This window comes from Hymenobacter sp. BT188 (assembly GCF_014333585.1).
Lineage (GTDB): Bacteria > Bacteroidota > Bacteroidia > Cytophagales > Hymenobacteraceae > Hymenobacter.
The window spans coordinates 172,653-230,323 of the sequence record NZ_JACSCW010000006.1; the positions used below are offsets into that span (position 1 = coordinate 172,653).

The following is a 57,671-nucleotide window of genomic DNA, read 5'->3' on the forward strand; positions in this document are numbered from 1 at the left end:
GCTGAGTAGAATGAGGGCCGGCACCTACACGCTGGTCGTTTCGGGCATCGGCTTGAAATCGGCGGAGAAAACCGTGACAGTCTCCAGCGGCCAGAGTGCCACCCTCGACTTTGTGCTCATCGAAAACGCCCAGCAGTTGCGCGAAGTAGTGGTAAGCGGGGCCCGCGTCAACAAATTCGCCCGCAAGCAGTCGGACTACGCGGCTAAGATGCCGCTGCAAAACCTGGAAAATCCGCAAGTGTACAACACCGTGGGCAAGGAGCTGCTCACGGAGCAGCTGGTATTTACCGTGGATGAGGCTCTGCGCAACGCGCCCGGCGTGCAGCGCATGTGGGAAGCCACCGGCCGGGCCGGCGACGGCGGCAGTTACTACAACACCCGCGGCTTTATCGTGCAGAGCCAGTTGCGCAACGGCCTGGCCGGCAACGTAACTAGCGACGTAGACGCGGCCAATCTGGAGAAGGTCGAGATTATCAAAGGGCCGTCGGCCACGCTCTACGGCAGTGCCCTCACCTCCTACGGCGGCCTTATCAACCGCGTAACCAAGAAGCCTTACGACAGCTTCGGCGGCGAAGTAGCGGCTTCGGGCGGCAGCTTCGGCTTCCACCGCCTCAGCGCCGACGTGAATACGCCCCTCAATAAGGCCAAAACGCTGGCTTTCCGCCTAAACACGGCTTATCAGAAGGAAGACAACTTCCAGAGCGAGGGCTTCAACCGCAACATCGCCATTGCGCCCAGCCTGTCGTTTCAGCCCACGGAGCGCCTCAGCATCAACCTCGACGCGGAGCTGTTTCGGGGCCGCAGCGTGGGCAAGCAGCTCATTTTCTTTTACTTCCCTTCCTCTCAGTTTGGTGTTTCGCGGGCCGAAGACGTGAATATTGACTACCGCAACGCCTACGTGGGCAAGGGGCTGGAGCTGGATTCGCGCAGCACCAACTTTTTTGGGCAGGTGAACTACCGGATTTCGTCGGCTTTTACGTCGTCCACTAACTTCTCGGCCAGCCGCAGTTTTTCCGAAGGCTTCGGACCCTACTTCTACCTGGTGCCCGATGCTGTGGCTACTAATAACCCCAATGCCGCGCCGGGAGCCAATTTTCTGGCCCGCGCCGACCAATCGACCCGCAACAGCACTGAGCAGGTGTACGAGGTGCAGCAGCTCTTCAACGGCGACTTTCAGGTGGGTGGTCGGCGCAACCGCGTGGTGCTGGGCCTGGACTTTTTGCGCATCGACTCCGACCAGAACTTCTTCGGCAGTGTGTACGACATCGTGCCGCTCAACCAACCAGATTTCGATTATTCGCAGTTTAATGGCGCGAGCCTGAGTGCCCGCTACGCGGCCGGCGCCCCTGATTTCACTTATCCCATCACCACTAAAATCAATACCTACAGCGCCTTCGCCTCCGACGTGCTGAACTTGACTGACCGGCTGAGTGTGCTGGCAGCCCTGCGCGTAGACCACTTCGATAACCGCGGCGGCCTGGTCGGCGGTGTGGTGCCGGCGTATCAGCAAACGGCCTTGTCGCCAAAGTTTGGCGTCGTATTTCAGCCGCTGAAGGATAGGATTTCGCTGTTTGCCAATTACCAGAACAGCTTCAACAACCGCGGCTCTTACCTGGCCTACGACGTGGCTTTCCCCGACAGCACCGGCCAGCGCATCGCCGATCTGGAGCAAGCCAACCAGTGGGAAACAGGCGTGAAAGTAGACGCGCTGGGGGGCAAATTGACGGCTACCCTCAGCTACTATGACATTCAGGTGAAGGACTTGCTGCGCACCGATCCGCGCCCGGAGGCTGCCGCCCGCTTTGCCCAAACCCAGGACGGCACCCAGCGCAGCCGCGGCGTCGAGTTTGATGTGGTGGCTAATCCGTTTGAGGGCTTCAACGCCGTGGCCGGCTTCTCCTACAATGATTCCCGCCTGGAGCGCGCCACTGCCCTTGACACCGGCCGCCGCCCCAGCACGGCTTCTTCGCCGTATCTGGCTAACCTGTGGCTGAGCTACCGCCTGTCCGCTTCGGCCTTGAAAGGCTTGGGTCTGGGCTTCGGCGGCAACTACGCCAGCGACAACAGGATTCAGAACACAACGGCCAGCGTGTTTACGCTGCCCTCCTACATGGTGTTGAACGCGTCCATTTTTTACGACCAGCCCAAGTTCCGGATTTCGGCCAAGGTCGATAACCTAACCAACGAGCGGTACTGGATTGGTTACACCACCATGAACGCACAGAAGCTACGCAGCTTTGTGGGTAGCGTGGCGTATAAGTTTTAAGTGGCCTAAATTCTTCTGCTGATGACGCCCCTCAAACAAGCCATTCGCAAACTTCACCTCTGGCTCGGCCTCGCGTCGGGGCTGGTGGTGTTTATCGTGAGCATTACGGGGGCCATTTTTGTTTTTCAAGAAGAGATTCGGGAAGCTACCGAGCCGTGGCTGAAAGTGCCAGTGGCGGCCACGCCCGCGCTGCCGCCTTCTCATTTGCAAGCTACCATGCTACGAAATCACCCCGGCCTGACCTCGCCCTGGCTGATGTACATGGGCCCCGACCGCTCTGCCATTGTGTACGGTACGGACAAAGCCGGCGGCTCTTACGCCGCCTTCGTCGACCCCTACACCGGCCAGGAGCTACACTACAAAAACCTGAAGCGCGATTTTTTTACCATCGTGCAGGAAATCCATATGTATTTGCTGTTGCCCGTCGCCGTGGGCGAATGGGTGGTGGGCATCGGGGTTCTGATTTTTGTGGTCATGCTCATCACAGGCATGGTGCTGTGGTGGCCTAAGCGTAAGAAGGATCGACACCGCAGCTTCACCATCAAATGGAACAGCCGTTGGCGGCGCGTCAACTACGATTTGCACAACGTGCTAGGCTTCTACACCGCCAGCATCGCGCTGGTAATCGCGTTGACGGGCCTGGTGATGAGCTTCGAGTGGGTGCGCGACTCGGTGTACCTGGCAGCCAACACGGGCAGCAACTTTCCCAAGGAAAAAACGCCCCCCAAGGTGACGGCCCAGCCAAGTACTGCGCCCGACCAGCCCCTCATCGACCAGTTTTACGCGCAGATACGGCGCGATTCGCCAACGGCTCAAATGCTCTACGTCGCCGCGCCAGTCGCCCCTGACCAGCCCGCCTACTCTATCGCCTACCGGACGTCCTTGCTCTACAGCCACCGCGACGAGTACTACTTTCACCCCACTACCGGTCAGCTGCTCAAAGCCATTCCAGACGCTGGCAAGAGTCGCGGCCAGAAACTCATTGATGCCAACTACGACATCCATACCGGTCAGATTCTGGGCCTGGGGGGCAAAATTATTGCCTTTTTGGTCAGCCTGATTGCGGCTAGCCTACCCGTTACTGGTACGCTGGTATGGTGGGGCAAGCGCAATAAGCCCAAGAAAGCAAAGCAACAGGTACAGCCCCGCCGAACTCCAGTCAACTCCTAGGATCGGTCGACGCATTCCTACTTCCCAATCCGCCCGATCTTCGGAATCACCTGAATTAGGAAGCGCTTATTATCGCCTTCCTTGGCACCGCGGTAACGGCCAGTACCATAGAAGCCGCTACCACCAATTATAAGTTCGATATTGCTGTCTTGGCTGAAGTTCAGACCATTTTGCTTCCAGAAATTCAGCAAATTCAGCGCCCGCCGGTAGCTAAGCTGGTAGGTAAGCTGCTCCTGCGTACGGTTGCGGGCATCATTACCGGCGTAGCGTGCCGCCATGCCTTCCACAATCACCAAGTAGCGCACCGGCTGCTCCGTCTTGATGGTTTTGAGCACAGAACGCAACGTGCGGCCGGCCTGCAAGAGCGCGGGCTTGTAAGCATCCTGAATTTCATCTTGGCCAGCCTTAAACTGCACCGGCACGAGCAATTCGTGGCGCTCCAGATTCGGGTCGTAGCGGAAGTATTTGCCCTCCAGCCGCTGCAAAGAGCGCCGAATCTTGGTAATCTGCTCCAGCTCTTCCGCTTTGGCTTTCAGGTCGCCGTTGGCTTTTTTTAGGTCGTTTTCGCGGTCTTTAAACAGCTTGAAGCTGTACACAAACAGCACCAGCATCACCACAAACAACGACGTCATCAGGTCCACGTAGCTGGGCCAAAAGAAATCGTTGGAAGAGCGGTTTTGAGAATCCTGCATGAGTAGAATGTGTAACGCGAAGAAGTGCTTTATCTCGCGTCGGATTCGTTAAAAAATCGTTGTAAAAGCCCCCAAAGACAAATAAGGGTGCGCTTAGCTTACTGTGGTTTCACGCCGCCAAACAAGCTATCCATTGCCCGCTGCATGCGGTTTTTGGCTGTAGCTTTTATCAATACCTCATTTAGTGCGGACAGCTCCATCAGAATTTTGGCTTGGATCTGCGAGTCCATCTCGATTTTGCGCATCAGTTCGCGCTGGGTAGCAGTCACATCGCGGGAGAGGTTTTTCTGCTCGGCGTCCAGGTTTTTGAAGGGCTCCAAATAATGCGTAATGCGGTCGAAAACGTTCTCCTCGTTGAGGCGCTGGAAGTACTGTCCCCACTTTTCGTAGGCTTGTTGGGCGTCGCGCTCGTGGAAGCTTAGGCGCTGCTGCATCAGGTCGGTGAGGCGGCCGGTAGCTAGGTCGAAGTACTGCTCCGTGCGGGCGGCCACGTTGGTCATTTCCTTCTCGTGGCGCTGGAAAAAATCGAGCTGGTGCTGGATCAAATTATCGTGCTGGCCGATGTACTGGCCGACGTTGTTGATGCCGCGCTCAAAGCCAGTCAAGCGGTCCAGAATGCTCCGCACAGCGTTAGCGGTGGCAGTACCTTCCTCCAGCATTTGATTGAGCCGCTGCTGATAACCGACGAACGAGCCGAACAGCTCCGCCGACTCCCGCACTTTGTCAAACACGGCTAAGTTGGCATTCGCCATCTTATCAAACCCAATTTCATTGAGCTTCACCAGAAAGTCGCGCTGCACTTTTACGTTCTCCGTCAGCGTCCCGATGATGGGCTCGAAAATCGTGACTTTGCTTATAAAATCTTGATTAAAAGCATCCAGCACCCCTTTTAAGGTAGACAAGCTGTTGGCCATGTCGTTATGCAGCACGGGCAACAAGCGCGCTTGCAGAAAAGTATAATACCTATTCTGGCCTTGGTCGAGCTGCTGATGCGCCTTCCGCACCAAACCATTTCCTAATAATGTCAACAGCAGCCCCACAAAGCTGCCGGTCATGGCGATGAGTACGCCGGTGAGGAACGGCGTGAGCGCATCTTCATCTGACACTCCATTTCGCGCAATACCTACCAAGCCCAGAATTACGCCCAAAAAGGTCCCTAGCAGACCCAGATACAAGGGCGTGGCCACATTCGCCTGCACCGCATTTTCCAGCACCTGCGACTGCCGCTCCGAAATATCTTTCAAAATACCGAAGTCAGCGGCGGCGCCTTTATTATGGCGCAGGTAATCGTTGGTATCAGTCAGGATTTCCTGAAAGTCAGCGGGTACCGCGTCCGCCCGAATCAGGTCGATTAGGTAAGCATCGGCGGGCGCATTGGCGGCGTAGGGGGGCAAATCTTCGCCGGCCGGCGTTACCAGCCGACGCTCCACGCGCAGCGTGTTTTTGGCTGGGTAAATCTGCGCTAATCGTTGAGCCTGCGCGCGGGTTTGCAGGAACGTGCGAATCTGCAAACCCACCACCACGAGCACAACAATTATTTCAAGAACGATTTCAAGCATCAAGCAAGAGTTTGTAGAAACACACACCGCCGCGTTTGGTATACGCGGCGGTGGAATGTAATCAGTAATACGACCACAAAGAAACAACGCCCAAAGCGTTGAGGTACGTTCCTACTCGAAATGAATAGCGGCTTTTTGCTCAATCTGCCAAGCCCCATTGCTTTTAAACAATGTTCCTTCTTCATCCGTCACGATGCGCGAAACGGGCGTGCTAGGCTGCTGGTAGCGGCAGGCTTCGCGCAGGGAATACTGCGCGCTTTGGATAGCATAGGCGTGTACCGCCGTGTTAGAAGTGATTCGGAACGTGGCGCGCTCGGGCCGTTGGACATCCAGTTTGATTTCGTAAATACTGTCATGCTGGGGTTGTTCCTGCAAGTCATATTCACTGAATCCCCCATTCACAGGCACCTTCACATAGTAGCGGCTTGTCTGGACTGGTTGGTTTTCCGGCTTATTTATCGGAGGCGCCACTGACCAATTATCCGGAGTGGGCAGTTGCACCGGCGGCACTAGGCTATCGAAGTCATCACGCGAGGCAGCAGCGGGCGGGCCAACTGGTATTACAGGCGTCGGGACAGCAACCGGCGCTTCGGCTATTGGCGCCGGTGCAGTATAGGTAGGCACCGGAGCCGGGGGCGTAGGAGCCGTTTGTTGCGGTGCAGGTTGCGGGCTGGGGGTAGCCGCTACGGGCGCCGCTGGCCGTACCGGAGCGGGAGGCACCGTTGGGGCACTTGGCGTTACGGCCACTGAGGGACGATTTGGCGCCGGCGGAGCAGGTACGGCTGGTCTGGGGGGCAAATTTTGAGCGGCGGGCTTCGCTTGAGCTAGTACCGCGCCTACGCGTTGCTCCACTATCTTCTCAATCTCGCGCTGTAGCTCGGGCGTCAGTTTCTTGAGCGAAGGACTATCACTTGGCATGGCCAACTTTACCGCTTCCAGCGCAGCCCGATGACGCTCGGCGCGCGCATTCAGGGCCTTAATATGACCGCGCTGCAAAGCAAAAAGCACCAAGCTTAGTATTGAAAATACCAACGCAATAGGAGCAAAAAGCTTGCTGATGGTGCTCTCAGCCGCATACGTGCGCGGGCTACTTACGCTCGTGCCAGTTGGTAGCGCTACGCCTACATCAGAGTCTACTGTGGTATCGGCCAGGGAAGCCGTATCGGCTGCTTCTTCAGCTACCAGATCAGCACTGGTGTCACCCAAGGGAGTACCGTTTTGCACAAAGCCTTTCAGGCCCGTTTCCAAGGCCGTCAGGCGCTGCATCCGAACCGGGTCATTGGTGCGCGCGGGGTTTTTGAGCCGGTTTATGATTTCGGTGGTGAGCTTATTAAGTCGCGCCTCATCTGTGGTCAACCCGTTATAAATTGCCCCCCGCTCCAGTGGTTTATACAAACGGCTGTATACACTCTGCTTATCGGCCTTAATGCTGTTCTCAAATGCCTGTAAGCTACCGTCGCAACGCAAGGTGCCCTTCAGCTCAGGCACACCTGTATCCTCGTACACGAACTTCGCCGTGGCGCACCAGATCTGAGTTTTTGACTCGTCGAGCGTAGGTTTGCCGAGTTCGGTTTGGGCATTGACACTTGAGGCAGACAGTATCACACCTATCAATAAGGCAGCGAAACGGGGAAATATTTTCATAGCAAAAATGACAACGGTATAACGCCGTGCAGAATCAACTTCTGCACGGCGTTATTGCATTATGAATTCGGGTTAATCAGTTCCCGGCTCAAGTTATACAGCGCCTGTTTCATCGGATAGAAAAACAGCGTTTCCGGCAGTGTTTCACCTTGACCGAGGTTGCGGCCAATCTGGTGCAGACCCAAGTTCAGGCTATCCTCAATTTCACGGAGCAAGAAGTCTTTCACCTTCTGCCGATCCACGTCAACGCCTACTTCGCGCATCAGCGGAGCCACATCGTCATTGTCGAGCACGATTTCGAGAAAGCGGCGCGTGTTATCAATTACCGACTGCTTCAATTCGGCATCAACTTGCGGAATTTTGAGACGAGCAGTGTCAATGTCCGCGCCTTCTAAAGCACCATTAAGTTTCACCGTCCGAATCTTGTCAAAGTCGGCGGCGCTGGTGGCGCTTTCCTCGAAAAGCACGCCGCCATTGGTAGTTGCTTCTTTAGGGTTATCAGCCAGAATTACACGGAAGTTCTGCGGTGGCTCTTGGCCGGTAGCTGCTAGGAATACCGCCTTGGTAATTTTCTCTATGGCCGCCAAGCTACTGCCGCCGCTGAGCAACCGCAGATACAAGCTGCCTTTGCCAGAGAAGCACAGATAACGCGGCGTTTTCAGGCCCAGATGCTGTACTAGCTGTGCTACATGGTAGATAATAGCCGTGTAGTGCAGGTAGAAAAGCACTCGCAACTGCCGTCCTTTGCCCAAGCCCAGGCTCTGCGTAAAGCGCAACGCCTCGTTGTAGGTAAAGAGCAAGCTCGTTACGTCAGCCGAACCAAAATCAGGGTTTTGCAGAGCAGCCCGCAGGTAGCCTTTGTACTCCTGGTTCTGCTCCGAATCAGGCAGGCTTTCCACGTACTGCACACCAAGGCGTAGCAGACCGTTTTGCTTGGGCGCGCCCTGGACGCGAGCATAACCGTCACCCCACAGGTCGTCGCCGGCAAAGCGGAAGGACGAGCTGAACGAAGGCTTCTGCTCCGCGAAAATCAACAAGTCAGTCGTGCCGCCGCCAATGTCAATGTTGATGACGTTCTCGTCGCGGTTGGGCACTACCTGGTTGGTGGCCGTGAGGTAGTAGTACGGGGCCACCGATTCCGAAATGCACTGAGTGGGTCGGCGGGCGCGGAATACCTCCTGGAAAGCTTCATCCCATACTTGCTGAAACTGATTGCGCAGGAACATATCGAAGCTCAGGGGGGCAAACCACACCACACGGGTATCTTCCAAAATGCCGCCGTACTGGGCCGCTTTGTGCTTCATCAGCAGCAGAATTTCCTTAAAGAAGGCCGCAATCCGATTCACACCCTGCGGGTCCAGCTCCGCCGACCACTTCAAGTTGGTCACGAAGCGGTTCTGGGGTGGCTGGTTGGTTTCGGTGTTGATACTGAAGCCGATGTTGATATTGCTCAACACTTTGCTGGGCTCGTTAGCATAGGAGTTCGTTTCGCAGACTGCCGTCCGAATCGGAAACTCATACACAGACTGCTGCTCACCCACGATGCTGGGCACAAACTCCCGATTCTGAATCAGGGGAATGTCAAACAGCTGACCGGGTCCGCGCATGTAGCGCTGGAAGGCTGAGTAGCCAGTATCGGGCAACGGCGCGTTTAGCAACTCTACTTGCAAGTCGCCCTCGCCAATAGTGAAAGGCCGCGGGTGAGCCGAAGGACCATCGGCATACGCTACGTGCGTATTGCTGGTACCAAAATCGACGGCGAAGGTAAAGCGGCGCGTACCACGGTCCAGCTCCTTCCAGCGTGGCACAATAAGACCACGGGCCGGCTCCGCACCAAGCGTAGCTGGCGGACAAGTAAGTTCGGCCAGGTCGAAGTGGGTGCCGGTGATTTCATAATACGTACTGCCAGCCGTTGCTACACTTTTTTGGGTACGCTCAAACTTGGTAGCCCGACGGGCCGCGCCTTGGTCGGTTAGCCGCTCGCCACCTACGAAGAACGTGAGGTCGTAGCGGCGTTGCAGCATAGTCGGGCTGTTGTCGGCATCCACGAGCATGACCTTGTAAAAGTCGTTGTACTCGGGCTGGGCGCGCATCTTGTAGAATGGGAATACACCCAAGCCAATGTTGGCCCGTACGATGCGACCCTTCTCCGTAATCTCGCGGCCCTGCGCGTCCTTGGGGTTCTGTGGATTTTGGTAGTAGCTGCGCTCAAACGTGATAAAACGCCCCCCCTGTACCGGCACCCGCACATTTACCCGCACATGGTTCAGGTCAATGGTAAACGTGACCAGTTCAGCCAAATCATGCTCGGTGAAGTACTCGAAGAAGGACTGCTTCAGCGGTAGCAGGTATGGAAACCGCGCCCGACCCTGGGTGTCAGCGCCGTACTGGAAGGTCACTTTACCCGTGTGGAAGCGCTGCGTGTTGAGCTCATAAGGCAGCTCAACCAACGCATCTTCTAGGAAGTCGCCTACCGTAAGGTAAGGGTACTTGAAGCCTTTGCCGGGCAGCACCCGATTCTCTAGCGTCAGCTCATCGGCGTAGGGCACGGGCGTGCGGTCGTCCCAAGGTTGGCCGTTGAGGTAATTTGCCCCCTGCATAGTCAGATTGGGTCGCAACACCAAGGGGCGCAGGCGGCCGGTATTGCTCTCGCGGGTGGGCTGAATAAATAAGTCACTGCTCATCACCGCCGATTGGTCGGCGCGGCCAGGAAGCGGCACGTACTTCACGCTCACTAGGTTACCCTGGAAGTCAGTGATAGCAGGATACTTAGCGGCAAAACGCTGGGCCGTATGCTCACCCTGCATCTGCATCTGATTGATGCGGCTGCGGTCGAGGCTAGCAAATACACTACCTGCAAACTCGCGGCGCTGTAACTGCGGATAAGCCAGAAACATCTCGTACACGAACTCTCTGAAAGCCGGCGAGCGATCTTCGAGCAGCACGATCTGGTTATCGAAATAATGCCCCCTAGCCTGTGCGCGCTCCAAGTCTAGCGGTGCTACCGTCGGGGCCGTGAAGAGCAGGGTAAGCGGCGAAGTACCCCCTAGTAAGCGCGGCCCACCTGGCAGGTCCGGCGACTCATAGAACACCAGATACATATCCGTGAAGTCACGGAATCGGTCATCCTGCAGGAACAAGCGCAAGGTTTCGCCTAGCAGGCGTGTGCCTTCATCCGACTGCATTTTGCGCAATTCCGTTTCCGCATTCCAGCGGCGTAGCGTGATTTTGCGGCCAGCCTGGGTGTAGAGATTGAAGTTATACAGCACCTCGAACAGGTCCCAGTAATGCGACACCAGTTCGTGGTATACCGAACCCGGATTGCGCTGCCCTTCACGAGCCAGGAAATCGAAGGCCGTTTCAAACAAGTGCATCCGCGCAAACGGCGTTGGGATGGACACGGCCACGTTCTTGGCTCGCCCGCCGGTGGGGTCGGTTACGGTATCAATTTCGGTGCTGGTAATGGGGGCGGTTTTCTGCCAGCCTTGCACCTGCTGGGAGCCGTTGTTATGTAAGCGAAGGACTTTGGGCATTCCTTTATGTCTTATTGAATAGTAATGCAATTCCTTTCTCTGGCTGAGAAGGGAAGCTTTATTCTTATACCACTTTTACCTTTTCTTCAAAAGCCTTGTCCGTTACGCGGTCAAACAGAGCCAGCAGCTTCTTGAAGTTGTCGGGCTCTTGGATGGATTTGGCGGCGTCGTTTAGGCTATTGAGGAAGTAGTTCTGACTGAGACCTTTATTGAAGAAGTCATTCCACTTTTTCTCCACGGGCTTGCCGGCAATCATGGCGTTGAAGTCGTCGGTGGTGAGGTCGAAGGGGCGGAAGGCGCGGCGATTTTGGGCCAGCTCTTTCAGCCACTCATCCACGCCGAACTCGGGGCTGTGGAGGAAGTTATTCAGTTCCTTGAAGATGGGCTCATTGCGCATGGCATAATCCAAGTTCAGGTTGTCGTGGTAAGGGGCTTTATCGGTGGGCAGGTGCTGCTTGTGGTAGCGCGTGAAGTACAGAAACTGCGTCAGCTGCTTAGCTATCATCTCCCGCGACTCGTCGGGTAGGTGACTAAAGTTGAGTTCCTGCGTGTCCACGCCCAGGCCGTACTCGTGGAAGTGCGGGCCACCATTGCGCAACTCCGCATCAGGGTACTGCATGAAGTCCACGATACTGAGCGCGGCCAATACCTCGATGAGGTGAGCTTTGTTGCGCTGGGCTGTGCCGCCGGGCTGATTCTCGTAGGGCGTATCGGGCGTGTCAGCTAAGTAATACAGAGCGTCGAGACCTTGCAGGTTGTGCTCGTAGTAACTGAGCGCGGCCTTCGTCTTGGTCAGAAAGCTGTTGGAGTCAATGATGGAGTTATCCTCCGACTGCAAGGCGAAGTAGGGCATTACTGTCACGGCACCGGTTAGAGCGTCGCGCAGGTAGCGAGCGTTACTCAGGCGCGTGTTTTGGTCCTTGAGGTTCTTAAGCAACAGTGGAAAGCCCGCCGCGCCTGTACCACCGAAGATGCTGGAGATAAAAAACACCCGGTCGCCTGCCTGGAAGTTGTCGGCGAAAAACCGGATTTCCGGTGAGTCTACCACCTTGTTCAGCACGACGCTGCCCACGTTTGGCGAGCCGCGGAAACCAATGGTCAGGGGGCTTTCTAGGTTGTCTTGGGTGAACAATAGCTCCACTAATCCCTTTGAATCAATGGAGAGTTGGTCGTAGCTCAGATACTGGCGGAAGCTTTGGTTGATGCCGCCGAAATCAAACACGAAGGTGTCTTTTACACCGCCGTTGGTGTCAGCCGAAATGCTGCTGAGCGTGCTGATGTTGGTGTGGAAAAAGCCATCCTCACGCTGACCCAGGCGGTTATAAATCTGTTGATAGCTTTTCAGCATATCCACCGTCCGGTTCATGTCGCCGTTGTGAGCGTCGGGATCGATGATGATTGGTACTACCCGGTCACAATTGGGTAGCTGTACGCCGGCGGCCAGCAGCATGGTGAGGGAGCGAATAACGCGGGAGCCCGTGCCGCCAATACCGAATAAAAAGAGTTTAGCCATTGAATCGCAGAGTTTGCAGATTGATCAGATTTCGCAGACGCGTTAAAAACGCATGTGTTAGCGTCTTACCGCTAAGACATCGGGCCAATGCCTGACTGTAGCTTAACGATAGAAACGATAAAGACGCGGGTTATCGCGTCTTTATACCATTAAAAAGGTGTGGTGCTGGCGTTGGTTGATCCTTTACGCAGGATAACGGAGAAGAGAAAGAACCAGAGTAATCCGTACAACGCGTTTATGGTAGCCAGCCAATAGATATAAGAATGCTCGGCCACCTGTTGACTATTGCACTGTACAATAGCGATGATGAAAGCGATAATGGCATTGGCCATGAGGAAAATGGTCCAGTGGCGCACCTTATTAAAGGTAGCCACACCCATTGCGCGGTTTATTAGGTAATAGAAAATCAGTACTAAGGCTAGCGAAACACCCAGGGTCAGCAAGCCGACGTTGGGAAAAATCACCTCGCGGTAAACTGGCGTTTCGGATGGCGGTTGGGGGGAACCGATGAGTTCGTAGAGAAAGCGAAAAAATGACTTCATAGCGGAAATGTACAAATAAATTTGAGTGGCGATTCGCTGAACGCTAAAGATTCAACAGAATTGTGTGAGCAATGCAAAACAAGCTTTGCTCTATTGCATCTTGGCGCTATTTGGCGGGCTCAAGTGTAAGTGGGATCTGGAAAACGGGTGCCGGCTGGCCAGCGACAATAGCGGTTGACACACCATCGAGAAGGCTAGCGAAGGCGAAAGTTTTCGGGCCAGCTTGGTTGATGTTGCTGTCGTTTTGGATAGTCCACTGGCTTACCCAAGCTGGGCGAACATCATTGAGCACAACTTGCAAAGGACGCGCAGCGCGGGCCATTTTAGTCAAGCGCACCTTCACAAAATGTGTGTACTGATTTTCAGGGCCGCTACTGGCGCGGGTCTGATCGGTAGCTGCGGCCACGTTGACAATCTTCGCGTCGGTGTCTTGACCAACGAGCTTCAAATTCTGCTTTAGATAAGATACGTCCTGATACAAGGCAGGCATGGTACTTATGTTTAGCCCCAGTACAAACTCCACAGGATTTTGCGCGGAAGCCTCCTGCACGGCTACCGTGTGATAGGTGGCACCAGCCTCACGTTTGCTGGCAGTTTTCTCGCCGTAGTACCAATCGCCTTTATTCTGATATCGGTTCAGCAACGAAGAAGCCGGGCGCGGGTACTTTATGCCATAATGAACCTGTTGAGCGGGTTGCTTAGCCAGCAACGCCGCATCGAAGCGCCGCACGGCATCTTGGGGGCCAATTACCCAGAAGTAATACGGGATATCCGTGTCGCAGCAGTTGGGTACTTTGCGGGCACCGGTCATGATGGCTGGGTAAAACGTGCCCTGAAAGTCGGAGGTGAAGCCGTACACCGACACAGCCAAATCAGGGCGCTGCGTGCGGCTGATGGCATCCGTAATATCGGTTTTGATGTAGGGAATAGCGCCGGTGTTTTTTGGCGAGTAAATGAAGTCTGAAATCAGGATGCTGACTGTGTTCGGATCGTAGTAATTACTGACCAGCGTATCAAGTACAGTCGGAATATCGGTGCTGCTGGCGGGCTCCTTAATGCCGCCGCGTACGGTGCCGGAAAGCTGCTGGTATGAGTCGCGGTAGGGCTTCTCTTTGATCCTATAATACACCTTACGGCTTACTGCTGGGCTATTATTCAACTCCGACAAAAACTGCGCAACGTGCTGCTGAAAGCGAGTATTGCTTGCATCGGCACCGGGTTTGGGCATGAAGCCTTCCATTGAGCCCGATACCTCCAAAAATACATTCACTTGGGCCAGCGGCACAGCGGAAGCGCTGGTTTCTTCTACAGCTGGGGCGGGTGCATTGGGGGCGACTTTGGCGTTGTCGCGAGACATTTTGGTTTGGTCGTTTTCGACCTGCTGCTCGGATACCGTGCCGCCATCAGTTTTTACATCATCGCGGGAGTAGCAACCCGCTAATACTAACAGCACAGCGGCCAGCGCAGGTTGAAAACGGAATCTGGGGGGCAAATTCATAGAAGCAAAATAGAGGCAAACGGCCCGTGCCGCAACCTGCGTACTGCTAGCCGGGCCGGTGGGTTGTGGAGGAACGCTGAGAAACGCGGAAAATTTTGTGCCACTTCACGGTGTATGGCCTTATCGATATTATCGAAAGTTTTTGAATTAGACTGTTAGGCAGCGCAGCAGATGGCTAGTATAAGGTGTCATATAGCACGTCATGCAGAGCAGCGCGAAGCATCTCGCGTGTTAGCTGGGTTACCATTGCAACGACTGCGAGCGAGATGCTCCGCTCTGCATGACCGCCTTTTAGAACAGCCTTATATCAAGCTGGGGGACAAAAAAGCCCCCCAGACTGCTAGCTATAATTAATCTCGGTGTTGTCGCCGATGTTGAGGCTGTGGTTCAGGCCACTGAAGGAAGCGTCGCTGCCCACAATGCAGTCCTGCATGACAGCAGAGCGCAGCTCACTGTAAGAACCAATGATAGAGTCGCTTATAATAGTGTTGCGTACGATGGTGCGGTCGCCGATGGCTACATTGGGTCCGATGATGGAGTGCCGAATCTGGCAGTCGCGGCCAATGCTGACGGGCGGGATAATAATGGTATCGGGAAACTCGGGGTACTCACGGGTCACCAGAAATTCGGGGCGGTTCAGCAGGCGGGCGTTAGCTTCGAGCAAGCTTTCTTTGCGGCCGCAATCAAACCAGTTATCGACCGGTGTGGTAGTCATTTCCTCACCTTCGTTGATGAGCAGCATGAGCGCATCCGTAAGCTGGTACTCATTGTGAGTGCGCTGCTCATCGGCAATAATGCGCTCCAGCGCTACAGCCAGCCGTTCGGGATTGGCAATTTTATAGAGCCCAACCAGCGCATGATTCGACTTCGGGATGCGCGGCTTCTCGACTACTTTGGTCACCTGCCCGGTGGCATCCGTTTCTACCAGCCCGAACATAGAAGGCGTTTTAACCTCCTTTACAGCTAGCACGGTACCGGGAGTGTCTAGCAACTGACTTAGATCCACGTCTACAATAGTGTCGCCGAGCAGAATCAGCATGCCGTCGGTTTCGTGGCGAAAATACTCGCGAGCCACCCACAAGGCGTGGCCAATACCCTCGCGGGGCTCTTGCACCACAAACTCAGAACGCAGATTTGGATACTGCCGACGAACGTAGCTCTCTATCTTCTCGCCCAGGTAGCCAATCACAAATACAAAATCTTCGATGCCGGCGCCCACCAGCCGGTCAATAATGTGGCCCAGAATGGTGTTGCCCGCCACCGGCACCAGCGATTTGGGCTGGGTGTGGGTGTGAGGCCGTAAGCGCGAACCAATACCAGCAACAGGAATAACAGCTTTCATAAACGACAGACGTGGCGTAAGACCGCAAAATAGTAATTCGTGCGGCAGTAACTGTAAAGACAACCGCTAAGTCGGGTTTCCGTACTTTGCACTGCGCATATTTAATATTTGATGCGTAACTACAACCATCTTTCCCTTCCTCTCCCTTACTCCTATGAAACGTCTTCTTCTCTACCTGTTTGGTTTAATGGTGCTGCTCACGCAATCATCGTGCGGTTACAACGGCATGGTGGAGCGTGATGAGGCCGTAAAAGCCCAGTGGGGCAACGTGCAGAACGCCTACCAGCGCCGCGCCGACCTGATTCCGAACTTGGTAAATACCGTGAAAGGTGCTGCCAACTTCGAGCAAAGCACGCTTACCGGCGTTATCGAAGCCCGCGCTAAAGCAACCAGCGTGCAACTGAACGCTGATCAGCTGACCCCCGAAAACATCCAGAAATTCCAGGAGGCACAAAGCCAGTTAAGCGCTGGTTTGGGTCGTTTGCTGGCAGTGTCGGAAAATTATCCGGAGCTGAAGGCCAACGCCAACTTCCAGGAGCTGCAGGCCCAGATTGAGGGTACCGAGAATCGTATCAACGTGGAGCGCAACAAGTTCAACAACATGACTAACGACTACAACGGCTTCATCCGACAGTTCCCCAACAATTTGTTTGCGGGGGTATTCGGCTTCTCGGCAAAAGGCTATTTTGAGGCCGATGCGGCTTCTCAGAAGGCGCCCACAGTACAGTTTTAAGTTTTAGCGGGTGGTTGCCAGCTTGGCGTAAAAGCTTAAAGCCGGCAACCAGCCACTACAAACCCATGATCAGAAACAAATGAAGAACCCTTTGACCCCGGAGCAGGAAGCCAAGCTGGTTGCCGCCATTCGACAGGCCGAAATCAAGACCTCAGGCGAAATTCGGGTACACTTGGAAGACACCTGCCCTACCCCCGAACCCCTGGACCGGGCCGCGCAGGTATTTGCTGAGTTGAACATGCACCGCACCGCGCAGCGCAACGGGGTTCTTTTTTATCTGGCTTGGGAAGCGCGCCGCTTCGCTGTCATTGGCGACGCGGGCATCAACGCCGCCGTGCCCGACGACTTCTGGGAAACCACCAAGGAAACTGTGCTGAAGCACTTTCGGGCCAACGACTATGTGACCGGCCTGGAAAAAGGTGTGCGCATGGTGGGCGAGCAGTTGCAGCACTTTTTCCCGTACGATGCGGGCACCGACAGCAACGAGCTCGACGATTCTATCTCATTTGGCAAACCGACGCCCCCGCGCGCATGAGGCACCCCTCCCCTTCTGCCTTCTGGCGAATCTTAGTACCCTGTTTGTTGCTGTGGCTGGCCGTAGCCGGAATTTGTCCCCCAGCCCTCGCCCAAGATTTGCCCCCCAGACCCAGCCCGCCCCGGCTGGTAAACGATCTGGCCGGCATGCTGCGCCCCGATGAGGTAGCAGCACTGGAAAATAAGCTTGTTGCTTACGACGACTCTACCTCTTCTCAGATTGCCGTCGTAACCATCCCAACGCTGGGCAATTATGAGCTGGCTGATTACGCTCAGCAGCTATACGAGGCCTGGGGCATCGGGCAAAAAGGCACCAATAACGGCATCCTGATTCTAGTAGCTGAGAAAGAACGCAAAGCCCGCATCCAGACCGGCTATGGCTTGGAAGGCGCCGTACCGGATGCGTTGGCGAAGCGCATTATTTCCAATACTGTGGTGCCGGCCTTTCAGCAGCAGCGCTACTACGACGGCCTCGATCGGGCTACGGATCAGCTTATTGCGCTGGCCAAAGGCGAATACAAAGCCGACCCAGCTACAAACCAACGGGAGCGCAGCAGCGACGACAGCGGCTCCAGCTGGACCTTCTGGCTGGTAATCGGAGTGCTCGTGCTGTTTCTATTTATGCGCAATCGTGGCGGCGGCTCCGGCGGCCGACGCAGCCGGGGCATTGGTGGCATGGGTATTCCGCCTATCATCTTCGGCGACTTCAGCGGCGGCCGCGGCGTATTTGGTGGCGGAGGCGGCTTTGGTGGTGGCTTCGGCGGCGGCGGCGGTGGTTTTGGCGGCTTCGGGGGCGGTAGCTCCGGCGGCGGCGGGGCCAGCGGCGACTGGTAATTAATGCGCTTCTTCGGCGCTGTATGGTACAACCTGCTGATACACTGGCAGCTCATAAAACGGCCGCAATAGCTGAATTACATCCAACGCATCGGCCACGGCTTCATGCGCAACGGTATTGTCGTCAAACTTTGCGCGAGCCTTGCAGATGCTCATCGTGGGCAGGCGCGAATCCTTTTTCCAGTTTAGATAGAAAGCGGCAGGGTCCAGCATAGCTGGTTCGGCCCGCACCAGAGTGCCATAGCCAGGCAACTCGCGCAAAAAGCCCAGGTCGAAAGAGGCAATGTTTTTCCCGGCCATAGTCACCGTTACGCAGTTGTGCTTGTCGGCTTTGAAGCCTTCTGCTAGCAGAAATTCTCGCAACTGCGGTAGTAGCTCTTCTGGGGGGCAAATTTCTTGATTAGGCTCTTTGCAGGCCAATTCTTCCAGCAAACGCGCATTCAACGCTAGTGCCCCGGCCGTGCCCACGTACTCGTGGTGCCGCACAGCTCGCCGAAAAACCGGCAAATCGGCCAATGGCCGAGGGCGCTTGGTGTCCTCCACTACGGCTGCTAGTTCCAGTATCTGATGGCGTTGTGGCTTGCCACCAGAGGTTTCTAGGTCGAGGGAGATATAGCGCATGGCAAACTGTACGGACGGCAGTAAGCAGACGTTGGGGCCGCTACTGCTACTTCTTAATGATCACTCATTACGCCCGCTTTGATAGCAACCGGCAAGCGGTTTTCGACCGGCGGTACGGGGCAGGAATATTGCCCTCCATACGCGCAAAATGGGTTGTAGGCCCGATTAAAATCCAGCACGACTTTCCCGTTTTGAATTTGGCCGAGGCGTAAGTCGAGGTAACGGCCGCCACCGTAGCTGGTGTGGCCGTTGGTGCGGTCGGTGAAAGGGACAAACAGATAATCTTGGTAGCCTTCTTTCTGAATTAAATCAAGGCTTTGGTAGATCGTGAGCTTCAATTCCTGCCCATCAAGCGTGAAATAAGCGTCGCCATATTTGCGATACATCGGCCGTCGGGCGGTACTGGTTTCCATCTCGAAGGGAGCAGCTAGTGAATCGCGTACAAAGCGGGCTTCTACGCGAGCATCGCGATTAAGCGGAAAGAACGGCAGCCCTTTGAATTTCTTTAGGTCTTTCGCGGGTAGCGGCGACTCGGCTGGGTTGCGGTATTCGGCGTTGAGTTCCTGCTGGAAAGCAGCTACCTCTTTGGCGTGCTCTGCTGCTGGGAGCGTGGCAATGGTCGCCGTGGTTTGGGCGGTTGAGCTAAGAGAATAGAAAACCAGCAGAAGCGTGAATAGGTAATTGTATTTCATGCTCCAAAGTACGCCGGCTTTAGCATACTAGTAGTATTATTGACCGAACACGGCAGGCCCTAGCGCGTTTACTCCATACGCTTGCCCACCTACCGCTTGTATCTTCGCCCCTATGACCGAATCTACCGCCCCCGAAACACCCAAAAAACTCTTTCTCCTCGACGCTTTCGCCCTTATCTACCGCGCCCACTTTGCCTTTAGCAAGAATCCGCGCATCAACTCCAAGGGAATGAATACGGGCGCCGTACTCGGCTTTACGAACACGCTCGTGGAGGTGCTACAGAAGGAAAAACCCACCCACCTCGGCGTAGCGTTCGACGCTCAGAAGAAAACCTTCCGCCACGATAGTTTCGCAGAGTACAAGGCTCAGCGCCAAGCTATGCCCGAAGATATCGGCACTGCTATTCCCTATATCAAGCGGGTAATTGATGCCTTCAACATCCCAATTTTGATGGTGGATGGTTTCGAGGCCGACGACGTGATTGGTACCCTAGCCCAGCGCGCCGAAGCGCAAGGCTTTGAGGTGTTTATGATGACTCCGGACAAGGACTATTGCCAGCTCGTTACCGAGAAAATCAAGATTTACCGGCCCGCCTTTATGGGTAATGCTGCCGAAGTGCTCGATCTACCCCATGTACTTCAGCGATTTGAGATTGAGCGCGTGGAGCAGGTAACGGACATTCTAGGCTTGCAGGGCGACGCATCCGACAACATTCCGGGCATTCCAGGTATTGGCGAGAAGACCGCCAAGACGCTGATCCAAAAGTACGGCTCCGTAGAGCAGTTGATTGCTCACGTAGATGAGCTGAAAGGCAAGCAGCAGGAAAACGTGCGCAACTTCGCCGAGCAGGGCCTGATGAGCAAGGAGCTGGCTACCATCCACGTGAATGTGCCCATTCCGTTTGAGCCAGATGCCCTGAAAATGGGTCCGCCCAATGAGGAGCAGTTACGTGCCTTATTCGATGATCTGGAATTCCGGCAGCTCGCGGCGCGGGTGCTGAGCGGTGGCGCACCGGCTACGTCTACGCCGTCGCCACGGACGCGGCGCGCGGCGGCTGGGGGGCAAATTGCGCTATTTGGTGCTCCAGCTGCTACGGCTACGGCGGAGGATGAGGAGGAAGACGAATTTTTGCCCCCCGCCACCAAACGCACCCTGACCGACGTACCGCATCAGTATCACCTGATTGATACGCCGGCCCTGCGTAAGTCCTTGCTGGACTTCCTGATGCAGCAGAAAGAGGTCAGCTTCGATACCGAAACGACTGGCCTAGATACGATGACTTCGCGGCTGGTGGGTTTATCGTTCTGCTACCTGCCCGGCGAGGCCTACTACGTGCCGGTTCCGCACGATGATATGGCTGGCGCTCAGGCTATTGTAGATGAGTTTCGGCCTTTTCTAGAAAGCGAAACCATTGGTAAAATTGGTCAGAACATCAAATACGACCTCACCATCCTGAAGCACTACAACGTGCGGGTGCGCGGGCCGTTGTTTGACACGATGCTGGCCCACTACCTGCTGGAGCCCGACATGCGCCACAACATGGACATTTTGGCCGAGACCTACCTACACTACACGCCGGTTTCTATCATAGAGCTCATCGGGCCGAAGGGCAAAAACCAGAAAACCATGGCCGATTTGCCCCCCAGCCAAGTTAGCGACTACGCCTGCGAAGATGCTGATGTGACGTTGCAGCTCAAGCACGTATTCGAGCCCAAACTGGCTAAAATCGGTTTGTTGAAGCTGCTAAATGAAGTAGAGAATCCGCTGGTACCGGTGCTGGCCGATATAGAGTACGAGGGTGTACGGATCGACAGCTCGGCTATGGGTGAATACTCCGCTGAGCTGCAAGGCTACATTACGGACCTGGAAAAGCAGATTTTCCAGGCTGCCGGACAGGAGTTCAATATTGGCTCGCCGAAGCAGCTCGGGGAGGTTTTGTTTGATAAGATGCAGCTCGGTGGCGGTAAAATCAAGAAAACCAAAACCGGTCAGTACGCTACTGGCGAGGAGATTCTGAGCGTGCTTGCCATCGACAACCCGGTAGCCGCGCTGATTCTGGAATACCGCCAGCTAACGAAGTTGCGCTCCACGTACGTGGAAGCATTGCCGCAGCTTGTGTGTGAGCTAGACGGTCGCGTGCACACGTCCTTCAACCAAGCTGTAACGGCTACCGGGCGTCTGAGCAGCACCAACCCTAACCTCCAGAATATTCCGATTCGCACGGAGAAAGGCCGCGAAATCCGCAAAGCCTTCGTTCCTCGCGACGCTGACCATTTACTGGTTGCAGCCGACTACTCGCAGATTGAGCTGCGCATCATGGCCGACTTTAGCAAGGACGCAACCATGATTGAGGCTTTCCGCCAAGGCATTGATATTCACAGCAGCACGGCCAGCAAAGTATTCGACGTACCGCTTTCAGCCGTGGATGCCGAAATGCGGCGCAAAGCCAAGACCGTGAATTTCGGCATCATCTACGGTATTTCGGCTTTTGGTTTAGCCCAGCGGCTGAGCATTTCGCGCAAGGAAGCGCAGGATATTATTGAGGCCTATTTTGAGGAATTCGGGGCCGTGAAGCGCTTCATGGACGAAAGCATCAACAAGGCCCGTGAATTGGAATACGCCGAAACGCTGCTCGGTCGCCGCCGTTATCTGCGCGACATCAACTCTCGCAACGCGACACTTCGTGGCTTCACGGAGCGCAATGCCATTAACGCACCCATCCAGGGCACTGCCGCCGATATCATCAAAATTGCCATGATCCGCATCCACGACTGGCTCGAAAAGGAAAAGCTAGGCACCAAGATGATTCTACAGGTCCATGACGAATTGGTGTTCGACGCACCCAAAGAGGAAATTGAGTACATCACGCCTCGCATTAAGGAACTGATGATAAACGCGTTGCCCCTGAGTGTGCCGATGGAAGTAGAAGTAGGCATCGGCAGCAACTGGTTGCAGGCGCATTAGGCTCAAGGCGATGTACGAGATGGAAAGTGGCAAGCGGCAGGGCTAAGCAAATGGCCTTACCTCCCTCATATACTTACAATTAGTCCAGAATAAAGGCTTTTTGCATCCCTGACCCTGATGAATATTTGGGCCAGGGCGCAGCACTTCGTCTTATGACCAGCTAGAGGGGAGCACAAACGGTAACTAAAAGGAAGCAGCACACCTCAGACTGCCACCAGCCGTATAGCGTGGCTACTCAACTACTGTTAGGCACCACGCTTATGCCACATCAAATCCGTACTACCACCCTGCAGAACGTCGCCCGTGGCGCGCTGGGCACCTTTATGATTGTAGCTGGTGCGGGGCACCTCACCTTTGCGCGGCAGGAGTTTCAGGCACAGGTACCTGATTTTGTGCCGCTGGATAAGGACACTACCGTGCTGGCATCGGGGGTGGTGGAAACTGGGTTGGGGCTGGCGTTGCTCCTGTTGAAAGGCCAGAACCGAGTGCGCATGGGTTTGGGGCTGGCAGCCTTTTACGCGCTGGTGTTTCCCGGCAACATTCACCAGTACACGCACCACATTTCTGCTTTTGGTCTCGATACCGATGCCAAACGGTTAGGTAGGTTGTTTTTGCAGCCCGTGCTAATGAGCTGGGCAATGTGGTCGACGGGGGCTTTTAGAGCGCTGAAACCCAAAAAGCATAACCAATCTTAGCCGCAAACTGAGTAGTTATGAACTCCTGATAGGGCGAGTTGGTATAACTGTATATGACGACAAATTCTCATTTTGATGTAGTAGTTATCGGCGCTGGGCCAGTAGGCCTGGCCTGCGCTATTGAGGCGCAACGCCGCGGCTTGTTGGTTTGTATTGTCGACAAAGGGGCGCTGGTCAATTCCATTGTGGGCTACCCTACCAACATGGAATTTTTCTCCACGCCCGAGCTGCTCGAAATTGGTGGCTACCCCTTTCCAACCAGTGGCTACAAGCCTCTGCGCGAAGATGCACTGGATTATTACCGGCGCGTAGCCTTCGCCGAAAAGCTCAACCTCCGCCTATATGAGCGCGTGCTAGGGATGGAAGGCGAAGCCGGTGCATACGAGCTACGTACGAACCTGGGGCATATTCAGGCTCAATCGGTGATTGTGGCGACGGGTTTCTTTGACGTGCCCAACAAGCTAAACGTACCGGGCGAAGAGCTGCCTCATGTAAGTCATTACTACAAAGAGCCGTATGCCCATGTCGGGCAGCCGGTAATTGTGGTGGGGGCCAAAAACTCCTCGGCCAAAGCGGCTTTGCAGCTGGCTCGTGCCGGGGCCGAGGTAACGCTGGTAGTGCGCGGACCTGCGCTGGCAGAATCGGTGAAGTACTGGATTCGGCCTGATCTGGTGAATCGTATTGCGGAGGGTCGCATTAAGGCCCTGTTCAACACTACCATTGCAGCTATCCGGCCCGGAGAGATAGATGTAGTAACAGAAAATACCCCCCAGACGCTACCCACTAGCTTCATCTACGCCCTTACCGGCTACCGCCCCGACTACAGCCTGCTCGCCGCGTTAGGCATCGACACCCAGCCCGACGCGGCCCGTACCCCGTGTCATGATCCTGAGACCTTCGAAACTAACCGCGCAGGTGTATATATAGCCGGTACCGTGTGTGGGGGGCTAAATACCAGTCGGTGGTTTATTGAGAATGGCCGCTACCACGCGGCCGTTATTGCGGCGCATCTAGCTGGTCAGGCGGCGCCTGTGTTGCCGCCCGTGCTCCAACCGGTGCAACTGTCATAGTATGGTTCGTTTTCATTATCCATAAAAAAGCCCCCCCAGTCATGACTGGGGGGCTTTTTTATGGATAATGAAAACGAACTATGGGAATTTAACGCCCGGATATTCGTTTGAATTCAGAGTAGGAACAGATGCGCCATACTGCTGATTAATAGCTCTTATCATTTCGTTGGCGACAATAGAGTAGCCGCGAGGAGTCAAGTGCACACCATCCAAGGAGAACAAGTTACCCGTGATAAACTGAGTTGTATTGTTCACGCCGTTTGTCACAATGCCATTGGTAGCTACGCGGGCAAAGAAACCATTCACATCGAATACAGCTAGATTTTTCGCTGTTGCTTTCGCTATCATAGCATTATTGAAGGCAGTAGTAGCCGTACGTACTAATGCCTGCTCAGCATCGTCAAGCACAAAAGCACTTGGGATAGGATTGCCCATGCTGGTACCAAACGTCTGGAGCGTATCAATGCCATAAGCTGTTAGGAAGAGCGGGAAACCGGCAGCTGGCTGGCCACTCTGACCATACACATAGCGCCAGGCACGTCCCGTACGCTGATTCAGCAGGCCAAGGAAAGGCGAAGATGTCAGCGTAAACAACTGGCGACCCACACCGCTGGCATTGCGAATGTCAGCAGTTGCAATTTGCTTGCGAGTGGTAGCACTTGCAGGACCTGCGGCTGACCCAGTCTGAATTACTAAGCCAGGAACACCATTTGGTAAACCAGGCTGAGGAGTTTCTAAAGTGGCCCGGAATGATGGACCTACTGTGGTGAAGAAAGGAATGTTGGTAACGTCTGGAATGGTCGCAACAAGGCCTTTGGCACCATTTGCTGTGAGCGCATCGATGAGCTGGTTGTTGTTGGCAGTGAAAATTGTGGTGCTTGTTAGCGAACTAGCTGGGGCGGTACTTGCGCCACCAGATGTCGCATAACCCAGCACGTCATTATTACCCATCCAAGCTGTAAAGAAAGTAGGGTTAGAAGCTGCTACACGCGCCAAGTAAGTCTGGTTAGACTGTGCGTCGGGAGTAATACGCTCGAATAGTGGATTACCCGTTACGCTACCATAAGTAGTCGAAAGAATATCCGCCATGCGAATGCCGGGTACACCCAGGTTATTTATTGGCTCCGTGAACTTAGTGTAGAGCGGGCGAGCCGCCGTTGCACCTGCCCGTAGCGCCAGCGCCGTATTTACAGGGGCCGTGATGGGGCTGCCAGTGGCAGTGAAGCCAGCCAGCCGCAAATATCCGGTGCCATTGCGCTGAGCCTCCGTAAATAGTGGCTGCACAAATTCGCCGCCACCTACGCTGCGGAACTGCTGCGCCAACAGGTTAGGATAAGAATTCAGCTGTCCTTCCAAGTATAAGCCGCCATCTGCTTGGCCAGCAGTCAGGGAGTTACCTACGGCGATGTAGCGCGAGAAGTCAGCGGTGCCACTGCTGGGCTTAATGTCTTCTTCCAAATCAGGCTGACAGCCAGTGAGGGCCAACCCAAGCAGCGCCAAGAACGGCGCGGATTTAGTAAACAGTTTAGAAATCATATCGATACAAGCGAGGCAAAGAGTTAGAAGGAGTAGTTCAGGCCGATACCTGGAATCACGATGTTGGTTTTGTAAGTACCGGCTACGCGGTCCTGAGTGCCATTAGCAACCAATTGGCTTTGCGTCTGGCTGCGCTTGGAAATGCTTACAAACTGGGTGGAGAAGTCCACTCCGAATTTGCCCATGGCGTAAGAAGCCCCAATGGTACCGCTTACACGGTTAGCGTCAGGCGTTTCGGGCGTTACATATCCATCGCGTACAGGCGACTCATCATAAGCACCACCGGCGCGTAGAGTCAGGCCTTCCGTCACTTTGTATTGCCCACCTAAGCGGAAGGTAAGCGCATCTTCATAGTTGCGCTTCGAAACGCTGGTGTTAGAGCCGTTGATTGGATCAGCGAAGGTGAACTCCAGGCTTTTGTACTCGCTCCACTCAGCGTAGTTCACGTCGATACCGATAGTGAGCTTATCAGTAGGCATGATGCCGATACCAATGCTGGTAGTAGCAATAAGGGGCAGCGTAGCGCTGAATTTGGTATTAGGAAAACGGGAAGCCAATACCGAGTTAGGATCGATGCCGGTGAAGGTCACGTCGCCGTCTTTTACCTCGGCATCAATCTTCGAACGGTAATTTATACCTAAGCTAAACTTCTCGGATGGCTTGAAGAAGATACCCGCATTAAAGCCGACTTTGCGCTCGGCTTCACCATCCAGCTCAATATGACCAAAGGAGTCAGGCAAAGGCACATCGCGCTGCAAGTTAACGGCACCGTAGGCCAATACCGTCAGGCCTGCGCCTACACTGATCTGGTCAGTGATGGCGTAGCTTACAGTGGGCTGCACATAAACAGACTGAAGCTCAATCTCGGTCAGGGATGTGCGGCCTTCCCAACCATCGGCATACTTCAGCGTGCTGCCGAAAGGCGTATATACTGCAATACCCGCCCGAAACTTGCCTTCCGCCGGGCCAAAGCTCGCGTACAGGTTGAAAGGTGTAACCACCGAATTCCGCAGCTCACGCTGGGTGCTTCCTCCTTCGGCTACAAAAGCCTGACGAGCAAACGTAGCATTAACTCCTACTTGTACGCCCCGCTCGCGCACCATTGCCAGTGCCCCCGGATTGTAAAACATAGCAGCCTGGTCGAGCGATAAGCCGACGCCGACGCCGCCCATACCGTTGTTTTTCTGCCCGGCCAGCGTTACCTGATAGCCACCCGCCGAGGCTGCAGTACCCGTGAGTAGCGCACCACTCACTAGGAGTAGAGATTTTAACTTCATAAAAAAGTGGAATGAGTGAGGATTTGCGGTTTATGGCACTAAATGTAAGTAGAAAAATTAATCAAATTAGTAGGCGTGCCGAGCAGTTTATACGACACTCTCAACTTTGAACAATTTGTCTTCATTTGGATGGTGGGGGGCAAATTAGCAATAATGCTCACTGATTAGCTACAACTTGCCGGCTGTGCAAATCCAGCCGCTGGCTGCTTACCAATACATGCACGCGCAAGTCTTGGCCGGCTACCGGCTCGCCCCGGCCAATGCGGCCTAAGTTGCTGCCGCGCAGGTGCTGCCCATCCACCACCATCACCACCCCATCGCCGAACACTTCAGCTTCCTGGCCGCCCCGCACAATAATGCCCGTTTCCTGCCCCAGTCCCAAGCCCAGCCGCGTAGGATGCTGTACCACAGCGTGAGCCAACCGTCCAAAGCGCCCTCGCTCGGCAAAATGCTGATCCAAATACACCTCCCCTAGCAAGCCCAGACCGGGGGCGGTGCGCAGCCCGCCTTTTGTGAGCGAGCGGGCACCGTGGCCTTCCACAATCATGCAATCGGGGAGCACGGCCGCGCCGGCGCTGGTGCCAGCCACAATAAAGGCCGCATCGTGGCGGTAACGGTCGGCCAGCACGGCCAGGGCACGGGTTTTTTGCCAAAACTCCGTGATACGCTCTTGGTCGCCGCCAGTAAAAAATACCATGGCGGCTCGTTCCAAACGCCTCAGATTTTCCTCGGTATCGGCGGCGTGGCGTTCATCTATGCGCAAATGATGCACTGAGCGGCAACCCAGATCGTGCAGACTATCCTGATAGCCACGGCTGCTACGACCAGGGTTGCTGGAAGCCGTGGTTACAATCTCGACCGTAGCAGTAGGCGCGGGCAGCATATCCGTGAGCATGGCCAGCATGGCGTCGTCGTCGCCGCCGCCCAGGGCTACGAGCGTTCCGAGAGGTGATTTTCTGGACATATTTGGCAGAGAATAGAACGAATAGCGAAGGTAGAATGCCCTGGGGGGCTTTTTCAGGTCCGCCGATCGACGGCTGTAGTATGAAGGTAAGCGACATAGGCCACGTACCCGCGCTTGCTCCCTACGTTCTGGCTGATGGTGTGGTAACCACTTTTATTTATTTTACTCAAAAAGTATACGCTGCCATAACCTTAGCGCCGTAAATCAGCGTCCCACGAATCGAGTTTGCCAGTCAATTCTCAGGTTCAGCTCTTACCGCTCGAAATTAGCGACTGGTTAACGGCAAGGCCGTTTTTTTAGGTTAATTTTGAGGGACAGTTCTCACTAACTCATTCTTGCCTAGCGAAGCACTCCTCTCAGTAGTTCATGAATCAGCACCCCACCACCGACCAGATTACGTCCCTGATTCAGGAGGGCGAATTTTTTAAATTAAAGGAACTGCTCAAGAAGTTTGAGCCCGCCGAAGTGGTGGAGCTGATTGAAGAGGAAGAGGAACGCGAACAGCTTATTATTTTCCGTCTGCTGCCCTTGCAGCTAGCTACGCAGGTATTTGAATACCTGGAAATAGACGTGCAGCGGCACTTTCTGGCCAATCTGAGTCAGGATAAAATCTCGGACATCCTCAACGAGATGTCGCCGGATGACCGGACGGCCCTGCTGGAGTTTCTGCCCGACGACTTTGTGAAGGAGCTGATTCAGACCCTCTCGGAGCCCGAGCGCAAGGTGACGCTGGAGCTGCTGGGCTACCCCGAATACAGCGTGGGCCGCCTGATGACGCCCGACTACATCGCCATTCGGGAGAGCTGGACGGTGCAACAGGTGCTCGACTACATCCGGCTACACGGGGGGCAATCTGAAACGATAAGCCTGCTGTACGTCACCGACAGACGCGGCGTGCTCATCGACGACATCAGTATTCGGGAGGTACTGCTGGCCGACCCCAGCAAGCAGGTAAGCGAGCTGATGGATCGGCGCTTTGTACACCTCCAAACCATGCAAGACCAGGAGGAAGCCATTGAGGTATTCCGCAAAAACGACCGGGTGGCTTTGCCCGTCGTCAATGATGAAGGCGTGCTTTTCGGCATCGTGACCATCGACGACATTCTCGACATCCGGGAAGAAGAGGATACTGAAGACATCCAGAAACTCGGTGGCTCGCAGGCCCTCGACGAGCCTTACCTCAGCATTCCGCTACTGGGCATGGTGCGCAAACGGGCCGGCTGGCTCGTGATTCTGCTTATCGGGGAGATGTTTACGGCTACGGCCATGGGGTATTTTGAGGAGGAAATAGCTAAAGCCGTGGTGCTGGCACTTTTTATTCCGCTCATCATCAGCGCGGGCGGCAACGCGGGCTCCCAGGCTACTTCGCTTATCATACGGGCTATGTCGCTGGGCGAGCTGAGTCTGGGTGAGTGGTGGCGCGTCATGCGCCGCGAGCTGGCTACGGGCTTGATGCTGGGGGGCATTTTGGGCGTGGTGGGCTTGCTGCGCATTCTGCTGTGGTCGCGCCTTTACCCCAACGAATACGGCGAATACTATTGGCAAATTGGATTTACGGTCGGTTTTTCGCTGGTCGGTATTGTGCTGTGGGGGTCGTTGTGCGGCTCTATGCTGCCCCTACTGCTCAAGCGTCTCGGCGCCGACCCGGCTACTTCATCGGCGCCTTTTGTGGCGACACTCGTAGACGTGACGGGACTCGTGATTTACTTTTCGTTTGCGCTACTTTTCTTGAGCGGCACATTGCTTTAAGCCGTATTTAGTCATTCGCAGCCATCATAGCAGCAGACGCTGGCTATGACTTCCTTATTGTAGCCTATGACTGAACAGCTTCTTACCCAGAAAAGCAGTCAATTTGACTGGCTCGACATTACCAATCCGGCTGTGAATGAGCTTCAGGCCGTGGCTGAGCAGTATGACTTGCCCGATTCACTCGTGCGCGACTGTCTGGAACCGACTCACTTACCCAAGTTCGAAGTCAACGATGGCCTGAATTTCATCATGTTACGGGTATTTGTCGCGCCCGAAAATAACGAGGCCGACACCATCCAGGAACTGAGCACCAAGATTGCCATTTTCTACGCTGCCGATTACTTAATTACGGTACATCGACGCTCGCACCCCGTTTTAAGTCAGTTGAAAAATGTAGCCTGCAGCCCCGGCGAAGAGTGCAGCTCACCGGCCGAAATAGCTATCCACATTGTGCGCTATGCTCTCAATAGCTACGTACAGCCCGCCATCACGCTGACCAGGGAGCTGGACAACTACGAAGCAGATATATTTCTGAAGCGTGAGGTGCCAAACACGTTACAGGGTCTTTACTTTCTGAAGCGCAAAGCCTCGGCGGCCAAACAGCTTCTCCTGCTTACCCGCGACATCCTCACTATGCTCCGCCGACAATCGGCCACCGACGACACCACCCTCATGCAGGACACGCAGGACTTGCAGACGAAGGTAGAAACGCTCTATCAGCAGCTCGACGGGGCAGCCACCAACCTTATGAACCTGTACCTGTCGTTGTCGTCGCAGCGCACGAATGAGGCTATGCGCGTGCTCACGGTATTTTCGGCCTTCTTCTTGCCCCTGACTTTTATTGCCGGCATCTACGGGATGAACTTCGAATACATGCCCGAGCTAACCTGGAAAATGGGCTATCCGGGCGCCATGGCGGCTATGGTGCTGATATCTATCGGTATCTATACCTGGTTTAAGCGCAAAGGCTGGATCTAGCAAAGCTGGCGCGCCGCGTACCGTAAAATGTCATGTAATGATATATGCTGCGTTTTAGCCTTCTGCGCCGAAAAATAGGTTATCGCCTTCTATTATTGGCCGGATTGGTGGGGAGTGGGGGGCTTTTTACAGGCTGTGTCGCAGTGGGGCAATTGCCTACGCTGGAATCTGGTGACTACCAACTTTTTCGCACAAATGATCCGGCTCTGGCCGCTGCCATTGGGAAGGAGCGCACTGTATATGTAGAGCTGGCGCAGGATTCATTAAAATTCCTCTCGCAGCCCAAGGATGACAACGATGCTAAAACACACGTTCCCCGCAGTTTCAGCTACCCTTTGCGCCGCGGGCAGCACGTTATCCTGTTGGACAGCAAATTTGACCTAGACGTCTTTACAATTCCTTTTAAGGCCCGCCCGCCCCAAGGGCCGCTGCCGCTGCAGCTTAATACCAACTTCAACGCGGCCGTTTATTATGGCCGCCGACTAGATTTTTATCATATTAATAGCCGGCAGCTACTTAGCGGCCGACAGCAGCCGCACGTACGAACCATGGGGCTGGGCTACGGCCTGTTCACGGGCCTGGGTTCCACCGTTGTCAACCCAGATGTCACGAATCAGCAAACACGGGTAGCTGAGTACGAAGGCTTTGTAATTCACTTTGGGGCCGCCGCTATTTACGATGCTCGCATCTTTAACCTAGGCCTAGCCGTCGGTGCTGACCAGTTGATGGGTCCCGATGGGCAGCATTGGATATATCAGCGTAAGCCGTGGTTTGGAGTGCTCTTTGGCTTGGACCTGAATTAGAGGCTTCGCAATACTCCGCCCACGCTTCTACAAGTCCAGCCGCCGGCTAGCTTTTTTCTCGCTTTGCTTTTTCTTGGTTTCCAGGCGTTTGCGCACGGCGCCTTTGCTAGGTTTAGTGGCTTTGCGGGCTTTGGGCTTGTGCAGGGTGCGCTTGAGCACGTCGTGAAATTTCTGGAGAGCAATTTCCTTATTGCGCAGCTGACTACGATCTTCCTGAGCAGTTATTAATAAGTAGCCTTCGGTAGTGAGCTGGGGTGCAAGCTTCTGGAGCAGCAATTCTTTCTGCTCGTCGGTGATGAGCTGGGAGGAGGCTACCTGCCACCGCAGTTCCACCCGCGACTCTACTTTGTTAACATTTTGCCCCCCAGGACCGCTGCTGCGGCTGGTTTGCACCTGTAACTCGGGCCAGAAGTATTCGGCGGGCGGAAGCATTGATTGTGGTAAAAGTCAGAAAGCAAGAACTACGAAACACGCCTACAGCAAGCGCCAAAGCATATAGCCGAGCAACGAACTGCGCGCCGTCCAGGCCAGCGTACGCAGCCAGTTGGTGCGCACCAGCCCGTCGATAGCGATATAATCGAAGCCCTGGGCGAGGCGGTTGTGAAAAGGCACGGAGACAAAGAACGTAACGGCCCAGATAAGGAGCACCAGCGCCAGGCTCCACCACACCGTGCCTCCCAAGGCCCGTCCTTGCCACGCCAGCCATGCCGCCAAGCCCAGCTCGGCCACCATCGGGGCCATTACCGCCCAGCCCATGCGCGTGGAGTGGGCCCGATGAAACGCCACAAACTTATCGGCCGCTACAAAGGCGAAGCTAGGATAGTGCACCAGCTGCACCGTCCAGATAAGGCCTGTGAGGTACGCCGCCAGGGCAAAATTGAGCAGAACAAGCAGCTTCAGTGACATTGTAGACTAAGGTACGCGCCGTAACGATAAACGTAGCACTTTTCATCGGAGCCAGTCACTTATCCAAAGCTCTGGGGGGCTTTTTCAACGTCATGCAGAGCGAGAGCGAAGCATCTCGCGTGTTTGGTAAGAGTAGTAATCTCTCATCAGCACGCGAGATGCTTCGCGCCGCTGCATGACGGTTAGTCACGCGCCGGAGGCTTGACGTTGGATACTTGCGTACAACGTGGTATTAACTGGAACCGTCGGTGTACCGATAGTTGCCCAGAACTGGTAGCTTAGACGCGCTCGGCTGGCAAAGCCATCAACGCGACGAAGTGCTGGCCCAGCGCATCCTCACCGATGTACACTCTCCGGCCATCTTACGCGTAAACGGCTCCTTCGCCGATGTACCAGCGTTTTACGAAGCATTCAATATAAAACCCGGCCAGAAGCTTTACCTCCCCGACTCTGCCCGCGTAAAGATTTGGTAACAACCCTATAATGACTGGTGAAACAAACTTGGATCAACTGCTGCGCTCTATGCAGCCGGTTCTGCTAGCTGAGGAGTACGTATTCTGCACGTTGCCCCTGAATCAGTCAGTATCAGAGCTGCTAACTCCGGTGGGTACTTTTCGCGAGGCGGAGGGCTTAACGCTCATTGTGCCGAAGGCGCAAGCTGAGCAAGCGGCGCTGGCCTACAGCTACCCCTGTCGTATGATCACGCTGAATGTACATTCCAGCCTGGAGGCAGTTGGCTTTTTGGCGCGCATTACCGCTTTGCTCGCGGCTCATGGCATCAGCGTCAATGCTGTGTCGGCTTTCTACCACGACCACCTCTTTATAACCACCGCCCGAGCTGAGGAGGCAATGCAGTTGCTACATGAGTTATCCAGCTAAAAAAGCCCCCCAGATGTTATCTGGGGGCTTTTTTTAAACTGAAGGAATAAGGGCTGTTCGCACTAGTTTAGGCTACCGGCTGGGCGCTGCTCACGTGCTGATAAATAGGCGCGAATACTTGCGCAGCAAACTCCTCAATAGTGGTGGGTGTTGTGTTTTCAGGTGTGCGCTGCTCGTGCACCATCACCTTTTCTTCGTTCATGTTGCGAATCATTTCCTCATACAGGCCAGCCATGCTTTCGGAGAGACCACCCTGGAGCATACCTTTTTTGGCATCTTCGTAAGAAAAAGGCACGTAGGGCAGCTCAGGCTTGCCAATGGCTTGACCGATGGCGCGGGTAGCTTCGGTCATGGTATAGTTGCGCGGACCGAGCAGTAGGTGCGCGGAATGGTTGGGCAGGTCGGCCTCGAAGGCGTCGGCGGCGCGGACGGCAATATCCTGGGTAGCAATCATGGGGAAGCTTAAATCGGGGCGCATGGCCGAGCCGATGATGCCCATATGCTGAATCAGAGGCAAATTGGCCAACAGGTTTTCCATGAAGTAAGCCGGGCGCAGGTGCACCACGTGCAGCCCCTCAATGGCATTGAGGCGAGCTTCCTGGTGATGAACACCTACTACTGGACCCGTACCAGCGGGCAAATCAGCTCCGATGCTGCTCAGATGTACGGCTTGCTTTAAGCCAGCGGTGCGCACCGCCTGGGCAATACTTTCCCCAACCCCGGCTTGATACGCCAGAAAGTCAGGAGCTTGCAGGCTAGGCGGAGTCATCAAAAAGGCCGCATCGGCTGGGCGCAGCACGTCAGTTATAAAGGCAGTATTGGCCAGGTCGCCAACCTGAATTTCGGCACCGGCAGCTTGTAAGGGCTGAAGCTTTTCGGCCGAGCGGGCCACAGCCGTCACTCGGTGTCCGCGCTCCAGCAAGTGATGCACCAAGCGGGAGCCAATGTTGCCGGTAGCGCCCGTCACGACAATGTGTTTGGAGGTAGCCATAATGAATTCGTTTTATGCGGTTAAAAGTCTGTTTATGGGTTTAGTAATAACCCATTCGCTTTACAGTATCAAAGCAACTTAGTAACTTCGCTTTTAGCAAGTACCTACCAAAAAGTAGGGTGCTGACCTAATAGTTAGTAATATTGATAATCAGATTGATAATTTCATGTCTAAGATAACAAAACAGCAGCAAGCCGAAGCAGAATGGCAAGGAACCGCGCCACCTAATACACTGAACCTGTGCCCCGTGCGCACGACCATGAATGTGCTGGGGGGAAAATGGAAATTGCTGATTCTCTCGTATTTGCTGCACGGCCCACAGCGCTACGGCGAGTTGCGCCGCGCCATTCCTGAAATTACCGAGAAGATGCTTATTCAGGAGCTACGTGAGTTGGAGCTGGACGGCATTTTAACCCGCACCGTGTATCAGCAGGTGCCCCCCAAAGTAGAATACAGCCTCACCGAGCAAGGTCAGCTCATTCAGCCCCTGCTCAACTCCCTGACGGAGTGGGGCCACGGCTACCTCCAACGGGAAGGCATGCAGTGCTAGGGGTATTTTTCCCTAAGCTTTGATTTTCTTTTAATTCGATGAAAGTCTCCCAGCAATGATCTGGGGGCTTTTTGCGCCTGAAGCAGTGCTATCAGAGAAGGGTTTCGGCAGCAAGTGCTACCGCAGCGCCAACTTACTTGGAGCGGGAGGCAACGGTTGGTATAAGTTCTTCATCTTATAATTACTATCTACCCTTTCCCCTCTTAAGCTGACTTTAAAGCCATGAAGAACCTACGCTTATCCTTTCTTTCCCTGTTGGCCGCTCTGTTTGTGCTGTCAGCTTTTCGTTTGAACCCTACAAATGAGACGGAGAAGCGCAATGTGCCCGCCTTCACGCAGCTCAATCTAGCGGGCTCGTTTAATGTTGTGTTACGCCAAGGCAGCCCCCAGAAGGTAGAAGTAGATTCCGATCCCAGAGACCTTTTACACATAGAAACGACGGTAACCAACGGCAAGCTGCGCGTAGGCACCAAACAGGAGAAGAAAGGCTCAGGTCTCAGCTGGTCGTCTTATAACTTCAAAAGGCCTGTTACGGTCTACATCACGATGCCCAACATTGAAGCCTTGGGCGTAAGCGGCTCCGGCAATATGAGTGCCGCCGAGGCTATTCAGGGCAATAACCTAGAGCTTTCCGTGAGCGGCTCGGGTCGCATGAAGCTAAGCCGCGTGCAAGCCAACAAGCTAAAGTCGTCGGTATCGGGTTCGGGCGAAATCGCCATGTCGGGTACCAGCCCGCGCCACGAGGTAAGCATTAGCGGCTCAGGCCAAGTAAATGCACCCAACATGCGCAGCGAAACCTGCCGCGTGAGCATCAGCGGCTCGGGCAACTGCCGCATCGAAGTCACCAAAACTCTCGATGCCAGCCTGGCCGGTTCCGGCAATGTGTACGTGACGGGCAAGCCCCAGATAAATGCCTCCACGGCGGGCAGCGGCCGGGTTCGCAGCAGCTAAGCCTGTTTAACCAGCACCCGAAAAAGCCCCCCAGACGATTGCTGGGGGGCTTTTTTCTTGCATAAAATTCAGTTGAGCTATATAGAGGGTTGAGTTAAAAGTTCGTACTTATGCCCACGTTTTCCGTGGCTTGCGGCCTACTCGTTTATTTGTCTGTTTATGGCTCATACTGCTACTAAACTCCCGGCTTGCGCCAACTGCCACTACACGTTCCCCCCCGACCGCCCCAACGAATTTTGCCCCCGCTGCGGTCAGCAGAATCATGAGCTCAGCCTCTCTGCGGGGCATGTGCTGGAAGAAACGCTGGAAGGCTTATTCCACTTCGACGGCAAAGTATTCCGTACGGCTAAGCTGCTGCTGTTCAAGCCCGGTGAGCTTACGAAGCGGTTCTTGGAAGGCAAGCGAATGCCGTATGTGCCGCCTATTCGGCTGTATGTTTTTCTGAGCTTCGTCTTTTTCTTTTTGCTATCCCTGAGCATGGGCCCCGTTAGTAAAGAGCCCACCAAAAAGCTGCTGGAGAAAAAAGGCGTGCAAGAAGTTGCTGATTCTGTGCGCGTTAACGCTCCTGAATCAACCAGATTCCAGGTGTATGAGGCTGATTCCACCGACTCTCCCCTTACCTCGGCTTTGAACTTGAATTTCAGCCAGGCGGAGCTGTTTTATATAAGCAAAGACCCTAGCCCGGCGCGGATCGACTCCGCCATCCGAAGCCGGGGAGCAGAGCCTACTACCATGCGTCGTCTGGCGCTGCGCCAAACCGTAAGATCGCTCAATGCCAGCCCCGACGAAATCACGAACAAGTGGATTAGAATGTTGCCCACGGTCATGTTTGTGCTCATGCCGCTATTTGCTCTGCTTCTGAAATGGCTGTACCGGCGGCAGCACCAGTATTACTTAGCTCACCTTATTTTCTCTATTCACTTTCACAGCTTCGTGTTTGTGCTGTTCATCGTGAACCTACTGCTTGGCTATCTGCACATTAGCGACTGGTTTGAGCCGGTGCTCTTCTTCCTGCCAGCCGTGTATTTTTACCTGGCGCTACGCAACAACTTCGGGCAGCCACCCCTTAAAACCCTGGCCAAAGTGCTTCTGATGATGGTAGCCTACGGCTTGGTATTAAGCATTTCTATGATAGCATCGGCGCTGATTAGCGTGTTTACGCTATAGCGGGGGGCTTTTTCAGAAGTCGAACAGGCCACGGCGGGGCGAGTCGCCCTTATTTCGGTCGCGCTTTTTCTGCTCGCGCTCCCGCTGCCGACGGCGGTCGTCACGGTCATCGTCATCGCCAAAGACGCCGTTCAGGAAGCCTTCTTTTTTGTCTTTAACCAGAATATAGCGCACTGATAAAGCCGCGGGAAACCGGAACCAGTCGTCGCTGCTGATTTCCACGCTCGGCTTTATATCCAGGGAAAGCACCACGGGCACGAAGGCAATTTTGTACTCCACGCCCGCAATAGCATCGAAGCCGCCAAAGCCGCCGTCGTCTTTCTGGGTGCCAATATGGGCGCCGCCGCCGAGGTAATAATTCAGGCTTTTGCCCAGCAAACCAAAGTGCTGCTCGGCCAGCAGCGTGGCGCTTACCTCGCGGGTGCCAATCAGGCCGATACCCTCCAGCGTGGTTCTTTCAAACACTTTTTGCTGCACCGTTACGCCAAAGTTGTCTCTGCCGACACGCAAGCCCGCAGCGGTGCGGTATTTCTGGGCGTTGGCAGCCAGTGTTACCAGCATCAGTAAGCCCGTGAAAATCAAGCGTGTAGGAAGACGAAATATCATAATCTTATTACTATCACTGTTGAACTCTGGCACGCTAAAGGTGTTTGAACGTTAAATGATGGCGCAAAGTACGGGGCAGGAGGCCATTTGATGGTGCATTCTCTAGCAGCACCGTAACTTGCAGCCTCATTCACTGCCCTCATCCAGCCCCATTCCACCCGTGTACATTCATCAGGTAGCGGCGTATGTGCCCACCCAGGTTATTACCAACGAGCATTTTACCCGCCTAAACGGCCTTTCCCACGACTGGATTATTGAGCGCACCGGCATCCGGGAGCGTCGTAAGGCTGCTCCTGGCGAAAACACTAACACCATGGCCACTGAGGTCACGCGCCGTGTGCTGGCCGCTGTGCCCGCCATCGCCGCTGATAGCATCGACCTCATTGTGGGCGCCACCTACACCCCCCACGATACCATTTATACCCTGGCGCACGCCGTACAGCGCGAGTTGGGCGTGGCTGATATTCCAGTGGTGAGTATTTCTTCGGCCTGCTCATCGTTGCTAAATGCCGTGGAAGTTGTGGAGGGTTACTTTGCTATGAATAAGGCTACCAGAGCTTTGGTAATCGTATCGGAGCACAACACAGCCTATAACAACGAAGAGGACACCGTGGTTGGTCATCTCTGGGGAGATGGTGCGGCGGCGCTGCTTATCAGCAAAGAGCGCCTCGCTGACAGCGACTTACGTGTAGTAGACGTAAGAACTGGCGGCGCCGCCCACGTAGGCAAAGCCGATACCGCCGTCACGCTCAAGCCGGTGGAGAAAGGCATCGTCATGCCGCACGGCCGCGACGTATTCACCCACGCCTGCCAGTATATGGCCCGCGTTACCAGCGAAGTATTGGATCGTAATAAACTGGAAGTTAACGATGTGACGTACCTGATTCCGCATCAGGCCAACCTGCGCATCACCAAAAATGTGGTGCAGGCCCTTGGTTTACCACCCGAGCGCGCCATTTCCAACATCCAGGACTTAGGCAACACGGGCTGCGCGGGTGCCGCCATTGCCCTTGCCGATTACCATCCTCGCTTGCAGCCCGGCGAGCGAATTATTATCACTGTTTTTGGTGGCGGCTATTCGTACGGAGCTATGCTGCTGGAGCGCTAACAGGCAGCTTCGGACGGCTGGGGGGCTTTTCCGTTCTATTTTAGCCGAGCCTTGTTGCGTTCCTGTTTTAAGTAATTAGCAGCATACATATTGAGGCCTCCATCATACCGTGTCTGAGCAAACTGACACGGTATGATGGAGGCCTCAATATGCGTTTCGTCCCTACGAAACTCAGCTAGTCGTTTGTGGAGCGCACAAAATTGAGTGAGCCCGTTTTACCAGTCTGGTCGCGCCAGCGCACGATGTACCAACCTGACCGTAGATCGGTGAGGGTAAGGAAAAACGGGCGGCCCGATTGATAGTTGACCTGCTCCGTACGGCGTCGACGTCCTATGGCATCATAAATATCCAGGGTAAGCTGACCGGTAGCAGCACCTATATAAAGTAAGCTCGCTGGTCCTTCGTCCAATGGATTGGGGAAAAGCTGTAAGCCCTCTGCTATGGGGCCACCAGCAAGCGCTGTAACAGCCTGTGGCTGCGTGTTGTCCAGGGTATTATCGGGGCGGCGAACGCGCAGGCGGTAGAACGAGCGCCCCGTCAGCGGGGTTGGGTCGATGTAGGTGTATTGGCCCCCAGCGCTACCGGGCTGCACAGTAGCCAATGGTTGCCAGGCAGTGGTATCGGCGGCGCGCTCAATGACGAATTCCCGCAGGAAACATTCATCCTGCGTAGTCCAGTTTATCTGATTACCGATCCCAGCCAAGGCGTTGGCATCTACGCTGGTGAGCGGGGCCGGCAGCAGCGGCGATACACTACCGCACGCGGGCGGCACGAAGCTGCGAGTACGCAACAATAAACGCCCCCCAGCTACATCACTCACCGGATTTATCTGCCGGCTTTGCTGGCCCCGCGCCACGGCGTAGTGCATAACGGCGGCGGGCAGAATTACGTGGGAAAGCTGCTGCGCGTGCCCAAGCTCGTGCACTACCACCGACTCAAAGTCAATCTGGTTAGTGGAGGGATTTCCTGGTCCATACTGCCAGGCGGTTTCAGTGTCTAGCTGCATATCAATCTCTGAAACCCAGAAATAAACGGGTCCGCTGCCTATGCGGCAGCCTTCGTAGTAACTGGTAGTGCGGCCCAGCACCCGCGCGGGCAATTGGCTGTCGCCAGTCCCAGAGTCGAAGCCGATGACATTTTCATTGTCCTCATCCGCGCCGCGCTTTGTGCTGTTGGCCCCAATTTCCCAGTTCATACCGGTTTGACAGCGCCACGTAGCTAAGGCACGCCTGAAAGCCGCCACCGCTGCCGCATTGCCAGCCAAGCCCGACTCTAAGCGGAGCGTGTAGCCACCCTTTCCATTCTGATTGATGTGACCGGGTCGGACGATTTCACCGGTTCCTTCTGTTTCCACGTTGCTCACCGCATACAATACGGTAATCGGTACGCCGCTCGTGCCTTCCAGCTGATCCGAGGCAGTTACGCGCACGGGACCAGTGCCGGCGGGCGCGCTACGCTCCGGGTCGCTGCTATTAGGCAATGATGGCACCGTACCATTGGAAGGTACGCGTACTTGAATTCGGGTATCGGTCCAACTGATGTAGTCGGAGGCTTTGGCGCGGGTCCGGGTTTCGCCACCGTCGTCAGCATTCAGAAAGGAGACAAAGCCAGTGCCGCGCGTGGCGCCAAACCCAGAACCTGTGATGGTCAGCACGGAATTGGTACCGGCCGTAATGGTAAGCGGTGACAAGCCAGAAATGATAGGTGCAGTGCCTTTAGCCGCTACGGCAGGCCGCGCCCGCTGAGCCTGAGCGGCAGCTAATACAGGGTTAGCGCTTACTTCCAGGGTGGGTTGACCAGTGGTCAGCTTCAACTCAGCGTAAAAATTCTGGCTTACCAACGGATACTGCCGAAAGGGCTCCGAGGCTGAAGCCTTCGTCAGATCGTAGCGAATAAAGCCTTGCTCGCTGCCGTAAGCCGCCCAAGCCTGACCGGCGGCTTCGATGCCAGCAAATGGGGCCGGATACAAGAACAACACGCCCTGCTCACCCGGAAACAGACTTAGCGTATTCGTCAGCTCCTGCCGGCTCAGGTCCACGGTGCCGCCTTCCGTAATAACCGTTAGTTCAGCGGCAGCGTTGCCCTTAAAAACTTTAAAAACACGTACCCTATGCGCGGTATAAATGCGGCGGTGGCGGGCATCCCAAAAGCTGCGAGCATCCAGCACCTCACCCTCCACTACCAGCGGCGAGGCTTGCGCCCGACTCGTTGGGTCGAGGGGCAGCATGAGGCAGTGGCTTTCGGGGTCCAGGCTCACAGTTTGCGCAACGGCCGGGGTTATGACAACAGAAAACACCAGCCCAAGGGCCAGTTGAAGAGAAGACGATAATTTCATACCGAAGCAACGAGAACGAAAAGCGCTGACAATAGTGTGTTCCAAGATACGGCTTTCGGTTCGCACCGTTCGCCGCTTTACAGCCCGTATCTGGTCTTTATTTCAATGGCAACCTTCTACTCTACCGTTGAGCGCGCTTTCTGTTTGCTACCAAGGCAGAAGAAGGATTGTGCTACTAAGAACTTTCCATGCAGTAACGGAGCGGCAAGCCAAAAATTTGCCCCCCAGATCCGCCAAAAATATAATTTGTTGCAAGAAGGCTCACCGACTTGTCTGTCTGCTCTAAAAGTTAAGAGCATCCAAAGGCGCTAAAACAAGCTTCCCTGTACGGGCTGCACAATAACCTTCGGGTAGGCAACTTCGAGGCCCGTCAGCGTGCGTAGCTTCTCCAAAAAATACTGCGTCCAGATGGGCGAGTGCATAATATCCTTCTGGTGAATGAAAATATAAGCCGTGTGCAGGCCAGCGCTCAACCAGCCGGCCAGGCGCTCAGCCCAAGCATCGGCGCGGCGGTAGTCGCTGTTGCCGAGGCCGTGACCGTTGAAGCGGATGAATGCCGTGGGCGTGGTCAGGCGCTGGTGGAGCACGTCGCGGCGACCCGCTACGTCAGTGATTACCAGCGTCTTGTTCAGTGCTTCCAGTAAGGCAAAAACCGTGTCGCGCACCCCTACGTCGGAAAACCAGCGTGGGTGGCGCAATTCCACGGCCAGCGGCACGTAGGCAGGAAAATCGAGTAGGTAGCGCTCCAAGCGGCGCATGTGCTCCGGCCCGAAAGTGGGGGGCAATTGTAGGAAGGCCAGCCCCAAATGCTCTTCCAGCCCGCTGATGGCCCGGCAAAAGGAGATCGTTAATTCGTCGGCGTTGTATAGCTCCCGCTCGTGGGTGATGCTTTGGGGCATCTTGGGGCAAAATTTGAAGCCCGTCGACACAGCATCGCGCCATTTGCGCACGGTGGGCGCGTCGGGGATGCGATAGTGCGTGGTGTTTAGCTCAATGCTGTTGAACTGCCGGGCATAGTGATGCAGGTAGTCGGTATCCTTAATGCCCGCCGGAAAATAAGAGCCGAGCCAAGCCTTATTGGTCCAGATGGGGCAGCCCACATAAATGGCAGGCTGAGGCGGTGCCGTGGCCTGGGCACGCGCCAGCAACGAAGCCGTTTCGGGGTGGTCGGGAGGAAGCGTGAAATCCACGCCGCGCAGGTCGGAAAGGCGGCCAAAATCCATAGGGCAAAGTACGGCAAATCTCCCCGCAGGAAGTAGGTTATTCCAGTAACAAAATTCGAGGACTTTTGCAACACGGCTTTGAACATGCTCAACAGGCCAATGACAAAATTTTGTACCAATCAAATAATATCATTCTTTTTGGCCCCTAGGGGCCTTCTTTTAATAATACTAAGAGCATCTTTCTGAAACACAAAAGGGCATTTTGCTACAGGAAGTACAAATTATTTTTGTACAAGTTTTATTCAAAAAATATAATTTATTATACTTGGTAACAGCTACCGCTAGTGGAGTTGACTCTTCTCCAAAAAGTGGCGCTCTAGTTTTGGCTGTTTACCAATTGTCTAAAAGTGTGATTCGATCCCTCCGATTACCTCTTGCCGGTTGGCTGTTTGCTCTGCTCCTGACCTTGCCTTTAGCCTTCCCTCAAACTGCGTTTGCCACCCGGCTCAGCGACGATGATAAGGCTCCTACAGCTACCGCCCGTAAGAAAGTTGTCGTGTTGCGCGGCCGGGCCTCGTGGTACGGCATCCAACATCAAGGCTTACCCACCAGCAGCGGCGAGCGATTTGACCGCAACAAGTACACCGCCGCTCACAAGACGCTTCCCTTCAACACACGCTTACGCGTAACCAACCCTCAAAACGGCAAATCGGTAGTAGTACGCGTTACCGACCGTGGCCCCTTCCGCCATCAGCGGATTCTCGATTTAGCCGAAATTGCCGCCCGTCCTCTGGGCCTTATCCAGCAAGGCGCCATTTCAGTAGTGGCCGAAATAGTGCCCGAAACGACGCCCCTTGGCCCCACAGATGCCCCTGAGGACTTAGCCGAGATCCTCAACGATACCATTGATCCGGAAATGCCGCAGTTGGCTACCACCGAAACGTCGGTACCCACTACCCTTCCTGCCTCAACGGCAGCTTATGTAGTACAAACCGGCACCTTCGGCAACGCCCTGAATGCCCAGAATCAGCTTACTAAGATTCAGTCGATCAACAGCAAGCTAGTAGTAACGGTGACGCCCGAAACCGTGAATGGCAAGGCCCTCAACCGCGTGGTAGTAGGCCAGTTTGCCAACCGCAAAGCCGCTGACGCCGTGCGCCGGCAGTTGCAGCAGCGAGGCATCACCGGTTTGGTTCGGCAGATTCAGGTGCCCATCGAGCCCGCCGCACATGCAGTAGCCGCCGGCCGATAACGGTTAGTTCTCTACTCTGGAAGCCCGAATCTCTGCTGTAGCAGAGATTCGGGCTTCTTCTTGTGGGCTGGGGGGCAAACTTCAAGGTATGAAGTAATCTGTGAAGGGCACACGTTGTTATGTGCGGGCATTCGGCATAACTTAACGGCAGTTGCCAACCCGCTGGGGGCTTTTTTCACCCAATTTCTACCATTCTTTATGGCTTGGACAAAGGCCTTGTTGACACTGCTGGTCAGTGTTACGCTTACCTGGGTACTCAACAGCAAGCAGGGCGACCTGCCGCCTTTTGGCAAGTTTCTGAGTCCGTTTGTAGGCTTTTGGCAAAATGCTGAGGCCGCCACTGAGGCAAATGATCAACAGGAATTGACCTTGTCTGGCCTGAAGGCGCCCGTGCAGGTCCGTTTCGACGACCGGCGCGTGCCCCACGTCTTTGCCCAGAACGACCATGACCTTTACTTCGCCCAGGGCTACCTTACGGCCCGTGACCGGCTCTGGCAGATGGAGTTTCAAACCCACGTAGCTGCTGGCCGCATTTCGGAAGTAGTAGGCGCCAGAGCGTTGGAGTACGACCGGTTTCAGCGGCGGATGGGCTTGCCTTTCGGGGCCCAGAAATCTTTGGAGGTCGTAATGGCCGACCCAACTACACGCACCGTGCTAGAAGCGTATTCGGCGGGTGTGAATACTTATATAAATACCTTATCCGATAAAACGCTGCCCTTCGAGTACAAGCTTTTGGACTATAAGCCGGAGCCTTGGCAGCCGTTGAAATGCGCCCTGCTGCTCAAGCTCATGGCCTGGGACCTGAGCGGCCGCTCCGACGATTTGCGCCTCTCCAATGCTCTGAATAAGTACGGGCCGGCCATCACCAACGACCTTTTCCCCAGTTATCCGACCCGCGAAGATCCTATCGTACCGGTAGGTACACCCCAGGATTTTGCCCCCGTCTCGATTCCAGCCACGCCGCCCACCTTTGCGGCCGCTATATCGGATAAGGTGCCAACGCGTGAGCCCGATGCAGATTTGGGGTCCAATAACTTCGCGGTAAGTGGCGCGAAGTCGGCTTCGGGCTTTCCTCTGCTGGCCAACGATCCGCACTTGCAGCTGAATCTGCCCAGCATCTGGTATCAGGTTCAGCTGGTGGCGCCGGGCGTGAACGTGTATGGTGTCACCATTCCGGGCTCACCTTTGGTTATCATCGGCTTTAATCAGCAGGTAGCCTGGGGCGTGACCAACGTGGGCGCCGATGTGCTGGACTGGTATCAGCTGAAATTCAAGGATAACACCAAGCGCGAATACTGGCACGATGGCCGCTGGAAACCCGTGCGCCGGGTGATAGAGCGCATTAAAGTGCGCGGCCTCCCCGACCGCCTCGACACGGTGCTCTACACCCACCACGGCCCGGTGGTGTACGACCAGAACGAGAAGGTTTTCAACAAACAGACCCCTATTCGCCACGCCCTGCGCTGGACGGCCCACGAAGGCGGCAACGAGGTAAAAGCATTTTATGGCCTGAACCGCGCCCGCAGCTACGCCGATTACACTGCTGCGCTTCAATACTACGCTGCACCGGCTCAGAACTTCATTTTTGCCAGTGCCCAAAACGACGTAGCCATCTGGCCCAACGGGAAGTTTCCGCTGAAATGGACCGACCAAGGCAAGTTTATCCTCGATGGCACCAACCCGGCCCACGACTGGCAAGGCTGGATTCCGGCCGCCCACAATCCGCACGTGCTTAACCCATCGCGGGGCTTCGTCAGCTCGGCCAACCAGTTTCCCGCTGGCCCCGATTACCCGTATTATCTGGGTTGGTCGTTTGCGACGTGGGAGCGCGGCCACCGCATCAACGAGCGCCTAGCCACTATGCAGGGCGCTACTCCCGACAGCCTGCGTCTGCTACAGCTCGATAACCTGAACCTGAACGCCCAGCTCATGCTGCCGCGAATGCTGGCCTTGGTAAAGCCGCAACAACTAACGGCCGCTCAGCGCCGCACCTACGACAACCTGCGCCAGTGGAATTACTTCTACGACGCCGATGCCATCGCGCCCAGCGTATTTGATCTATGGTACGGCAATCTGGTAAAGCGCTTGTGGGACGATGATTTTGGAACCGCCGCCACTGGCCAGGAAATGCGCTTCCCACCTCGCGACCGCACCAACAACCTCCTGTTAACCCAAGACACCAGCCGCTGGATCGACGACCGGCGCACGCCACAGCGCGAGACGCTGCCCCAATTAGTGCAGGCTTCTCTCCAGTTTGCCACCGACTCACTACAGCGCAAATTTGGCCCCCAGGGCCCGGCTTGGCGCTGGGCCAACCAGAAAAGCACCGACATTCTGCATCTGGCCCAGCTCACGGGCTTTGGCCGCATGGACCTGGAAGTAGGCGGCGGCGCGGCCATCGTGAACGCTATTTCGGAGCGCAACGGCCCCTCCTGGCGCATGGTAGTGGCACTGGGCCCCCAGGTGCGCGCTTACGGCGTATTCCCAGGGGGCCAAAGCGGCAACCCCGGCTCGGCCCACTACGATGACATGATTGAAACCTGGCGCAAGGGCGAATTGAACGAACTGATTTTTCTGCAAAAGCCCGACGAGAAAAACCCACGCGTGAAAGCTGGTTTGGCCTTACAGCCGTGAGTTAGGCCACATTCTAAAGCTACTACACCATAGCAACCAGAACGTCATACAGAGCGGAGCGAAGCATCTGGCGTGTTTAATTGGGATTAGTAACCTCTCGTCAGCATGCGAGATGCTTCGCTCCGCTCTGCATGACCGTCTAATAATTGAGGTTTCAGTATCAGTTGCTTAAACCTTAAAAGCCTACCGCTCCAGCGACTCGGCAAACTCCCGCAGCAGTGCTGCTACTTCCTGCGGTGCCTCCAACGGCAGCAAGTGCCCGGCTCCGCCAATTATTTCCAAGGGCGTGTCGGGGGGCAAATGCGGCAGCGTTTCAAGCCCGTGCAGCGACGGCGACATGACCGCATCGGCGTCGCCGGCTATTACCACGGCTGGCACCGCAATAAGCGGCATTTGAGCTAGAATATTTTCGCGGCTACCATGTAGTAGCCACGCGTCCCAGGCGGCGCGGGTAGCTCGCAGATTATCTTCCACGACCTGTTTCTGTAATGCTTCCGACAGGGGCCGGGCCGTAATGTGGGCCAGCGTACGGGCCGCGGCTTGAGGGTTGCCGTAGGCGTGCAAGGAGGCTGAGCGCTCCTCGTCCGTCATGGGCTCCGCCGAAGGCGGCGAGGGCGAGAGCAGCGCCAATCCGCGCAGGCCTGCCGGCTGCTGAGCGGCCAGCGCGAGGGCAATTTTGCCCCCCATGCTATGTCCAACCAGAATATAAGTACCCAGGTCCAGCTCTCTGATGTACGCTCCTACCGCTTCAGCATATGCCTGCACCGTATAGCCGCCCACCGGAGCGGGAGCACTACCAAAGCCGCCCAGGTCGGGAGCCAGACAAGCATAGTCAGGAGCCAATGCATCGGCTACGGCAGCCCACTCCCGGCCCGAGCCAGCCCAGTAGTGCAGACAAATAAAGGTAGGCGCAGTAGATGAAGGCATAAGGAGGCGTTTGAAACGTGTAGCCTACCTACGCAAACCCGTTACGGAATGGTCAAAAATGCCCCCCAGCGAGTAACCTCCGTCTGAGGTTTATCCGGCCGCAACCAGCGCGTCCGAAGCTACTTCTGCGCACGGCGCTTCGCCTAAGCCCAGCGCTTCGCGGTGCAGATTGCCCCACTCGCGCAGGGAATGCAGCACCGGACAAAGCGTTTGCCCGTGGGCAGTAAGGCGGTATTCTACCTTGGGCGGCACCTGCGCATACACGCGCCGATTAACCAGGCCAGCCTCTTCCAATTCCTTAAGCTGCTGGGCCAGCATCTTCTGTGTTACTCTCGGAATAAGGCGTTTTAGCTCGCCAAAGCGCAGAGTGCCGTGCTCAGCCAGATACGAAAGGATAAATACTTTCCATTTGCCCCCCAGCACATCAAGTGCAGCCGTAATCGGACATATCGGCGAGTTCTTTGGCATAGTTATCATTTTATGTCCTTGATTATCAGCAATAGTTTCTAAAAGGTACCTGCATTACTTTACGGTACCTACTTGACAAATGTATCCTATTGACGAGACCTTTGCAAGTGCCGCTGATACGCGGAACTGGGGTATCTGTGTGCCGGCAAATCAGGTGGCTGGTCAACATTTACAGCTCCCCAGTGGTTTAGCACGACGCGCTCGTGAACGAAGCTTCACATTCGCTTTCATTCTTTTTTAAGTCAATCATTACCAGTTCTTATGTCATCCTCCACCAAGCATCTTTTCACGCCCTTTCAAATGGGCGCTCTTTCTTTATCCAATCGCCTCGTAATGGCGCCTATGACGCGCAGCCGCGCCAAAAACGACGGCAACGTGCCCACCGATTCCACAGTGGAATACTACCGGCAGCGCGCTTCGGCGGGCCTTATTATCACTGAAGGCGCTCAGGTTTCGCCCCAGGGTGTAGGCTACGTTTTCACACCCGGCATTCACTCTGCGGCGCAAGTAGCGGGTTGGAAAAAAGTAACCGACGCGGTTCACGCCGAAGGCGGACGCATTTTTATTCAGCTGTGGCACGTAGGCCGTATTTCGCACCCGTTTTTCCACAATGGCGAATTGCCGGTTGCGCCTTCAAGCGTGAAGCCAACCGACGTGATGGCTTACACAGATAAGGGCATGGAGGAAATTCCGGCCCCGCGCGCCCTGGAGCTCAGCGAGATTGCCGGCGTAGTAAATGACTTCCGCCAGGCAGCCCAAAACGCGAAAGACGCGGGCTTCGACGGTGTGGAGATTCATGGCGCCAACGGCTACCTGCTCGACCAGTTTATTCAGGATGGCACCAACCAGCGCACCGACGAGTACGGCGGCAGCGTAGAAAACCGCGCCCGCTTTGTGCTGGAAGTGGTGGAGGCCACCGCCGACGTATTCGGAGCCGACCGTGTAGGCATCCGTTTGTCGCCTACTGGCAACGTGGGGGGCATTTCTGACTCCGACCGCCTGGGTACGTTCAGCTACGTGACGGAGCAGCTCAACAAGTTTGGCTTGGCGTATCTGCACGTCATTGAGGCCTTGCCGGGCCATTCCATGGCTGCGAAGGCTGGGCAGGAGCCGGTAGGCCCGCACCTGCGCACAATCTTCGATGGCCCGTTTATTCTGAATGGCGGCTACACCCAGGAAACGGCCGAAGCCGCTTTAGAAAACAACGAAGCCGACCTCATTGCCTTCGGCGTGCCCTACATCGCCAACCCCGACCTGGTGGAGCGCTACGAGCAGGGCGCAGCCCTCAACACGCCCGATCAGGCCACCTTCTATGGCGGCGACGACAAAGGCTACATCGACTACCCTTCGTTGGAGGAAGCAGAAACTACGGAAGCCTCGCCCAAGCAGGACATCGTGAATTATTAAGTAGCGGCACTGCCGATTTTTGAAAAACCCCGCTCTGGAACATTTCAGGGCGGGGTTTCTTGTATAGAGACGCGCGCTGGCTACCCAAGCCCCAATTCTGCGTAGACACTACTCCCAACTCTATCATACCGCTCTGTTATGGCCAAAAAAGCTTCTGCCCCTGCCCCAAACGCCACCACCAAAAAAGCGCCGACGCCTATTGATCATCCCACGGCCAAGGACATGAAGAAGCACGCGCAGAAGCTTCCTTACCCCGCCAAACAAGCCGATATGAAGCTCCAGCCCGGCATGAGCTTCTCCACTTACCGGGCCGCCAATAAGCTGGGGGGCAAAGTTGCCCTCATCACCGGCGCCGACTCCGGTATCGGGCGGGCCGTGGCGGTGGCTTTTGCTATGGAAGGCGCCGACGTAGCCGTGCTCTACAACGAAAACGACGTGGATGCCCAGGAAACCCAGCGCCTGGTAGAAGCCCAGCAGCGCCGGTGCTTGCTGCTTCGCCTCGATGTCCGCGACCCGGAGCAGTGCCGTCAGGCCGTGCGCCGCACCCGCGCCGAGCTAGGCGGTTTGCATATTCTGGTAAATAACGCGGCCTACCAAATGGCCCAGGAAAAGTTCGAGGACATCAGCGAGGAGCAGATTCGCCGCACCTTCGACACCAATATTCTCGGCTACATCTGGATGGCCCAGGCGGCCTTGCCCCACATGGAAAGCGGCGACTGCATCATTAACACGGGTAGCATTGTGGGCCTCACCGGCAACCCCTTGCTCATCGATTATACCGCCACCAAGTCGGCTATTCACGCGTTCACCAAGTCGTTGGCTACGCACCTGGGCGAGCGGAATATTCGGGTAAACTGCGTGGTGCCGGGCCCCGTCTGGACGCCCAACATTCCGGCCACAATGCCTTTGGAGGAAGTTGAGAAGTTTGGCTACGAAGTAGCGCTTCAGCGCCCCGGCCAGCCCGAAGAATTGGCCCCCGCTTATGTCTTGCTGGCTTCACAGGACGGCTCTTTTATGACCGGCAGCCTGGTGCACGTTACGGGGGGCAAATTATCCAGCGACCAGTAGCTTCAGGCTTTGCTTTAGAAGCTGTTTTGACCTAGCTAGCGCGGTAGAGGCGCAATAGTGGGAGTCTCGTCGTTGCTAAGTTTGTTTAGCTATAGTCTTCTATTTGTGGATGGCACAGTACCAATCGTTCAACGACGAGACTCCCACTATTGCGTTCCTACCTCACCTGAACAGTCCAGAATATAACTCAACCAGCTTCCTAGATCAGCATAGCTTTCTCCGGCCTGTGGCGTACCCCGGAGGATGGCAACCATAAAGCCAGCTCAACAGTAAGAAAGCAGTGGAAGCAAGCATTAAATAAGTGGCACAGCGGGAAGTTTTGGCTTCCAGGCAGTTTACTACCTGTAGCTTCCCTTATCAGCTGCTTCGCCATGACTTCTCCTCACTACCCCGACGGTACCGTACGTGCCCTGCTCGACACCGAACTTGTAACCGAGGCTACCCGCACGGCTCTCCAGGCTCGCCTCGATGCGCCGCCCTACGAGCCCCAGTTTCTGGAGCCGGCCACCTACGATCTGCTGCGAGCCGTTGCCGCCTGCCTTTTCCCCCAGCCCGACCGCCCCGATGCCCCCATTGAGCTGGCCCCCGGCGTAGACCAGCGCCTTGCCGAAGGCCGTAGCGACGGCTGGCGCTACGACATAATGCCCCCCGACCGCGAAGCGTATCGCATGGGTCTGGGGGGCATTAATCAAACTTCCCATGCACTGTTTCAGCAGGAATTCCGGGCGCTAACTCCCGATGAGCAAGCCAGTGTGCTCCAACTCCTACAGGAAGGCAAAGCACCCGGCGAAGCGTGGGAAACAGTGCCTTCCGACCGTTTTTTCGAAGAAATGCTGGCCGAGTTAACGGAGCTTTATTATGCTCACCCCCTGGCCCAGGAAGAAATCGGGTACGTAGGCATGGCCGACGCCACCGGCTGGAATCGGCTTGGCCTAAACGACTTAGAACCCCGCGAACCGGAAGCTATTTCGCCCCAGCCAGGTTTGTAAAAACGAGCTAACTCACTCTGGGAGCGTGGCACTCCGCCCTTTCTCAACTTACGATTGAACACGCCGCGGCGTATTTCTCAAAGACCATTATGCCCGACGAAGAAGTAATAGAAGAAGGCGTGTTGAATCCGCTGAAGCAAGAAGTGCAAGACCCTTTGCTAAAGCAGATTATGCAGGAGTCGGCGCTTGAGCCCGAGCCCCAGCCCGCCGAAATCCCACTGCCCACCGATGAGGTCGATTGCCTCGTTATCGGCACCGGAGCGGGCGGTGCGCCGCTGCTGGCGCGCTTGGCTATGGCTGGCCTGAAGATAGTAGCGCTGGAGGCCGGTCCCTGGCACGACCCCAAAACTGATTTTGCCACCGACGAAAAAGCGCAGGAGTTTCTCTTTTGGAACGACGAGCGCCTTTCTGCGGGCAAAGACCCGGTGGCTTTCGGCAAAAACAACTCCGGCACTGGCGTAGGCGGCTCCACGCTACATTATACCGCCTATACGCCTCGCGCCCAACCCGATGACCTACACCTTAACCGCGACTTTGGCGTAGGCGTCGACTGGCCATTTGGCTATGAGGAATTGGAGCCTTATTACGAGGAGCTAGAGCACTTTCTGGGCATTTCTGGCCCAACGCCTTACCCTTGGGGACCCAAGCGAGGCCGTGGCTACCCGCTGGCTCCGCTGCCGCTCAATGGGGCTGCGCAACTCATGGAGCGAGCGTGTCAGCAGTTGGGCATCAGGACGTCGCCAGCGGCCAACGCTGCCCTGTCGGCGCGCTACTATCAGGAGGGCGTGGGCTGGCGCGAGGCATGCACCAACCGCGGCTTCTGCCAGGCGGGTTGCAGCACTGGCGCCAAAGCCAGCATGGACGTCACATTTCTGCCCTTGGCTGTAGCCCACGGCGCCGAGATTCGCCCCAACTGCTTTGTAACGGAGATTGAGCGCGACGGGCAGGGCCGCGTAACGGGCGTCGTGTATGAGCACAACGGTGTTACCCAGCGCCAGCGCTGCCGCCATCTGTTTATCTGCGCCGGAGCCGTTGAAACGCCGCGTCTGTTGCTACTGAATGAGTTAGCTCTAAGCAGCGGGCATGTGGGGCGCAACTTTATGGCTCATCCCGGCGTGCAGGTGTGGGGCACTTTCCCCGAGGACATTCGACCCTATAAAGGCATTCCTGGGGGGCTTATTTCCGAGGACACCCACCGCCCACCAGATGCTGATTTCGCAGGTGGTTACCTATTGCAAAGCATTGGCATGATGCCCGTTACGTTTGCTGGTCAGGTAGTGCGGGAGCGGAAGCTCTGGGGGGCAAAATTGCGTGAGTATATGCGCAACTACAATCACATTGCCGGCATCAACATTCTGGGTGACTGCCTGCCTCACGAAGACAACTTCCTAGAGTTGGCTGAGGAAAAAGACGCCCGCGGTTTGCCTAAGCCCCGCCTGCACTTCACCAACCACGAAAATGAGATCCGCATGAACCGCCACGCCGAGCAGCTCATGCGCCGCATCTGGGAAACAGCCGGTGCTACCGATATCTGGGCGTTTCCGCGCTCGGCGCATGTAATTGGTACTGCCCGCATGGGTCTTTCCGGCGACGATGCCGTGGTAAACCCCGATGGTCGCGCCTTCGACGTGCCCAACTTATACATCTGCGATAACTCTGTGTTTCCAAGCGCCTTAAGCGTTAACCCTGCTCTAACTATTATGGCCTTGAGCCTACGCACGGCTGATAAGTTTTTGGAAAGCGAACAAAGAAGAGACGCCTAACTATCCCTCTCTCATGGCTAAAGGATTTCTAACCCACATCATAGACAAATTCGGCAACGGTGGTTATGAGGGCGACCAATATGGCGGGGCCGGTGGCCACGACGGCAGCGGCCTACCTACTGGCGAATCCGGCAACTTCATGTTTGCCACCGGCATCGAGTGCTCCTATCCCACTATCGATAATGGTCGTACCCGCCGCGACCTGCTGGCTGAGTGCGGACACTACGAACACTGGCAGAAAGACTTGCAGTTAGTCAAAGATTTGGGGCTGAAGGTATTGCGCTATGGTTTGCCGTACTACAGCATGCATAAAGGCCCCGGCCGCTACGACTGGGAGTTTGCTGATCTGGTGATGAACGAGATGAAGCGTTTGGGCATTACACCTATTCTGGACCTGCTGCACTTTGGCGTTCCCGACTGGCTGGGCAATTTTCAGAACCCCGAGTTGCCCGTACATTTTGCTGCGTTTGCCGGTGCCGTAGCCAAACGCTACCCCTGGGTCCGATACTACACGCCCATCAACGAAATCTTCGTTACAGCCCGTATGAGTGCGAAGGATGGCGCTTGGAACGAGCAACTGCGCACTGATAAAAGCTTCGTAACAGCTATGAAGCACTTGGTGGCCGCCAGCATTATGGCCAACCAAAAAATTGCCGAGCAGCGCCCCGACTGCATCATCGTGCAGAGCGAATCGGCTGAGTATATCCACGAGCTAAAAGCGAGTCCGTGCTCTCAGATTAAGCTCGATAACAAGCTGCGCTTTCTGGCCCTGGATCTTCTGTATGCCCACCACCCCGATGCCGACGTGCTCACGTATCTGCTCGATAACGGCCTGACGCGCAGGGAGTACGACTGGTTTATGGCCGGCGAGCCGCCCGGCTACCAGATTATGGGCAACGACTACTACGGCCGCAATGAGAAGATCATTCTGCCCAGCGGCGAAATCTGCACCAGCGTGGATGTGTTGGGCTGGTACAACATCACGCTGGAATACTACAGCCGTTACCGCAAGCCGGTAATGCACACCGAAACCAACGTTTTTGAGGCCAGAGATGCCCCTACCTGGCTCTGGAAACAGTGGGTAAATATCCTGCGAATGCGGGAAGAAGGCGTGCCCGTGCTGGGCTTCACGTGGTATTCCCTCATCGACCAGGTGGACTGGGACATCGGCCTGCGCCGCAAAGTAGGCACCGTAAACGCCTGCGGCCTCTACGACCTCGACCGTAACCCGCGTCCGGTAGCGGAAGCCTATAAACAGCTACTCCAGGAGTACGGCCAGATTACGATTGTGCCTCATGGTGAGCTGTTTGTAATAACGCCCAAACCAGCCACGCTGAAAGTGGAAATATAGTAGAAGAGGGGGCAGAGAAGGAAGCAACGGCCTGATAAACAATAGCATCTATTATATAAATGCTTAGCTTTTCTTAATATAGCAAACCCGAAATCTTTTCACTCTCCTTCCTCCACTACTTATGCTTTCAACTAGACGCTTACTTCCCAGTCTGCTATTGGGTTTGGGGGCTTTTTTGCCCTGAATTCATGTAGTCAGAAAACCACGTCGGGAGTGGCCGGCGACACAAATACCCCCCAGGCAGCGCCGGTAGCCAAAGTAGCTACCTACCAGGTGCCAGTAGAATATCTCACCCTCGACAATGGGCTAAAAGTGGTCCTTTCGCTCGATCATACTGTGCCCAAGGTTGTAATAGCGGTGTATTACGGAGTAGGCTTCCGCAACGAGCCGCGCAACCGCACTGGTTATGCGCATCTGTTTGAACATCTAATGTTTCAGGGCTCTCAGAACCTGCCCAAAGGTGAGTTCGACAAGATAGGACAGAGCAGTGGCGGCATTAATAACGGCTCCACACGCTTTGATTTTACTAACTACTTCGAAATAGTGCCCGCTCACAAGCTCGAAACCTTACTTTGGGTGGAAAGTGACCGGATGCGCAGCGTGGCCCTTACGCCAGCCAGCCTGGAAAACCAGCAGGGTGTGGTGAAAAACGAGGTGAAGGTCAATGTGCTCAATCAACCCTACGGCGGCTTTCCATGGCTGGATATGCCCCAGTATGCCAACAAAAACTGGCACAATGCTCACAACTTCTACGGCGACCTTAAGGACCTCGACGCAGCGACCCTGGAAGATGCAGAATCCTTTTTCAAGACTTTTTACGCGCCTAACAACGCGGCTTTGGTCGTAGTAGGTGACTTTGACCCATCGGACGCCAAAACCTGGGTCAAAAAGTACTTCGATAGTATTCCCAAGGCAACGTTGCCGCCTAAAGCAGATCTGACTGAGCCTCGCCAAGAGAAGGAGCAGCGCTTCAGCAAAGACGATAAGCTGGCCACCAAGCCCGCGCTGGCTTTTGCCTATCACATGCCCGACAAAAACACGCCGGAGTATTACGCCATGGGCCTGCTCGACCAGATTCTGTTGCAGGGCAACGACAGCCGCCTGTACCAAGCCTTGGTGCAGGAGCGCGGCTACACGGGCTCGGTGAGTGGTGGTATCAATTCGGGCCTCGGTAACATGTTCAATTACAACGGCCCCATGCTCTGGGATGGCAGCCTGGTGTATGACAAAACTGTATCGGCCGACTCGGTAGTAGCCGTGCTGGACCGTGAAATTCAGCGGCTCGACAAAGAAGGCGTAAGCCAGGAGCTGCTGGATCTGGCCATCGTCAAAATGCGCTCTGACCTGTACGACCAGGTAAGTCAGACCTTCGGCTTCGGAAAAGCTGATCTGCTGGCCAGCTTCGCTTTATTTGAGAACGACCCCAAGCGCATCAATGAGCTCGAAAGCGAGTTTCGAAAAGTGACGCCCGAGCTAATGCAGAAGACGCTACGTGAGTACCTGCGTTCTACCAACCGGACCATTCTCACAATCAACCCACTGGCTAAAAGCTAGTACCTTATGAAGCTTCATCTTATGAAAAAGATAATTCTTGGCCTGCTAAGTGTTGCTTGTACTTTTAGCGCCCCCGCTTTTGCTCAGAAGCAAACCCCACCCGTCGGCGGCACTCCCCGCGACTTTACTTTGCCCCCCAAAACGGAGTTTACGCTGGATAATGGCCTGCAAGCCACGCTGGTACCCTACGGTGACATTCCGAAAGTAACGGTGAGCATGATTGTGCAAGTAGGCAACGTGCACGAGGGCGCCAATGAAAACGGCCTGGCCGATATTATGGGTCGCCTGATGCGAGAGGGAACCACGACGCTTTCGGCCAAAGAGATTTCGGCAAAAGCCGCTCGCATGGGAGGCTCGCTCGATGTGTCGGTAGGCCCAAACCAAACGGTCATCTCAGGTTCCGTGTTGTCAGAATACGGGCCCGAACTAGTGAAGCTCATGGCTGACTTAGTGCAAAACCCCGCTTTTCCGCCCAGTGAGATAGAGCGTATCAAAAATGACTTTAAGCGGGAAACGAACCTGGCTCGCTCCCGGCCCGGCACTCAGGCCCGCATGAAGTTCACGATGGCCCTGTACCAAGGTCACCCCTACGGCCGTGATATGCCCACCGACGCACAAATCAACGCCCACGGTCCGGAGCAGGTGCGCGACTTTTACGCCAAGCAATTTGGCGCCCAGCGTACATCGGTATATGCCGCTGGCAGATTCGATGAAAAGGCCATGCGCGAAGCTGTTACATCTTCCCTGAGCAATTGGACCAAGGGCCCGGCGCCCCGTATCGAGATTGCCAAGCCCGTCACCAAAACCGATCTGATGGTGCAGGACCGACCCGGCGCGCCCCAGTCTACGTTGGTTATCGGCCTGCCCGTCATTGATCCTACCCACCCTGATTATACCCGTCTGCGAATCATGAACTCGCTGCTGGGGGGCTCTTTCGGCTCACGTATCACCCGCAATATCAGGGAGGATAAAGGCTACACGTATTCTCCCTACAGCAGCATTAATGCTCGCTATCGGGCCGGCGAGTGGTCGGAAGTAGCCGACGTAACCACCGAGCACACGGGCAACTCGCTCAAGGAGATTGTGTATGAAATTGAGCGTCTCCAGAAGGAAGCCCCCACGGCCGAGGAGCTAGAAGGCATCAAAAATTATGAGGCGGGGTTGTTTGTGCTGCGCAATTCTACCCCAGCCGGCATTATCGGCCAGCTGAGCTTCCTCGACTTTCATGGCTTGCCCGACAGCTACCTTACCAACCAGGTAAAAGCCATCCACACCATTACACCGAAAGAGGTGCAGGATGCGGCTAAGAAATACGTCCGCCCCGATGAGATGACCATCGTCGTTGTGGGAGACAAAAAGGTGATTGATCCGCAGCTAAAGAAGTTTCAGGCCGAGCGGAAAAAGTCGCTCTAATACCGCTTCCGCCTAGTATTAAAAGGGACTGACCAGCTGGTCAGTCCCTTCTTGTTTCAGGGTGCGCAAATGAGGGTAAACTTTTTTCGTCGTCTTGCTGTATCTTTGCTCAGCTACTTATCCAGAAAGACCGAGGGACTGGGCCCTACGACGTCTTGGCAACCTGAGTAAAACAAGGTGCCAACTCCCATTTTGCCCCCCAGGGCAAAAGAAGATAAGTGCGGAGCCGCGTTTTGAGGTTCTTTCTGGATAAGCAGCGCTAAAAACGCCTTTTTCTGAAGGAGATCTTATGAAAACGACTCGCCCCGCCTCCCCCCTTTACGACATTCTCCAACAGCGCATTCTGGTGCTTGATGGCGCCATGGGCACCATGATTCAGCGTCATCCGCTGACGGAGGAGGACTTTCGGGGCGCACGCTTCGCCGACCATCCCAAGCCCCTGCGTGGCAACAATGACCTGCTCAGCCTTACCCGCCCTGATATTATCAGTGGTATCCACGCCGAGTATTTCGCTGCAGGCGCCGACATGGTGGAAACCAACACCTTCAGTGGCACCACCATCGCTCAGGCTGATTATGGCTTGGAGTACCTAGCGTATGAGCTCAACTACGAGTCGGCTCGCTTGGCCCGCGAAGTGGCCGATGAGTTTACTGCCCGCGAGCCGCACAAGCCGCGCTTTGTGGCAGGTGCCATCGGCCCTACCAACCGCACCGCTTCGCTCTCACCCGATGTGAACCGCCCCGGCTTCCGCGCCGTGACCTTCGACGAGCTGGCTACCGCGTACCTAGAGCAGGTGCGCGGCTTGGTGGAAGGTGGTTCGGATACACTGTTGATTGAAACCATCTTCGACACACTCAACGCCAAAGCGGCGTTGTATGCCGTGCAGAAGTATTTCGACGAAGGCGGCAAAGTGGTGCCGGTCATGATTTCGGGCACAATTACCGACGCGTCGGGGCGCACACTTTCGGGGCAGACGGTA

The 57,671-nt window shown here is 55.4% G+C and carries 48 protein-coding genes and 1 riboswitch (2 of these 49 cut by a window edge); of the genes, 27 read left to right on the forward strand and 21 right to left on the reverse strand.

Annotation, left to right across the window (positions count from 1 at the left end; translation table 11 throughout):
- Together H8B13_RS17605 and H8B13_RS17610 are read left to right on the forward strand one after the other, a co-directional pair.
- Positions 1 to 2,266 carry the 3' portion of a TonB-dependent receptor gene (locus H8B13_RS17605; RefSeq protein ID WP_187312130.1) on the forward strand. It extends 188 nt beyond the left edge of the window, so only the last 2,266 of its 2,454 coding nucleotides appear in the window; the start codon falls outside the window, past its left edge; it ends in the stop codon at positions 2,264 to 2,266.
- Between the two features lie 21 nt (positions 2,267 to 2,287).
- The gene (locus H8B13_RS17610) at positions 2,288 to 3,436 is read left to right on the forward strand and encodes a PepSY-associated TM helix domain-containing protein (protein ID WP_187312131.1); all 1,149 of its coding nucleotides are present in this window, start codon (positions 2,288 to 2,290) and stop codon (positions 3,434 to 3,436) included.
- Between the two features lie 17 nt (positions 3,437 to 3,453).
- On the opposite strand, the gene H8B13_RS17615 is transcribed toward H8B13_RS17610, so the two are convergent.
- The 8 genes from H8B13_RS17615 to H8B13_RS17650 all read right to left on the reverse strand — a co-directional run bounded on the left by H8B13_RS17615 (position 3,454) and on the right by H8B13_RS17650 (position 15,759).
- A complete protein-coding gene (locus tag H8B13_RS17615; RefSeq protein WP_187312132.1) occupies positions 3,454 to 4,128 on the reverse strand; it encodes a hypothetical protein in 675 nt (224 codons plus the stop codon).
- A 98-nt stretch (positions 4,129 to 4,226) separates the two neighbouring features.
- Positions 4,227 to 5,687, reverse strand: coding sequence for a hypothetical protein (locus H8B13_RS17620; protein WP_187312133.1), 1,461 nt, complete (start codon positions 5,685 to 5,687; stop codon positions 4,227 to 4,229).
- 111 nt (positions 5,688 to 5,798) lie between these two features.
- On the reverse strand, positions 5,799 to 7,331 hold the full coding sequence (locus H8B13_RS17625; RefSeq protein ID WP_187312134.1) for a hypothetical protein: 1,533 nt from the start codon (positions 7,329 to 7,331) through the stop codon (positions 5,799 to 5,801).
- A gap of 59 nt (positions 7,332 to 7,390) precedes the next feature.
- Complete coding sequence (locus H8B13_RS17630) at positions 7,391 to 10,864, reverse strand: hypothetical protein (RefSeq protein ID WP_187312135.1); 3,474 nt, start codon at positions 10,862 to 10,864, stop codon at positions 7,391 to 7,393.
- Positions 10,865 to 10,928: 64 nt separating this feature from the next.
- Complete coding sequence (locus H8B13_RS17635) at positions 10,929 to 12,377, reverse strand: hypothetical protein (RefSeq protein ID WP_187312136.1); 1,449 nt, start codon at positions 12,375 to 12,377, stop codon at positions 10,929 to 10,931.
- Positions 12,378 to 12,526: 149 nt separating this feature from the next.
- Complete coding sequence (locus tag H8B13_RS17640) at positions 12,527 to 12,919, reverse strand: hypothetical protein (RefSeq protein WP_187312137.1); 393 nt, start codon at positions 12,917 to 12,919, stop codon at positions 12,527 to 12,529.
- A 106-nt stretch (positions 12,920 to 13,025) separates the two neighbouring features.
- On the reverse strand, positions 13,026 to 14,417 hold the full coding sequence (locus H8B13_RS17645; RefSeq protein ID WP_187312138.1) for a hypothetical protein: 1,392 nt from the start codon (positions 14,415 to 14,417) through the stop codon (positions 13,026 to 13,028).
- Between the two features lie 340 nt (positions 14,418 to 14,757).
- Positions 14,758 to 15,759, reverse strand: coding sequence for a sugar phosphate nucleotidyltransferase (locus tag H8B13_RS17650; protein WP_187312139.1), 1,002 nt, complete (start codon positions 15,757 to 15,759; stop codon positions 14,758 to 14,760).
- 154 nt (positions 15,760 to 15,913) lie between these two features.
- On the opposite strand from H8B13_RS17650, the gene H8B13_RS17655 reads away from it, so the two are divergent.
- From H8B13_RS17655 to H8B13_RS17665, 3 genes are all read left to right on the forward strand, one after another.
- Positions 15,914 to 16,492: a LemA family protein gene (locus H8B13_RS17655; protein ID WP_187312140.1), complete on the forward strand. Its 579-nt coding sequence runs from the start codon at positions 15,914 to 15,916 to the stop codon at positions 16,490 to 16,492.
- A gap of 79 nt (positions 16,493 to 16,571) precedes the next feature.
- Positions 16,572 to 17,027 carry a TPM domain-containing protein gene (locus tag H8B13_RS17660; RefSeq protein WP_166073967.1) on the forward strand — a complete coding sequence of 152 codons (456 nt, stop codon included), beginning with the start codon at positions 16,572 to 16,574 and terminating at the stop codon, positions 17,025 to 17,027.
- On the forward strand, positions 17,024 to 17,860 hold the full coding sequence (locus tag H8B13_RS17665) for a TPM domain-containing protein (protein ID WP_187312141.1): 837 nt from the start codon (positions 17,024 to 17,026) through the stop codon (positions 17,858 to 17,860). The genes H8B13_RS17660 and H8B13_RS17665 overlap by 4 nt, the downstream gene beginning before the upstream one ends.
- Here H8B13_RS17665 and H8B13_RS17670 read toward each other — a convergent pair whose 3' ends face one another.
- On the reverse strand, positions 17,861 to 18,481 hold the full coding sequence (locus tag H8B13_RS17670; protein WP_187312142.1) for an exonuclease domain-containing protein: 621 nt from the start codon (positions 18,479 to 18,481) through the stop codon (positions 17,861 to 17,863).
- Between the two features lie 53 nt (positions 18,482 to 18,534).
- Positions 18,535 to 19,173 carry a DUF1684 domain-containing protein gene (locus H8B13_RS17675; protein WP_187312143.1) on the reverse strand — a complete coding sequence of 213 codons (639 nt, stop codon included), beginning with the start codon at positions 19,171 to 19,173 and terminating at the stop codon, positions 18,535 to 18,537.
- Between the two features lie 112 nt (positions 19,174 to 19,285).
- Between H8B13_RS17675 and polA the strand changes: the two genes are divergently transcribed.
- The 3 genes from polA to H8B13_RS17690 all read left to right on the forward strand — a co-directional run bounded on the left by polA (position 19,286) and on the right by H8B13_RS17690 (position 23,903).
- Positions 19,286 to 22,138 carry a DNA polymerase I gene (polA, locus tag H8B13_RS17680; protein ID WP_187312144.1) on the forward strand — a complete coding sequence of 951 codons (2,853 nt, stop codon included), beginning with the start codon at positions 19,286 to 19,288 and terminating at the stop codon, positions 22,136 to 22,138.
- A 260-nt stretch (positions 22,139 to 22,398) separates the two neighbouring features.
- On the forward strand, positions 22,399 to 22,833 hold the full coding sequence (locus H8B13_RS17685) for a hypothetical protein (protein WP_187312145.1): 435 nt from the start codon (positions 22,399 to 22,401) through the stop codon (positions 22,831 to 22,833).
- A gap of 53 nt (positions 22,834 to 22,886) precedes the next feature.
- Positions 22,887 to 23,903, forward strand: a complete 1,017-nt coding sequence (locus H8B13_RS17690) for a YpdA family putative bacillithiol disulfide reductase (RefSeq protein WP_187312146.1) — start codon at positions 22,887 to 22,889, stop codon at positions 23,901 to 23,903.
- Positions 23,904 to 23,981: 78 nt separating this feature from the next.
- Here the strand turns inward: H8B13_RS17690 and H8B13_RS17695 are convergent, their stop codons facing one another.
- The 3 genes from H8B13_RS17695 to H8B13_RS17705 form a co-directional block, all read right to left on the reverse strand.
- Positions 23,982 to 25,439: a hypothetical protein gene (locus tag H8B13_RS17695; protein WP_187312147.1), complete on the reverse strand. Its 1,458-nt coding sequence runs from the start codon at positions 25,437 to 25,439 to the stop codon at positions 23,982 to 23,984.
- Between the two features lie 23 nt (positions 25,440 to 25,462).
- Complete coding sequence (locus tag H8B13_RS17700; RefSeq protein WP_187312148.1) at positions 25,463 to 26,716, reverse strand: OmpP1/FadL family transporter; 1,254 nt, start codon at positions 26,714 to 26,716, stop codon at positions 25,463 to 25,465.
- Between the two features lie 157 nt (positions 26,717 to 26,873).
- Positions 26,874 to 27,680: a cyanophycinase gene (locus H8B13_RS17705; RefSeq protein ID WP_187312149.1), complete on the reverse strand. Its 807-nt coding sequence runs from the start codon at positions 27,678 to 27,680 to the stop codon at positions 26,874 to 26,876.
- 366 nt (positions 27,681 to 28,046) lie between these two features.
- Here H8B13_RS17705 and mgtE point away from each other — a divergent pair, with 366 nt between their 5' ends.
- The 3 genes from mgtE (at position 28,047) to H8B13_RS17720 (ending at position 31,210) form a co-directional block, all read left to right on the forward strand.
- Complete coding sequence (gene mgtE / locus H8B13_RS17710; RefSeq protein WP_187312150.1) at positions 28,047 to 29,429, forward strand: magnesium transporter; 1,383 nt, start codon at positions 28,047 to 28,049, stop codon at positions 29,427 to 29,429.
- Between the two features lie 66 nt (positions 29,430 to 29,495).
- Positions 29,496 to 30,407: a CorA family divalent cation transporter gene (locus tag H8B13_RS17715; protein ID WP_187312151.1), complete on the forward strand. Its 912-nt coding sequence runs from the start codon at positions 29,496 to 29,498 to the stop codon at positions 30,405 to 30,407.
- 44 nt (positions 30,408 to 30,451) lie between these two features.
- On the forward strand, positions 30,452 to 31,210 hold the full coding sequence (locus H8B13_RS17720) for a hypothetical protein (protein ID WP_187312152.1): 759 nt from the start codon (positions 30,452 to 30,454) through the stop codon (positions 31,208 to 31,210).
- A gap of 27 nt (positions 31,211 to 31,237) precedes the next feature.
- Here H8B13_RS17720 and arfB read toward each other — a convergent pair whose 3' ends face one another.
- Positions 31,238 to 31,642, reverse strand: coding sequence for an alternative ribosome rescue aminoacyl-tRNA hydrolase ArfB (gene arfB, locus H8B13_RS17725; RefSeq protein ID WP_187312153.1), 405 nt, complete (start codon positions 31,640 to 31,642; stop codon positions 31,238 to 31,240).
- A 42-nt stretch (positions 31,643 to 31,684) separates the two neighbouring features.
- Positions 31,685 to 32,116, reverse strand: a complete 432-nt coding sequence (locus H8B13_RS17730) for a hypothetical protein (protein WP_187312154.1) — start codon at positions 32,114 to 32,116, stop codon at positions 31,685 to 31,687.
- 260 nt (positions 32,117 to 32,376) lie between these two features.
- Between H8B13_RS17730 and H8B13_RS17735 the strand changes: the two genes are divergently transcribed.
- Both H8B13_RS17735 and H8B13_RS17740 read left to right on the forward strand, forming a co-directional pair.
- On the forward strand, positions 32,377 to 32,589 hold the full coding sequence (locus H8B13_RS17735) for a M13-type metalloendopeptidase (protein WP_187312155.1): 213 nt from the start codon (positions 32,377 to 32,379) through the stop codon (positions 32,587 to 32,589).
- Positions 32,590 to 32,599: 10 nt separating this feature from the next.
- Positions 32,600 to 32,995 (forward strand): ACT domain-containing protein, encoded by a 396-nt coding sequence (locus H8B13_RS17740; protein WP_187312156.1) that lies wholly within the window; start codon positions 32,600 to 32,602, stop codon positions 32,993 to 32,995.
- A 67-nt stretch (positions 32,996 to 33,062) separates the two neighbouring features.
- Here H8B13_RS17740 and H8B13_RS17745 read toward each other — a convergent pair whose 3' ends face one another.
- Positions 33,063 to 33,986: an SDR family NAD(P)-dependent oxidoreductase gene (locus H8B13_RS17745; RefSeq protein ID WP_187312157.1), complete on the reverse strand. Its 924-nt coding sequence runs from the start codon at positions 33,984 to 33,986 to the stop codon at positions 33,063 to 33,065.
- 166 nt (positions 33,987 to 34,152) lie between these two features.
- Here H8B13_RS17745 and H8B13_RS17750 point away from each other — a divergent pair, with 166 nt between their 5' ends.
- From H8B13_RS17750 to H8B13_RS17760, 3 genes are all read left to right on the forward strand, one after another.
- Positions 34,153 to 34,536 carry a winged helix-turn-helix transcriptional regulator gene (locus H8B13_RS17750; RefSeq protein WP_187312158.1) on the forward strand — a complete coding sequence of 128 codons (384 nt, stop codon included), beginning with the start codon at positions 34,153 to 34,155 and terminating at the stop codon, positions 34,534 to 34,536.
- A 222-nt stretch (positions 34,537 to 34,758) separates the two neighbouring features.
- A complete protein-coding gene (locus H8B13_RS17755; protein ID WP_187312159.1) occupies positions 34,759 to 35,487 on the forward strand; it encodes a head GIN domain-containing protein in 729 nt (242 codons plus the stop codon).
- Between the two features lie 159 nt (positions 35,488 to 35,646).
- Positions 35,647 to 36,654 carry a DUF3667 domain-containing protein gene (locus H8B13_RS17760; RefSeq protein ID WP_187312160.1) on the forward strand — a complete coding sequence of 336 codons (1,008 nt, stop codon included), beginning with the start codon at positions 35,647 to 35,649 and terminating at the stop codon, positions 36,652 to 36,654.
- 12 nt (positions 36,655 to 36,666) lie between these two features.
- On the opposite strand, the gene H8B13_RS17765 is transcribed toward H8B13_RS17760, so the two are convergent.
- Positions 36,667 to 37,260 carry a hypothetical protein gene (locus tag H8B13_RS17765; RefSeq protein ID WP_187312161.1) on the reverse strand — a complete coding sequence of 198 codons (594 nt, stop codon included), beginning with the start codon at positions 37,258 to 37,260 and terminating at the stop codon, positions 36,667 to 36,669.
- A 160-nt stretch (positions 37,261 to 37,420) separates the two neighbouring features.
- Here H8B13_RS17765 and H8B13_RS17770 point away from each other — a divergent pair, with 160 nt between their 5' ends.
- The gene (locus H8B13_RS17770) at positions 37,421 to 38,368 is read left to right on the forward strand and encodes a 3-oxoacyl-ACP synthase III family protein (RefSeq protein WP_187312162.1); all 948 of its coding nucleotides are present in this window, start codon (positions 37,421 to 37,423) and stop codon (positions 38,366 to 38,368) included.
- 175 nt (positions 38,369 to 38,543) lie between these two features.
- On the opposite strand, the gene H8B13_RS17775 is transcribed toward H8B13_RS17770, so the two are convergent.
- Together H8B13_RS17775 and H8B13_RS17780 are read right to left on the reverse strand one after the other, a co-directional pair.
- Entirely contained in the window at positions 38,544 to 40,703 is a 2,160-nt protein-coding gene (locus tag H8B13_RS17775; protein WP_187312163.1) for a matrixin family metalloprotease, read from the reverse strand.
- A 308-nt stretch (positions 40,704 to 41,011) separates the two neighbouring features.
- Positions 41,012 to 41,926 carry a DUF72 domain-containing protein gene (locus H8B13_RS17780; protein ID WP_187312164.1) on the reverse strand — a complete coding sequence of 305 codons (915 nt, stop codon included), beginning with the start codon at positions 41,924 to 41,926 and terminating at the stop codon, positions 41,012 to 41,014.
- A gap of 349 nt (positions 41,927 to 42,275) precedes the next feature.
- On the opposite strand from H8B13_RS17780, the gene H8B13_RS17785 reads away from it, so the two are divergent.
- Positions 42,276 to 43,118, forward strand: coding sequence for a septal ring lytic transglycosylase RlpA family protein (locus H8B13_RS17785; RefSeq protein ID WP_187312165.1), 843 nt, complete (start codon positions 42,276 to 42,278; stop codon positions 43,116 to 43,118).
- Positions 43,119 to 43,316: 198 nt separating this feature from the next.
- Positions 43,317 to 45,752 carry a penicillin acylase family protein gene (locus H8B13_RS17790; protein ID WP_187312166.1) on the forward strand — a complete coding sequence of 812 codons (2,436 nt, stop codon included), beginning with the start codon at positions 43,317 to 43,319 and terminating at the stop codon, positions 45,750 to 45,752.
- Between the two features lie 183 nt (positions 45,753 to 45,935).
- On the opposite strand, the gene H8B13_RS17795 is transcribed toward H8B13_RS17790, so the two are convergent.
- On the reverse strand, positions 45,936 to 46,679 hold the full coding sequence (locus H8B13_RS17795; protein WP_187312167.1) for an alpha/beta fold hydrolase: 744 nt from the start codon (positions 46,677 to 46,679) through the stop codon (positions 45,936 to 45,938).
- A 90-nt stretch (positions 46,680 to 46,769) separates the two neighbouring features.
- Positions 46,770 to 47,147, reverse strand: coding sequence for a winged helix-turn-helix transcriptional regulator (locus H8B13_RS17800; protein WP_261990437.1), 378 nt, complete (start codon positions 47,145 to 47,147; stop codon positions 46,770 to 46,772).
- Positions 47,148 to 47,408: 261 nt separating this feature from the next.
- On the opposite strand from H8B13_RS17800, the gene H8B13_RS17805 reads away from it, so the two are divergent.
- The 8 genes from H8B13_RS17805 to metH form a co-directional block, all read left to right on the forward strand.
- Entirely contained in the window at positions 47,409 to 48,554 is a 1,146-nt protein-coding gene (locus H8B13_RS17805) for an alkene reductase (protein WP_187312169.1), read from the forward strand.
- A 222-nt stretch (positions 48,555 to 48,776) separates the two neighbouring features.
- Entirely contained in the window at positions 48,777 to 49,622 is an 846-nt protein-coding gene (locus H8B13_RS17810) for an SDR family oxidoreductase (RefSeq protein ID WP_261990443.1), read from the forward strand.
- Between the two features lie 371 nt (positions 49,623 to 49,993).
- Positions 49,994 to 50,611 carry a gluconate 2-dehydrogenase subunit 3 family protein gene (locus H8B13_RS17815; RefSeq protein ID WP_187312171.1) on the forward strand — a complete coding sequence of 206 codons (618 nt, stop codon included), beginning with the start codon at positions 49,994 to 49,996 and terminating at the stop codon, positions 50,609 to 50,611.
- An 89-nt stretch (positions 50,612 to 50,700) separates the two neighbouring features.
- Entirely contained in the window at positions 50,701 to 52,374 is a 1,674-nt protein-coding gene (locus tag H8B13_RS17820) for a GMC family oxidoreductase (RefSeq protein WP_187312172.1), read from the forward strand.
- Positions 52,375 to 52,387: 13 nt separating this feature from the next.
- Positions 52,388 to 53,725 carry a family 1 glycosylhydrolase gene (locus H8B13_RS17825; protein ID WP_187312173.1) on the forward strand — a complete coding sequence of 446 codons (1,338 nt, stop codon included), beginning with the start codon at positions 52,388 to 52,390 and terminating at the stop codon, positions 53,723 to 53,725.
- A 213-nt stretch (positions 53,726 to 53,938) separates the two neighbouring features.
- Positions 53,939 to 55,279 (forward strand): pitrilysin family protein, encoded by a 1,341-nt coding sequence (locus H8B13_RS17830; RefSeq protein ID WP_315985160.1) that lies wholly within the window; start codon positions 53,939 to 53,941, stop codon positions 55,277 to 55,279.
- 21 nt (positions 55,280 to 55,300) lie between these two features.
- Positions 55,301 to 56,692, forward strand: coding sequence for a M16 family metallopeptidase (locus tag H8B13_RS17835; protein ID WP_187312174.1), 1,392 nt, complete (start codon positions 55,301 to 55,303; stop codon positions 56,690 to 56,692).
- Positions 56,693 to 56,806: 114 nt separating this feature from the next.
- Positions 56,807 to 56,913, forward strand: a riboswitch (SAM riboswitch).
- Positions 56,914 to 56,981: 68 nt separating this feature from the next.
- A protein-coding gene (gene metH / locus H8B13_RS17840; RefSeq protein WP_187312175.1) for a methionine synthase crosses the window boundary here: on the forward strand, positions 56,982 to 57,671 show its start. It continues 3,024 nt past the right edge of the window; 690 of the gene's 3,714 nt are visible here — the first part of the coding sequence; the start codon lies at positions 56,982 to 56,984; the stop codon falls past the right edge of the window.

Excerpts from the sequence above, each read along its gene's own strand:
- H8B13_RS17685 (WP_187312145.1), top strand. The coding sequence starts at position 22,399 with ATGCCACATCAAATCCGTACTACCACCCTGCAGAACGTCGCCCGTGGC.
- H8B13_RS17800 (WP_261990437.1), bottom strand. The coding sequence starts at position 47,147 with ATGCCAAAGAACTCGCCGATATGTCCGATTACGGCTGCACTTGATGTG.
- H8B13_RS17630 (WP_187312135.1), bottom strand. The coding sequence starts at position 10,864 with ATGCCCAAAGTCCTTCGCTTACATAACAACGGCTCCCAGCAGGTGCAA.
- H8B13_RS17620 (WP_187312133.1), bottom strand. The coding sequence starts at position 5,687 with ATGCTTGAAATCGTTCTTGAAATAATTGTTGTGCTCGTGGTGGTGGGT.
- H8B13_RS17750 (WP_187312158.1), top strand. The coding sequence starts at position 34,153 with ATGTCTAAGATAACAAAACAGCAGCAAGCCGAAGCAGAATGGCAAGGA.
- H8B13_RS17820 (WP_187312172.1), top strand. The coding sequence starts at position 50,701 with ATGCCCGACGAAGAAGTAATAGAAGAAGGCGTGTTGAATCCGCTGAAG.
- H8B13_RS17755 (WP_187312159.1), top strand. The coding sequence starts at position 34,759 with ATGAAGAACCTACGCTTATCCTTTCTTTCCCTGTTGGCCGCTCTGTTT.
- H8B13_RS17645 (WP_187312138.1), bottom strand. The coding sequence starts at position 14,417 with ATGAATTTGCCCCCCAGATTCCGTTTTCAACCTGCGCTGGCCGCTGTG.
- H8B13_RS17675 (WP_187312143.1), bottom strand. The coding sequence starts at position 19,173 with ATGAAATACAATTACCTATTCACGCTTCTGCTGGTTTTCTATTCTCTT.
- H8B13_RS17695 (WP_187312147.1), bottom strand. The coding sequence starts at position 25,439 with ATGATTTCTAAACTGTTTACTAAATCCGCGCCGTTCTTGGCGCTGCTT.
- H8B13_RS17835 (WP_187312174.1), top strand. The coding sequence starts at position 55,301 with ATGAAAAAGATAATTCTTGGCCTGCTAAGTGTTGCTTGTACTTTTAGC.
- mgtE (WP_187312150.1), top strand. The coding sequence starts at position 28,047 with ATGAATCAGCACCCCACCACCGACCAGATTACGTCCCTGATTCAGGAG.
- polA (WP_187312144.1), top strand. The coding sequence starts at position 19,286 with ATGACCGAATCTACCGCCCCCGAAACACCCAAAAAACTCTTTCTCCTC.
- H8B13_RS17745 (WP_187312157.1), bottom strand. The coding sequence starts at position 33,986 with ATGGCTACCTCCAAACACATTGTCGTGACGGGCGCTACCGGCAACATT.
- H8B13_RS17760 (WP_187312160.1), top strand. The coding sequence starts at position 35,647 with ATGGCTCATACTGCTACTAAACTCCCGGCTTGCGCCAACTGCCACTAC.
- H8B13_RS17730 (WP_187312154.1), bottom strand. The coding sequence starts at position 32,116 with ATGTCACTGAAGCTGCTTGTTCTGCTCAATTTTGCCCTGGCGGCGTAC.
- H8B13_RS17740 (WP_187312156.1), top strand. The coding sequence starts at position 32,600 with ATGACTGGTGAAACAAACTTGGATCAACTGCTGCGCTCTATGCAGCCG.
- H8B13_RS17705 (WP_187312149.1), bottom strand. The coding sequence starts at position 27,680 with ATGTCCAGAAAATCACCTCTCGGAACGCTCGTAGCCCTGGGCGGCGGC.
- H8B13_RS17650 (WP_187312139.1), bottom strand. The coding sequence starts at position 15,759 with ATGAAAGCTGTTATTCCTGTTGCTGGTATTGGTTCGCGCTTACGGCCT.
- H8B13_RS17765 (WP_187312161.1), bottom strand. The coding sequence starts at position 37,260 with ATGATATTTCGTCTTCCTACACGCTTGATTTTCACGGGCTTACTGATG.
- H8B13_RS17720 (WP_187312152.1), top strand. The coding sequence starts at position 30,452 with ATGCTGCGTTTTAGCCTTCTGCGCCGAAAAATAGGTTATCGCCTTCTA.
- H8B13_RS17690 (WP_187312146.1), top strand. The coding sequence starts at position 22,887 with ATGACGACAAATTCTCATTTTGATGTAGTAGTTATCGGCGCTGGGCCA.
- H8B13_RS17825 (WP_187312173.1), top strand. The coding sequence starts at position 52,388 with ATGGCTAAAGGATTTCTAACCCACATCATAGACAAATTCGGCAACGGT.
- H8B13_RS17795 (WP_187312167.1), bottom strand. The coding sequence starts at position 46,679 with ATGCCTTCATCTACTGCGCCTACCTTTATTTGTCTGCACTACTGGGCT.
- H8B13_RS17790 (WP_187312166.1), top strand. The coding sequence starts at position 43,317 with ATGGCTTGGACAAAGGCCTTGTTGACACTGCTGGTCAGTGTTACGCTT.
- H8B13_RS17635 (WP_187312136.1), bottom strand. The coding sequence starts at position 12,377 with ATGGCTAAACTCTTTTTATTCGGTATTGGCGGCACGGGCTCCCGCGTT.
- H8B13_RS17625 (WP_187312134.1), bottom strand. The coding sequence starts at position 7,331 with ATGAAAATATTTCCCCGTTTCGCTGCCTTATTGATAGGTGTGATACTG.
- H8B13_RS17660 (WP_166073967.1), top strand. The coding sequence starts at position 16,572 with ATGAAGAACCCTTTGACCCCGGAGCAGGAAGCCAAGCTGGTTGCCGCC.
- H8B13_RS17640 (WP_187312137.1), bottom strand. The coding sequence starts at position 12,919 with ATGAAGTCATTTTTTCGCTTTCTCTACGAACTCATCGGTTCCCCCCAA.
- H8B13_RS17805 (WP_187312169.1), top strand. The coding sequence starts at position 47,409 with ATGTCATCCTCCACCAAGCATCTTTTCACGCCCTTTCAAATGGGCGCT.
- H8B13_RS17615 (WP_187312132.1), bottom strand. The coding sequence starts at position 4,128 with ATGCAGGATTCTCAAAACCGCTCTTCCAACGATTTCTTTTGGCCCAGC.
- H8B13_RS17665 (WP_187312141.1), top strand. The coding sequence starts at position 17,024 with ATGAGGCACCCCTCCCCTTCTGCCTTCTGGCGAATCTTAGTACCCTGT.
- H8B13_RS17700 (WP_187312148.1), bottom strand. The coding sequence starts at position 26,716 with ATGAAGTTAAAATCTCTACTCCTAGTGAGTGGTGCGCTACTCACGGGT.
- arfB (WP_187312153.1), bottom strand. The coding sequence starts at position 31,642 with ATGCTTCCGCCCGCCGAATACTTCTGGCCCGAGTTACAGGTGCAAACC.
- H8B13_RS17670 (WP_187312142.1), bottom strand. The coding sequence starts at position 18,481 with ATGCGCTATATCTCCCTCGACCTAGAAACCTCTGGTGGCAAGCCACAA.
- H8B13_RS17815 (WP_187312171.1), top strand. The coding sequence starts at position 49,994 with ATGACTTCTCCTCACTACCCCGACGGTACCGTACGTGCCCTGCTCGAC.
- H8B13_RS17610 (WP_187312131.1), top strand. The coding sequence starts at position 2,288 with ATGACGCCCCTCAAACAAGCCATTCGCAAACTTCACCTCTGGCTCGGC.
- H8B13_RS17810 (WP_261990443.1), top strand. The coding sequence starts at position 48,777 with ATGAAGAAGCACGCGCAGAAGCTTCCTTACCCCGCCAAACAAGCCGAT.
- H8B13_RS17780 (WP_187312164.1), bottom strand. The coding sequence starts at position 41,926 with ATGGATTTTGGCCGCCTTTCCGACCTGCGCGGCGTGGATTTCACGCTT.
- H8B13_RS17715 (WP_187312151.1), top strand. The coding sequence starts at position 29,496 with ATGACTGAACAGCTTCTTACCCAGAAAAGCAGTCAATTTGACTGGCTC.
- H8B13_RS17775 (WP_187312163.1), bottom strand. The coding sequence starts at position 40,703 with ATGAAATTATCGTCTTCTCTTCAACTGGCCCTTGGGCTGGTGTTTTCT.
- H8B13_RS17655 (WP_187312140.1), top strand. The coding sequence starts at position 15,914 with ATGAAACGTCTTCTTCTCTACCTGTTTGGTTTAATGGTGCTGCTCACG.